The 57671-nt window shown below is 42.9% G+C and carries 52 protein-coding genes; 18 read left to right on the forward strand and 34 right to left on the reverse strand.

Annotated features, from left to right (window positions below):
• The first annotated feature begins 265 nt into the window (after window positions 1–265).
• The 4 genes from oppB (at window position 266) to oppF (ending at window position 4432) form a co-directional block, all read left to right on the forward strand.
• A complete protein-coding gene (gene oppB / locus JMW94_RS05320) occupies window positions 266–1186 on the forward strand; it encodes an oligopeptide ABC transporter permease OppB (RefSeq protein WP_045442924.1) in 921 nt (306 codons plus the stop codon).
• Between the two features lie 90 nt (window positions 1187–1276).
• A complete protein-coding gene (gene oppC, locus JMW94_RS05325; protein WP_060490135.1) occupies window positions 1277–2182 on the forward strand; it encodes an oligopeptide ABC transporter permease OppC in 906 nt (301 codons plus the stop codon).
• Window positions 2183–2329: 147 nt separating this feature from the next.
• A complete protein-coding gene (oppD, locus tag JMW94_RS05330) occupies window positions 2330–3400 on the forward strand; it encodes an oligopeptide ABC transporter ATP-binding protein OppD (protein WP_201602783.1) in 1071 nt (356 codons plus the stop codon).
• Window positions 3401–3403: 3 nt separating this feature from the next.
• Complete coding sequence (gene oppF / locus JMW94_RS05335) at window positions 3404–4432, forward strand: murein tripeptide/oligopeptide ABC transporter ATP binding protein OppF (RefSeq protein WP_201602510.1); 1029 nt, start codon at window positions 3404–3406, stop codon at window positions 4430–4432.
• Window positions 4433–4869: 437 nt separating this feature from the next.
• Here oppF and JMW94_RS05340 read toward each other — a convergent pair whose 3' ends face one another.
• On the reverse strand, window positions 4870–5124 hold the full coding sequence (locus JMW94_RS05340) for a DUF2798 domain-containing protein (protein WP_045442930.1): 255 nt from the start codon (window positions 5122–5124) through the stop codon (window positions 4870–4872).
• Window positions 5125–5383: 259 nt separating this feature from the next.
• On the opposite strand from JMW94_RS05340, the gene JMW94_RS05345 reads away from it, so the two are divergent.
• On the forward strand, window positions 5384–6088 hold the full coding sequence (locus tag JMW94_RS05345) for an aspartate/glutamate racemase family protein (protein ID WP_201602511.1): 705 nt from the start codon (window positions 5384–5386) through the stop codon (window positions 6086–6088).
• Between the two features lie 25 nt (window positions 6089–6113).
• Here the strand turns inward: JMW94_RS05345 and JMW94_RS05350 are convergent, their stop codons facing one another.
• Complete coding sequence (locus tag JMW94_RS05350) at window positions 6114–7157, reverse strand: NAD(P)H-dependent flavin oxidoreductase (RefSeq protein WP_201602512.1); 1044 nt, start codon at window positions 7155–7157, stop codon at window positions 6114–6116.
• A 254-nt stretch (window positions 7158–7411) separates the two neighbouring features.
• On the opposite strand from JMW94_RS05350, the gene JMW94_RS05355 reads away from it, so the two are divergent.
• Complete coding sequence (locus JMW94_RS05355) at window positions 7412–9226, forward strand: NACHT domain-containing protein (RefSeq protein ID WP_201602527.1); 1815 nt, start codon at window positions 7412–7414, stop codon at window positions 9224–9226.
• Between the two features lie 360 nt (window positions 9227–9586).
• Here JMW94_RS05355 and JMW94_RS05360 read toward each other — a convergent pair whose 3' ends face one another.
• From JMW94_RS05360 to JMW94_RS05375, 4 genes are all read right to left on the reverse strand, one after another.
• The gene (locus JMW94_RS05360; protein WP_045442939.1) at window positions 9587–9964 is read right to left on the reverse strand and encodes a DsrE family protein; all 378 of its coding nucleotides are present in this window, start codon (window positions 9962–9964) and stop codon (window positions 9587–9589) included.
• 183 nt (window positions 9965–10147) lie between these two features.
• Window positions 10148–10690, reverse strand: a complete 543-nt coding sequence (locus JMW94_RS05365; protein ID WP_201552259.1) for an acyl-CoA thioesterase — start codon at window positions 10688–10690, stop codon at window positions 10148–10150.
• Between the two features lie 44 nt (window positions 10691–10734).
• Window positions 10735–11799, reverse strand: coding sequence for a YheT family hydrolase (locus JMW94_RS05370; RefSeq protein WP_201602530.1), 1065 nt, complete (start codon window positions 11797–11799; stop codon window positions 10735–10737).
• A 113-nt stretch (window positions 11800–11912) separates the two neighbouring features.
• Window positions 11913–12524, reverse strand: coding sequence for a YigZ family protein (locus JMW94_RS05375; protein WP_201602543.1), 612 nt, complete (start codon window positions 12522–12524; stop codon window positions 11913–11915).
• A 196-nt stretch (window positions 12525–12720) separates the two neighbouring features.
• Here JMW94_RS05375 and JMW94_RS05380 point away from each other — a divergent pair, with 196 nt between their 5' ends.
• Together JMW94_RS05380 and JMW94_RS05385 are read left to right on the forward strand one after the other, a co-directional pair.
• A complete protein-coding gene (locus tag JMW94_RS05380; protein WP_045442943.1) occupies window positions 12721–13425 on the forward strand; it encodes a pseudouridine synthase in 705 nt (234 codons plus the stop codon).
• A gap of 464 nt (window positions 13426–13889) precedes the next feature.
• Window positions 13890–14954, forward strand: coding sequence for a disulfide isomerase DsbC N-terminal domain-containing protein (locus tag JMW94_RS05385; RefSeq protein ID WP_201602546.1), 1065 nt, complete (start codon window positions 13890–13892; stop codon window positions 14952–14954).
• A gap of 138 nt (window positions 14955–15092) precedes the next feature.
• Here JMW94_RS05385 and JMW94_RS05390 read toward each other — a convergent pair whose 3' ends face one another.
• The gene (locus JMW94_RS05390; protein WP_201602549.1) at window positions 15093–15746 is read right to left on the reverse strand and encodes a DUF2939 domain-containing protein; all 654 of its coding nucleotides are present in this window, start codon (window positions 15744–15746) and stop codon (window positions 15093–15095) included.
• 442 nt (window positions 15747–16188) lie between these two features.
• On the opposite strand from JMW94_RS05390, the gene dnaJ reads away from it, so the two are divergent.
• The 3 genes from dnaJ to JMW94_RS05405 all read left to right on the forward strand — a co-directional run bounded on the left by dnaJ (window position 16189) and on the right by JMW94_RS05405 (window position 19412).
• A complete protein-coding gene (gene dnaJ, locus JMW94_RS05395; protein ID WP_201602552.1) occupies window positions 16189–17316 on the forward strand; it encodes a molecular chaperone DnaJ in 1128 nt (375 codons plus the stop codon).
• Window positions 17317–17498: 182 nt separating this feature from the next.
• Window positions 17499–18347: a 4-hydroxy-tetrahydrodipicolinate reductase gene (gene dapB, locus JMW94_RS05400; RefSeq protein WP_045442950.1), complete on the forward strand. Its 849-nt coding sequence runs from the start codon at window positions 17499–17501 to the stop codon at window positions 18345–18347.
• A 111-nt stretch (window positions 18348–18458) separates the two neighbouring features.
• A complete protein-coding gene (locus JMW94_RS05405; protein WP_201602555.1) occupies window positions 18459–19412 on the forward strand; it encodes a hypothetical protein in 954 nt (317 codons plus the stop codon).
• Between the two features lie 92 nt (window positions 19413–19504).
• Here JMW94_RS05405 and JMW94_RS05410 read toward each other — a convergent pair whose 3' ends face one another.
• The 8 genes from JMW94_RS05410 to erpA all read right to left on the reverse strand — a co-directional run bounded on the left by JMW94_RS05410 (window position 19505) and on the right by erpA (window position 28299).
• On the reverse strand, window positions 19505–20680 hold the full coding sequence (locus JMW94_RS05410; RefSeq protein WP_201602786.1) for a type III PLP-dependent enzyme: 1176 nt from the start codon (window positions 20678–20680) through the stop codon (window positions 19505–19507).
• Window positions 20681–20844: 164 nt separating this feature from the next.
• Window positions 20845–21399 carry a peptide deformylase gene (def, locus tag JMW94_RS05415; RefSeq protein WP_201501733.1) on the reverse strand — a complete coding sequence of 185 codons (555 nt, stop codon included), beginning with the start codon at window positions 21397–21399 and terminating at the stop codon, window positions 20845–20847.
• Between the two features lie 314 nt (window positions 21400–21713).
• Window positions 21714–21968: a GlsB/YeaQ/YmgE family stress response membrane protein gene (locus tag JMW94_RS05420; protein ID WP_055125583.1), complete on the reverse strand. Its 255-nt coding sequence runs from the start codon at window positions 21966–21968 to the stop codon at window positions 21714–21716.
• A 356-nt stretch (window positions 21969–22324) separates the two neighbouring features.
• A complete protein-coding gene (gene mpl / locus JMW94_RS05425) occupies window positions 22325–23830 on the reverse strand; it encodes a UDP-N-acetylmuramate:L-alanyl-gamma-D-glutamyl-meso-diaminopimelate ligase (protein WP_201602558.1) in 1506 nt (501 codons plus the stop codon).
• A 426-nt stretch (window positions 23831–24256) separates the two neighbouring features.
• Window positions 24257–24895 carry a copper resistance protein NlpE N-terminal domain-containing protein gene (locus JMW94_RS05430; protein ID WP_201602574.1) on the reverse strand — a complete coding sequence of 213 codons (639 nt, stop codon included), beginning with the start codon at window positions 24893–24895 and terminating at the stop codon, window positions 24257–24259.
• Between the two features lie 488 nt (window positions 24896–25383).
• Complete coding sequence (locus JMW94_RS05435; protein WP_045454815.1) at window positions 25384–25911, reverse strand: disulfide bond formation protein B; 528 nt, start codon at window positions 25909–25911, stop codon at window positions 25384–25386.
• A gap of 83 nt (window positions 25912–25994) precedes the next feature.
• Complete coding sequence (gene gshA / locus JMW94_RS05440) at window positions 25995–27569, reverse strand: glutamate--cysteine ligase (RefSeq protein ID WP_201602577.1); 1575 nt, start codon at window positions 27567–27569, stop codon at window positions 25995–25997.
• A 349-nt stretch (window positions 27570–27918) separates the two neighbouring features.
• Window positions 27919–28299 (reverse strand): iron-sulfur cluster insertion protein ErpA, encoded by a 381-nt coding sequence (erpA, locus tag JMW94_RS05445; RefSeq protein WP_045443732.1) that lies wholly within the window; start codon window positions 28297–28299, stop codon window positions 27919–27921.
• A gap of 467 nt (window positions 28300–28766) precedes the next feature.
• Between erpA and JMW94_RS05450 the strand changes: the two genes are divergently transcribed.
• A complete protein-coding gene (locus JMW94_RS05450) occupies window positions 28767–30788 on the forward strand; it encodes an ABC-F family ATP-binding cassette domain-containing protein (protein WP_201602586.1) in 2022 nt (673 codons plus the stop codon).
• A 111-nt stretch (window positions 30789–30899) separates the two neighbouring features.
• Here the strand turns inward: JMW94_RS05450 and JMW94_RS05455 are convergent, their stop codons facing one another.
• Window positions 30900–31262, reverse strand: a complete 363-nt coding sequence (locus tag JMW94_RS05455; protein ID WP_045442968.1) for a septal ring lytic transglycosylase RlpA family protein — start codon at window positions 31260–31262, stop codon at window positions 30900–30902.
• A gap of 572 nt (window positions 31263–31834) precedes the next feature.
• Here JMW94_RS05455 and JMW94_RS05460 point away from each other — a divergent pair.
• Complete coding sequence (locus JMW94_RS05460; protein ID WP_201602610.1) at window positions 31835–32818, forward strand: DnaJ C-terminal domain-containing protein; 984 nt, start codon at window positions 31835–31837, stop codon at window positions 32816–32818.
• 92 nt (window positions 32819–32910) lie between these two features.
• Window positions 32911–33234 (forward strand): chaperone modulator CbpM, encoded by a 324-nt coding sequence (locus tag JMW94_RS05465; RefSeq protein WP_045442974.1) that lies wholly within the window; start codon window positions 32911–32913, stop codon window positions 33232–33234.
• Window positions 33235–33326: 92 nt separating this feature from the next.
• Here JMW94_RS05465 and sstT (JMW94_RS05470) read toward each other — a convergent pair whose 3' ends face one another.
• From sstT (JMW94_RS05470) to JMW94_RS05490, 5 genes are all read right to left on the reverse strand, one after another.
• Window positions 33327–34529, reverse strand: coding sequence for a serine/threonine transporter SstT (gene sstT / locus JMW94_RS05470; RefSeq protein WP_055123716.1), 1203 nt, complete (start codon window positions 34527–34529; stop codon window positions 33327–33329).
• Window positions 34530–34744: 215 nt separating this feature from the next.
• A complete protein-coding gene (sstT, locus tag JMW94_RS05475; protein WP_201560405.1) occupies window positions 34745–35947 on the reverse strand; it encodes a serine/threonine transporter SstT in 1203 nt (400 codons plus the stop codon).
• A 214-nt stretch (window positions 35948–36161) separates the two neighbouring features.
• Window positions 36162–36650 (reverse strand): DNA polymerase III subunit chi, encoded by a 489-nt coding sequence (locus JMW94_RS05480; protein ID WP_201602613.1) that lies wholly within the window; start codon window positions 36648–36650, stop codon window positions 36162–36164.
• A 36-nt stretch (window positions 36651–36686) separates the two neighbouring features.
• Window positions 36687–38366 (reverse strand): leucyl aminopeptidase, encoded by a 1680-nt coding sequence (locus JMW94_RS05485; protein ID WP_201602616.1) that lies wholly within the window; start codon window positions 38364–38366, stop codon window positions 36687–36689.
• A gap of 190 nt (window positions 38367–38556) precedes the next feature.
• Window positions 38557–39177: a cysteine hydrolase family protein gene (locus JMW94_RS05490; protein WP_201602619.1), complete on the reverse strand. Its 621-nt coding sequence runs from the start codon at window positions 39175–39177 to the stop codon at window positions 38557–38559.
• Between the two features lie 565 nt (window positions 39178–39742).
• On the opposite strand from JMW94_RS05490, the gene JMW94_RS05495 reads away from it, so the two are divergent.
• Both JMW94_RS05495 and lptG read left to right on the forward strand, forming a co-directional pair.
• A complete protein-coding gene (locus JMW94_RS05495) occupies window positions 39743–41038 on the forward strand; it encodes an LPS export ABC transporter permease LptF (RefSeq protein WP_201602635.1) in 1296 nt (431 codons plus the stop codon).
• Window positions 41038–42264, forward strand: coding sequence for an LPS export ABC transporter permease LptG (gene lptG, locus JMW94_RS05500; protein ID WP_201602638.1), 1227 nt, complete (start codon window positions 41038–41040; stop codon window positions 42262–42264). Before JMW94_RS05495 ends, lptG begins: the two co-directional genes overlap by 1 nt.
• A gap of 93 nt (window positions 42265–42357) precedes the next feature.
• Here the strand turns inward: lptG and JMW94_RS05505 are convergent, their stop codons facing one another.
• The 9 genes from JMW94_RS05505 to recN all read right to left on the reverse strand — a co-directional run bounded on the left by JMW94_RS05505 (window position 42358) and on the right by recN (window position 50501).
• Window positions 42358–42966 carry a class I SAM-dependent methyltransferase gene (locus tag JMW94_RS05505; protein ID WP_201602640.1) on the reverse strand — a complete coding sequence of 203 codons (609 nt, stop codon included), beginning with the start codon at window positions 42964–42966 and terminating at the stop codon, window positions 42358–42360.
• Window positions 42967–43090: 124 nt separating this feature from the next.
• The gene (locus tag JMW94_RS05510; protein ID WP_227685430.1) at window positions 43091–44227 is read right to left on the reverse strand and encodes a YecA family protein; all 1137 of its coding nucleotides are present in this window, start codon (window positions 44225–44227) and stop codon (window positions 43091–43093) included.
• Between the two features lie 2 nt (window positions 44228–44229).
• Entirely contained in the window at window positions 44230–45168 is a 939-nt protein-coding gene (gene xerD / locus JMW94_RS05515; RefSeq protein ID WP_201602642.1) for a site-specific tyrosine recombinase XerD, read from the reverse strand.
• Window positions 45169–45192: 24 nt separating this feature from the next.
• Window positions 45193–46395 carry a methyltransferase gene (locus tag JMW94_RS05520; RefSeq protein WP_201602644.1) on the reverse strand — a complete coding sequence of 401 codons (1203 nt, stop codon included), beginning with the start codon at window positions 46393–46395 and terminating at the stop codon, window positions 45193–45195.
• 120 nt (window positions 46396–46515) lie between these two features.
• The gene (gene tusA / locus JMW94_RS05525) at window positions 46516–46842 is read right to left on the reverse strand and encodes a sulfurtransferase TusA (RefSeq protein WP_198330476.1); all 327 of its coding nucleotides are present in this window, start codon (window positions 46840–46842) and stop codon (window positions 46516–46518) included.
• A 60-nt stretch (window positions 46843–46902) separates the two neighbouring features.
• Window positions 46903–47382, reverse strand: coding sequence for a hypothetical protein (locus JMW94_RS05530; RefSeq protein WP_198330477.1), 480 nt, complete (start codon window positions 47380–47382; stop codon window positions 46903–46905).
• A 92-nt stretch (window positions 47383–47474) separates the two neighbouring features.
• Window positions 47475–48002, reverse strand: a complete 528-nt coding sequence (gene ruvX / locus JMW94_RS05535; RefSeq protein WP_198330502.1) for a Holliday junction resolvase RuvX — start codon at window positions 48000–48002, stop codon at window positions 47475–47477.
• Between the two features lie 108 nt (window positions 48003–48110).
• A complete protein-coding gene (locus JMW94_RS05540; protein ID WP_193008403.1) occupies window positions 48111–48674 on the reverse strand; it encodes a YqgE/AlgH family protein in 564 nt (187 codons plus the stop codon).
• Window positions 48675–48821: 147 nt separating this feature from the next.
• The gene (gene recN / locus JMW94_RS05545) at window positions 48822–50501 is read right to left on the reverse strand and encodes a DNA repair protein RecN (RefSeq protein ID WP_201602646.1); all 1680 of its coding nucleotides are present in this window, start codon (window positions 50499–50501) and stop codon (window positions 48822–48824) included.
• 733 nt (window positions 50502–51234) lie between these two features.
• Here recN and JMW94_RS05550 point away from each other — a divergent pair.
• Both JMW94_RS05550 and rlmB read left to right on the forward strand, forming a co-directional pair.
• Window positions 51235–51570, forward strand: coding sequence for a pyrimidine/purine nucleoside phosphorylase (locus tag JMW94_RS05550; RefSeq protein WP_045443006.1), 336 nt, complete (start codon window positions 51235–51237; stop codon window positions 51568–51570).
• 212 nt (window positions 51571–51782) lie between these two features.
• A complete protein-coding gene (gene rlmB / locus JMW94_RS05555; RefSeq protein ID WP_055123702.1) occupies window positions 51783–52553 on the forward strand; it encodes a 23S rRNA (guanosine(2251)-2'-O)-methyltransferase RlmB in 771 nt (256 codons plus the stop codon).
• On the opposite strand, the gene coaE is transcribed toward rlmB, so the two are convergent.
• The 4 genes from coaE to pilB all read right to left on the reverse strand — a co-directional run bounded on the left by coaE (window position 52516) and on the right by pilB (window position 57670).
• Complete coding sequence (gene coaE, locus JMW94_RS05560; RefSeq protein WP_201602648.1) at window positions 52516–53202, reverse strand: dephospho-CoA kinase; 687 nt, start codon at window positions 53200–53202, stop codon at window positions 52516–52518. The two genes, rlmB and coaE, sit on opposite strands and share 38 nt — an antisense overlap.
• Window positions 53203–53418: 216 nt before the next feature.
• Complete coding sequence (locus JMW94_RS05565; protein ID WP_201602650.1) at window positions 53419–54318, reverse strand: prepilin peptidase; 900 nt, start codon at window positions 54316–54318, stop codon at window positions 53419–53421.
• Between the two features lie 25 nt (window positions 54319–54343).
• Window positions 54344–55567 (reverse strand): type II secretion system F family protein, encoded by a 1224-nt coding sequence (locus tag JMW94_RS05570; RefSeq protein WP_201602652.1) that lies wholly within the window; start codon window positions 55565–55567, stop codon window positions 54344–54346.
• Between the two features lie 393 nt (window positions 55568–55960).
• Window positions 55961–57670 carry a type IV-A pilus assembly ATPase PilB gene (pilB, locus tag JMW94_RS05575; RefSeq protein ID WP_201602654.1) on the reverse strand — a complete coding sequence of 570 codons (1710 nt, stop codon included), beginning with the start codon at window positions 57668–57670 and terminating at the stop codon, window positions 55961–55963.
• Window position 57671 lies beyond the last annotated feature (1 nt).

Raw genomic sequence — 57671 nt, forward strand, 5'->3', positions numbered from 1 at the left:
ATGTCTGAGAGCGGTAAAAGCAGCTGGTTTCATTTATCGCTCCTATCAAATAACGCTGATAGCGTCATTAGTTTCATTTTTCACGACCACTCTTATTAGGCGTGTTAGATGAAACTTTTGTTATTTATAAACAACGATTGTCAATATTTTATTTAAAACCAAGTCATTGAAGATTACTAGTTGAACGATAACTGGGCGTTAGGTTTGTGCTAGTTATCTCATTTTAATTTAGCTGAAAAATAAGCATCATTATAAAAGAGGCATTATGCTAAAACTGATTTTTCGGCGTATCTTAGAGGCCATTCCGACCTTATTTGTATTGATCACGGTCTCCTTTTTTATGATGCGTTTGGCGCCAGGCAGTCCGTTTACGGGTGAGCGTAGCTTGCCACCTGCGGTACTGGCCAATATCGAGGCCAAATACAATCTCAACGATCCTATGTGGCTACAGTATGTTAATTATCTAAAGCAGCTAGCGGTAGGCGACTTTGGACCGTCTTTTAAGTATAAAGATTATACGGTTAACGAGTTGTTGTCGCAGTCGTTTCCTGTCTCTATGGAGTTGGGTCTATACGCTTTTATATTGGCATTGGTCTTAGGACTTATCTTCGGTGTGATCGCAGCCCTTAAGCAAAACTCATGGATAGATTACGTACTGATGGCCTTTGCTATGACAGGCGTTGTGATTCCAAGCTTCGTTAAAGCGCCATTATTAGTGCTGATCTTTGCCATTATTTTGCAATGGCTACCAGCTGGTGGCTGGAATGACGGGGCACTCAAAAACCTTGTATTACCAGTCGCCGCTTTAGCGCTCGCTTATGTTGCAAGTATTGCTCGTATCATGCGCGGCTCGATGATTGAGGTGATGAATAGCCAGTATATCCGAACGGCTAAGGCGAAAGGTTTGCCGATGCGCCAAATAGTGATGAGGCATGCGCTGAGACCCGCACTACTACCCGTTATCTCTTATTTGGGCCCAGCCTTTGTCGGTATTATCACAGGCTCTATTGTGATTGAGACTATCTTTGGTTTACCTGGTATCGGACAGTTATTCATTAACGGCGCACTCAATCGTGATTATGGGGTAGTGCTTAGTTTGACCATTTTAGTCGGTGTATTGACCATTGCCTTTAATGCTATCGTCGATATTTTATACGCGGTAATTGATCCAAAGATTCAGTATTAAGACGACCGTTTAAGCGCATTATCATTCCAATACGGTTTGATGGGTATCATTCATTATTATTATGCTAAATAGATTATTAAAAGGACGACTATGAGCCTTACCGCAGACCAGACAACTGACCTAGCAGAAATAGGGGCTCAGGAAATCAAAGGCCGCAGCCTTTTGCAAGATGCTAAGCGCCGTTTTTATCGCAACAAGGCCGCCGTAGCCAGTCTTTTTATCTTGCTACTCGTGGCTGCCTTTGTCATTTTTGTACCGATGTTAGCACCTTTTGGCTATGCCGAAACCGACTGGAACTTTATGCAGTCCGCGCCAGCCATCGATAATAAGCACTACTTCGGTACTGATTCACTCGGTCGTGATTTGTTAGTGCGAACCGCAGTAGGTGGTCGTATCTCCTTGATGGTAGGCGTCGCCGGCGCTACGGTTGCAGTGATTTTCGGTACGATATACGGTGCAACGTCAGGCTATCTTGGTGGCAAAGTCGATACTGTTATGATGCGTGTATTAGAGATTTTAAGCGCCTTCCCCTTTATGTTTTTTGTGATTTTATTAGTCACTATTTTTGGTCGTAACCTTATCTTAATCTTTGTGGCGATTGGACTGGTATCGTGGCTGGATGTTGCGCGTATCGTTCGCGGGCAAACGCTAAGCCTGAAGAGTAAAGAGTTTATCGAAGCTGCGCACGTAGGCGGCGTATCAGGCTTTAATATTATCTTACGCCATATCGTGCCCAATGTACTCGGGGTGGTGGTGGTTTACGCCTCTTTATTAGTGCCAACGATGATTTTGTTTGAGTCATTTCTAAGCTTTTTGGGACTTGGTGTTCAAGAGCCGATGACCAGTTGGGGGGCGCTGTTGCAAGAAGGCTCAAAAACCATGCAGGTAGCACCTTGGCAGATTTTGATTCCTTCAGCTTTTTTGGTCATTACTTTATTTTGCTTTAACTTTATTGGCGACGGTCTGCGTGATGCGTTTGACCCTAAAGACCGCTAAGAGGGTGACATCATGAAAAACCAAAGTATGAAGGATAAAAGCATGGAGGGTAAAAGTATGGAAGATAAAAACATAGCAACTCAAAAGATTCATAACGCCGCCAACGCGTCTAGTGCTCCTGAGAAAATAGAGTCTACTACCTTTAAGATGGGTACTGGTTCAGCGCTCGATAAGCCACCTAACGCAGAAAACACCTTGTTAGCAGTCAAAGATTTATCGGTACAGTTCACGACCGAGGAGGGTCTGGTAACGGCAGTTAATGGCTTAAATTTTAACCTACATGAAGGCGAAACCTTAGGTATCGTTGGTGAGTCCGGTTCAGGTAAGTCGCAGACAGCATTTGCTATTATGGGGTTATTGGCAAATAACGGTTATGCCAAAGGTTCGGTACGCTTTGAGGGTAATGAGCTACTAGGATTGTCACAAAAAGCACTAAATAAGATTCGCGCCGAGCAGATCGCGATGATCTTTCAAGATCCGATGACCTCATTAAATCCTTATATGAAGATAGGCGACCAGCTCGCTGAAGTATTGATTTTACATAAAGGCATGAGTAAAAAAAATGCTTGGGCCGAATCCATACGAATGCTAGACGCGGTTAAGATTCCAGAAGCCAAGAACCGTATTGGCATGTATCCGCATGAGTTCTCAGGTGGTATGCGTCAGCGGGTCATGATTGCGATGGCATTATTATGTCGCCCTAAGTTGTTGATTGCTGATGAGCCAACCACCGCGCTCGACGTTACTGTTCAGGCGCAGATTATGGTTCTATTAAACGAGCTAAAACGTGACTTTGGCACCACCATTATTATGATTACCCATGATTTGGGAGTTGTGGCGGGTATCTGTGATCGAGTACTGGTGATGTATGCTGGGCGTACCATGGCGTATGGAGAGACTGAAGAGATTTTTTATGCCCCAAGTCATCCATATACTATTGGATTACTAAAAGCGATTCCTCGTTTAGATAACGATATGGGCAAGCTTGAAACCATTCCAGGTAGTCCACCAAATTTATTAGATTTGCCTGCAGGCTGTCCTTTTTATGAGCGCTGTTCTCATGCTATGGAAATCTGCCGTGATACACCGCCACCGCTGGAATTTCTACCGAACGAGCGTCAACGCGCTTGCCACTGGCACCCTGAAACACCCGTTGATCACTCACTAGATAGCTCAACAGATATCGATGCCAATAATCAATCAGGGATGGAGGGCTAGCTCATGATGATACAGAATTTAGATAGCGCCAAAAGCAATAATCCAGCACCGTTATTGCAAGTAAAGGACATTCATACCACCTTTAATATCAAACAAAAAGGTACTTACTTTTGGCAGAAGCCTGTCACTCTAAAAGCAGTTAATGGGGTATCGTTTGAGCTATTTGCTGGTGAGACTTTAGGGGTGGTAGGCGAATCAGGCTGCGGCAAATCAACACTCGCTCGTACTATCATCGGATTGATACAAGCTGACTCTGGCAGTATCAAATTTTGTGACGAAGAGATGGTGGGTGCGTCCAAAAAAACCATGAGATTAAAGCGAAAAGATATTCAGATGATCTTTCAAGATCCGCTGGCATCACTTAACCCGCGCATGACTGTAGGGGATATTATCGCCGAGCCTCTTCGCACTTATTATCCTGAAATGAAGAAGCCTGAGGTGCAAAACGAGGTACGCGCCATCATGAAAAAGGTGGGGCTACTGTCTAATCAAATTAACCGATATCCGCATGAGTTTTCAGGAGGTCAGTGCCAGCGAATAGGCATTGCTCGAGCACTGATATTAAAGCCCAAAATTATTATCTGTGATGAGCCAGTCTCCGCCCTTGATGTCTCGATTCAGGCGCAGGTCATTAATTTATTGCAAGATGTGCAAGAAGAGATGGGGTTAGCGCTTATCTTCATTGCCCATGATCTTTCTGTGATTAAGCACATTGCTGATCGGGTATTGGTCATGTATTTAGGCAACGCCGCCGAGCTGGGTGTGAACAAAGCCTTATACGGCAATCCGACTCATCCCTATACCCAAGCACTGATGTCTGCTGTACCGCTACCTGACCCTATTGCTGAGCGTAACAAGGTCATTCAGTTATTAGAGGGTGATTTACCCAGTCCAATCAATCCGCCGTCAGGTTGCGTTTTTCGCACCCGTTGCCCACTAGCTGATGAAGAATGCGCACAGATTAAGCCCGTGTTAGAAGGCACCATAAATCACCGAGTGGCTTGTTTAAAGAATAAGGTCGAGGTGGCTTAAAAGTGGTTTTTGGTTCATGGATATTGACTGTATTAAAAGCAGGCGGACTTATTCAAATGCTCTTAATACAATCTAATACTTTTACTCATTGGTTTTAAACGTCAGGAGTTAGCATCAATCAATCTCACCGATATCAATAGTCATTTGATTAAGTAATGTTGTTAGCTGACCACGATGGTGAGCTTGGAGATTGACTTATTACGGGAGTAATTAGGAAGGTCATTAAAGCCTCTTATCCAGATCCAGTCACTTATCATAAGATGACTCAACGTGCCTAATATCCAATCAAAAAATACCCTTTTATCTTCGCATAAAATACCTTCAGCAAGGCTGTGTATACGACCACGGATTTCTTAATTCATAGCGGCATGATGATTTACCATCAACTCACAGCAATGCTTCATCATGGCATTCTCATACTTTGACTTCTAGCTGGTTCAATAAAACTCAATACGACTGAGCAAATGCTCTTGGATGAGATAGGCGCAAATATAAGCGCTCGGCCACGCGACTATAAAGGCATATTTCCATGAGTGAAACAGCGTGATAAAGAACCCATCGACGAATCCTACATTGATCAGCAGCAATGCAGTTGAGATAATCGTGGACATTAGCAGTGCCATTAAAAAGGTAAAAATAAGCCGGTAGTACTTGCGCCGTGTGCGTATTCTGATGGTAGGGAATTTTGCCATAGTGTGGAGGTGTCCTACATGGTGATGGTGGCGTTTGATGAACGATGAACGATGTTGCGTAGCGTCATGAGTCGTCATTACCAACCATGATATCGTATGTTGATAAGTGGATAAAATCGTTATTATCAATGGCGACATTCGTTATATTTTAATGACTGTTGTCTCATGCATGAAAATAAAATTCCTGAAAAATAACAAACTAAAGATGATTGATTTTGCTACGATAAAATCGATTACAACCTACAAATAAGGCAATAAAATGACCGTGCATAAGCAGCGAACATTGGGCATCATCGGTGGTATGAGTTGGGAGAGTAGCGAAAGCTATTATCGGCTGATAAATGAGGGTGTCAAGGATAAGCTGGGTGGCTTACATTCAGCAGATTTATTCATACATAGCGTGGACTTTGCGTTGATCAATAAGCACCAAGAGCAAGATGAATGGGCAGCGTTGGGTGTAATCATGGCTAGCAGTGCTCAGCGTTTGCAAGCCGCTGGCGTACAAGGGATCATGATTGCCTCTAATACAATGCATAAATTGCTCGATGATGTGCAAGCCGCGACGCATTTACCTGTTATTCATATCGCTGATGCCACTATTGCCGCCATCAAAAAACAGAATCTGTCTAAAATTGCCTTACTGGGCACTCAGTTTACGATGACGGAAGATTTTTATAGGCAGCGTTTGGTGGATGCAGGGCTTCAAGTGTTGATACCAGAGAGTGATGCGCGAGCAGAGGTACATCGAATTATCAAAAAAGAGCTATGCATTGGTCAATTTAAAGACAGCTCGCGTCAGTATTATCAGCAGGTGATTAAAGATTTAGCAGATCAAGGCGCAGAGGGCGTCATCTTAGGCTGTACAGAAATTGGACTGCTCATTAAACAAGCAGATAGCCCAATTCCAGTATTTGATACCACTTTGATTCATGCAGCGGCAGCGGTGGATTTTTTATTAGAGTAGCGCGGACTGATAAAAGTATTTAAGCCTATAACGTTTTGACCAAGCGCTCTAACAGCTCAATCGTGCGCTCTTGTCTGACCAAAGCGACGCCTTGTCCTGCCCATAAAGACTGATATTCTGGGTCAAGATTATTGGTCGCATGACCACGAAAAAATTTGGTCATCGCATTTAATTGTGGATAGGGCGGTAGCTCATGCGCGCTTTCAAAGCGAGCAAAATCACGCAAATAATCATTTAATAAACCACGAGCTTGTTTACCTGAAAACAGTCTCGTTAAGCGTGTCTCAGTACTGCGCTTATCTTCACTAGCGTCGAGTAGCGCTTGCTTATAAATGTCATTAATGCCGCATTTATCTGTGGTCAAAAACGCCGTTCCGATTTGCGCCAGCTCAGCGCCAGCCGTTTGTACCGCTTTGATATCTTGCCCAGTCATGATGCCACCTGCTGCAATTAACGGAATATCGGTACACGCGCGCGTTTGACTAATTAGCGTCAATAATCCCAATGGATCGTTTTCACTTTGCGCGAGCCAGCCACCGCGATGTCCACCCGCTTCGACCCCTTGTACACATACCGCATCAGCACCAATATCGCTCCATACTTTCGCTTCTAATGGATGATTTGCCGTCCCGATGACGCGCGTGCCTAGACCTTGCAGATGCTGAACTTGCTCGGCGCTAATAATACCAAAGGTAAAGCTAGCGACAGGAACAGGATTGTCATAGAGCACTTGTAGCTGATCCGCGAAGCTTAGTGCTGGGCGTTCAGGTAGTGCAAACTCTATATTGTTTTCTTGATAGTAATGACTTAGCCAAGCAGGGATTTCGGTATCAAAGGTATTCGACTCATGCTCAGACAATACCATTAGATTGATCATAAAAGGGCGATCAGTGAGCGATTTAATGGTGTCAATATGGCTATGCAAAACCTCTGGCGGCGTCATGCCCGATCCCAATGAACCCAGTCCACCAAAGTTACTCACTGTCGCCGCAAGCTCAGGGGTGGTTGCGCCTGCCATTGGTGCTTGCACGATAGGGTGGGTTATATTAAGGGTATTCAGTAAGGTCATGACGGGCGTCCTTTTTATTTTGTTAGGTTTTTATCTCACTTACTTTAACAGAGGTAGGCGGAGCGTGTGTTGGATAGTGTTTATTTAGTTATTCGATAAAAGAAGTAGGTTTTGACTACAGGGTTATAGATAAATAAATTAAACTCCACTCAAAATCTTAGTTTGAATAGAATTTTGTTGGATTATAAAGGTAAAAGCTGTAATACTACACTTAATTATAATACCTCAATCTAATAAAAATATAAGGAATTTTGATGCCAGATTTAGTAACTCCACTTGTATTGAAAGCTACTATTCCGGTCTTAATAAAAAAAATACTGGATGAGATCAGACCTACTGTTGGAAATATAAATGACCAAACTAGACAGTTTTTTGAAATTGGTTTAAAAAAATATTTAAATAAGAAGTTTGATCAATATTCTGAGCTTAAAACTCTACTAAGAGGTAATACACCAGTATATATTTATAATATATATTATCCTTTAAAGTTAAAGAATGATGATGAAGTTATTGAAACAAATAATGTCGCTAATATATTTGAGAATTCTAATGCTGTTACTATTATAGGCGATGCAGGTAGTGGTAAAAGTACACTTATAAAACATTTATTTCTAAATACAATTAAAACAGGATATGCAATTCCTGTACTTGTAGAATTACGATATTTGAACAACGATGAAAATAGCCTACAAGAGTATATTAGGAATAAAGTCTTAGAAGATTGTATTGCTGAAAATCCTAAAATTTTAGACAAACTATTTGAAACAGGAAAATTCGTATTTTTCTTAGATGGCTATGATGAACTAAATACTGAAGTTAAATCTAATATTGTTAAAAATTTAAGTGAGTTTAGGAATAAATATCCAAGCAATAAGTTTATATTAACTACAAGACCCTACTCAGGTATCGAGCAATTACAACGATTTCATAATTATTATGTAAAAGAGCTTTCTATAGAAGACAATGAAATTTCGGAATTCGTAAATACACAATTAAGAGATGAAGTTGAGCTTAGAAATAAAATAAATGAATCTATAATCACAAATAGTAGTGGACATATTAATAGCTTTCTAACAAACCCTTTACTGCTATCACTGTATATTCTAACCTTTAAATCTAATGCAGATATACCAGCTAAAAAACATATTTTCTACCGCAGAGTTATTCAAGCGTTATTTTCAGAACACGATAGTCAAACTAAAGTTGGTTACATTAGACAAAAACAATCTGGATTAATTCAAGAGGAGTTCGAAACAGTATTACAGTTATTCTGTTATCTATCTTATTTTGAAAGCAAGTTTAGCTGGGATACAGATTTTATATTTGAAAAATTTAAAATTATTAAAAATAAAAGTGAAATTAATTTTGAAAACTATAAGATTTTAAAAGACTTAAGTTCAGCCGTTGCGTTGTGGATTGAAGATAATGGGTTGTATTCTTTTGCCCATCGCTCTTTACAAGAATATTTTGCCTCATTGTTTGTTAAACAAATGACTTTAGAAGGCAAAGAAATAGTATATAAGAAAATACTTAATAGGCTGGATAAAAACCAAATATTTTCTGAATCAGAAAACTTTTTATCCTTATTGGAAGAGATGGATGAGTTGAACTTTAATAAACTTTACTACCTTCCCTTATTAATTGAAATTAAAAGTATTTTAGATTTTTCAAGTAATAAGAGCCTTTATTTATCATTTATTAAAAAGTCATTTCCAAAAATTAAAAAAAGTCCTGTTCTTATGGGTACAGCAATAGAGTTTAGCGATGATTTTGGTAAAATATCTTCTTTTAGAGAAGACTATCTAATTGAGTTGCATGGTATTCTTATTAAAGCGATCAAAGTTATTGATAAGGAAATATTGCCTATAGTTGAAGTGGTAGACGGTGTGAAATATTGGGAAATATCATTAATAGAAGAATTCCCAGATTATTTCATTCAAGCAACATATGATGATGCACTGAATATAGCTATCTCATATAAAGATGCATTACTCGATGAGATAAAAAAGACAAAAGATTTCATCGAAAAGTCAGAGAAGAACGATATAGATTTTGCCGATCTAATTTAGTAGATAAAAAATATTCAGTGATAAGAATATCAGACTATATATATCCTTCAAAGAGATAAAAATTCTCACCTTTGCATATTTAAGGTAAGAATTTTTGCTAAGAATACATATTTATTTAGTTTTTAACTAATAGCAGCGGTTAGCTAAGCCTTCTTGACATCGCCTGAAACTACTGCTTAGCTTATGGAATGCGTTGATTTTATAATACTAAGTAAGGTCATGAAGGATCTTCTTTTTATTAAGACTACTACCTAGGTTTATAACATAAGAATTAACGGAAATAGGTCAGCCCTCAACCCATCAAAAAGACAGCCAAGAAAACCAACCCATTTATTTCAACTTGATGCTTAGATTAAACGCTTAATTCAACTGCAAAGAGCCCTTCGCATTCATCAGAAGCTCAACCACATCATCACCGCTAATCACTTCAAAGCGCTTATCGATGGCTGATTCTTCGACACCATTATGTTTCATGCAAGCGCCGCAGACCAATACTTGACCGCCTTTTTCGATAAAGGCTTCTAACAATTCGCCCGCAGGTTCAAATGGCGCGCCAATATTGACGTTATCTAAAGCGTTGGGCAATGCCAAATGTACCGCGTCCACCATCAATATCACTGAGGCAGAATGACCTTTTTTAAGTGCGACACCTGCCATAGTAAATGCTAAGGTGATTTTGCTTGGATTTGATTCACTATTATCAAATAACGTACCGACATAATCCGTCGTGTTAGCCATATTATTCTCCTTATAAGACTGTTTTAATTAGATAGTATTTAGTTGAGCTGAGTATGATGCTCACTACTATCCTAATATTTAATATATATATTTATATAATGTATTGTTAGGAAATAGTAGTTATAAGGTTAACTGATTGTGAATAGGTGTTTGTGACTTATGAATAAAGTTAAAAAATAAATGCTAACTTTGCGGTGGCCACGGGCGATCAGCATCACTGACGATCCATTCTGCTACATAGCCACTCGGTGGCAACTGCCAATCTGCTTGCCCCAATGAGGTTAGTACACGTGCTGTTTCTATCACCTTACCTTTTTCAGTCACGCCCGTCCGCAGTAGCGCAGAGGAGCAAGGTTTGCCCTTTACCCACATCGACTGCTCGATATATATCCAACGCTCATCGAAGCCGACGATATGCGTTTTCATGGTGACCTTATCAAAAGCGCGAATACGTTTGCGATATTGGATGGTACTACCAGCGACGACCAAACCCCAACGCTGCTTGAGCAGTTGACGTCCAAGCCCGCTACGCACCGCGAAGTCAGTACGACCCATATCAAAAAGGGTAAGTACGCGACCATTATTCATCTCTAAGAAATTATCAATATCTGTCAGACGACAGCGAAAGCTAATCTCACTCGTATCTTTAAACGTTAAGGTATTGCCTTTTTTGACTTGTAGCGCGGCGTGGGCGATGGTGCTGGCATAACGGATAAATGGATACATAGTGCAATCTCAAAAGAGTAAAAGGTAAGGTGAGTATTCTTATTTTAGGGCTTATTAGATGCTACACCGATATGCTTAAAATAAGCGCTCACAGTTTCAGGTATCCAGTTGATATCAAATCTTGATTTTTTATAAAGATGAGGTGACTTGTCTTTATCAGAGCGATAACGAATAAAACCCACATGCCCGCCATGCTCAGTATCTAAAATAGTGACACTGTCAGACACATCGTTTGGCGTGGCGGTAAAACCAAGGAAAGGGTCGTCTTTGGCACTAATAAGTAACAATGGTTTCGTTACTTTTATCAAATAAGGCAGGGCTGATGAGGCTTGATAGTAGTGGTTATTAGAGCGGTAGCCGTGACGCGGCGCGGTAAAGATATCGTCAAAGTCACTGATGCGATTGACCGCTTTGATCGAGTCGATCTCTTCTTTGCTGATGTCATTGGCTAAGGCTTTTTTGATAATCGGGTTGAGCAAATAAGGAGTGTAAATTCGATGGCTCAAAAAGCTGTGCATACTAAGCGCCGCCGATGACATATCGACGGGGGCGGAAATGACGGCCGCGCCTTGGCAGATTGCATCGTCACCATATTCGCCCATGTATTTCGCCAACGCATTACCACCAAGTGATACTCCAACTGCATAAATATTGGCGTACTGTTGACTTAGGTTTTGCAGCGCATGATGCACCTCATCGGTATCACCCGCATTATAAAAAACCCGACCATTAGCAGGAATGCCGCCACAACTGCGGAAGTGCGCCACCACAAAGTGCCAGCCCTGAGCGTGCATCTGATGCGCCAAAGCACGTGCATAATGACTGTCGCTGCTGCCTTCCATACCGTGGAATAGCACGATTAATGGCGTTTGTTCACACTCGCCATTTTCTAAGGTTTCGATAGGATGCGCATCATAAAAGTCATAAGCAATATCACTTTCATCCAACGAGTCTTTTTCGACCACACGGCGATAAGTAGGTGCTTTAGGGGCAAAAAACTTAGGCAAGATGCTTTGCAGGTGCGGATTGGTCAGCCAAAAGGGCGGCTTAAAAGGCGCTGGAGAGAAGGGTTGGCTCGGTTTTGACGTTGGCGAATTTGAGGTTGGCATAAAGGTGTCTTATTTAATGGGCGTTAAAATCATCTTTAACAATCAGTGCCTTATCATACCCATGGCAGTTATCAAAACCAATAAGATTTAGTGAATGCTCAGTGAACGCATGATTACTCATTCAATTTTTCCGACGCATCTAATACCCGTCCATCCATCGCAAGGCGTTCTTTTAAGCTTTCGATATCTGCTTCAGCCAGCGTCACCGTCAATGTCACCTGCTTGCTATAAGCGACATCATCAATGCTGCCGTTTAGGCTATCGACGATGTAACGACATTGCGCTTCGGTGGCAAACTCTGCCAATATCTGTACTTGCGCCATTGGCACATAGGGCAGCAATGTCATTTCATCAACTGCCGCTTGTGCTGAGCCTGCATAAGCACGGGTCAATCCACCAGCGCCCAGTTTGATACCACCAAAATAACGTACGACGATGATAATGACGTTACCGATCGCTTTATGCTGCAACACATTTAATATCGGTCGACCTGCCGTACCATTTGGCTCGCCATCATCATCAAAGCCAGCACTGGTGGTGTTATTGGGGTCACCAATGATATACGCCCAGCAGTGGTGGCGAGCATCGGCATATTGCTCACGCAGTTGTTCCACGTGAAACATTGCCTGTTCACGCGAGGTTACAGGATAAGCGTAAGCAATAAACTCGGATTTTTTAATTTCTAAGCGCGCAGTGACAGCACGTTTTAGCGTTTGATAGCTCATATTTCATCAGGTCTAGGTTGGATATGGTAAACTTGTCTAACTTTCACTGTCGTCCACATTGGGTGCAGTGTTCATTTAATTTTTTATTATAGTACCACTTCTGACCCATGAAGATAGCGGACAAGCTCAGTGTGAGTGCTGGTGTCGTTAGCTGCTACGGTAAAGTAGGTATCATCAAACGAATGGTAGGCAATATATGCGTCTAGATAAATTTTTGAGTAAAGCCACTGAGCTATCGCGTAAAGAATCCAAAAAAATTCTGCACGCTGGTGAAGTGACGGTAAATGATCAGGTCATCAAAGACCCAGGCGTCCATGTCGATGTGGTCAATGACGATGTGATTTGGGCAGGCGAGCCATTATCGGTCGCTGCGGGCAGCCGTTATATTCTATTACATAAGCCTGAAGGCTTTGAATGTACGCTGAAAGTGAAAGAGCATCCAATCGTCACTGAGCTGATTGCGGTGCCAGAGCTTGGCAGCTTGCGCATTGCAGGGCGTCTCGATGTTGATACGACCGGCGCATTACTGATGAGTGATGATGGTAAATGGTTGCACCGTGTCACCAGCCCTAAGCACGAACATGCCAAAATTTATGAGCTGACTTTAGCAGATGCGATGGATGAAGCGGCGCAAGCCAATGCCGTCAAAGAAGTCGCTGAGGGCATCCTTTTAGAAGGCGACCACGAAGAAACAAAACCTGCTGTTCTCGAATTCATTGATGAGACGCATGCACGTTTGACGCTTGAGCAAGGTAAATATCATCAAGTAAAACGGATGATGGGTTACTTTGGCAATCGAGTGGTTGAGCTGCATCGCGCTAGTGTCGGTCATATTACTTTGGAAGGATTAGAGAAAGGCGATAGTCGCTTTTTAACACCTGAAGAAGTGGCTAAGTTCTAAGTTCTTCATCTTGAAATGAACTCGCAAGCACATCTTTACAATCAGCAGCCACTTCACGTGTGCTGCTTTTTTTGACCGTAGTTTTTGACCGTAGTTTTTGACCATGGTTTTTAACTATAATTTTTATCTATCACTTTTACCCTGTTATGTCTCGCGTGCACACTGTGTTGCCTATCTCTTAAAGCTCAGTAGCAGTTTTGCAAAATTGAGCTGTTAAACCTTTGCAAAAGTATTCCTTGTGCTAAAGTCTGCCTATCTTTTTTAATCTATTTTTTTACATAATATCGTTATCTTTATTAAAAGTAGCTATTGTTAAAAACCTATATTGTTAGAAGCGAGCATTATTAGAAACAGCTATTCTTAAGATTGAGTGTTGTTAAAATTAAAGGTTATTAAAAATCGTTGTTACTGAAACGCGCTGTTATTAAAAGCTGTTTTTGTTGAAACCAGATAGGACTGTCTCTGTGAAATCATCTCTATTAAAATCTGCCAGTTTAATTGGCGCCATGTTATTGGCAACCACCGCTTGTGCCCAGTCTAGTGATACTGCCGCTACTAACCAAAAAGCGAGCCAGAGTACTCAAAATACAAAAGCCGCTGGCACCGTTAGCAAGTCTGTTGACAGTCGCTTGCGCCAATTGCTCACTCAGGCAGGGATCAAAACACAAATCAGCTCTATTGTGCCGTCCAACTTACCCAATATGTATCAAGTCAATTTGGCGGGGCAGTTGCCTTTGCATATCACTGAAGATGGCAAATATGTCATTCAAGGCGAGCTACAAAAGAATCCAAGCAAGCGTGTAGTCACCAAGACGCCAGCGCGTAGCACCAATGCGCAGGCAGGCAAACCTGTCAGTGCGAGTGTCAAAGCTGATATATTGGCAAATATGGATGCGCTGAAAAATATGAGTGCCAAAACGCCGTTCTTTTATACCGCAGTGCCAGGCGTGATTTGGGGTGCGACATTAGAAGGCGTGCCTTTTTTACTATCGGATGATGCACAATATATTACTGATGGCGAGATTTCTGTCATCGAAAATGGTCAATTCATCGGACTCGATGAGCAGTTTGAAAAGCGTAAAAATCAGTCTGTGTTTGCGACTTTAGATGAAAGCCAGCTGATTAATTATCCAGCGACAGACCCTGAGAGAGCGGTTATTTATGTGGCCAATGATGTCAATTGTCCTTATTGCCGCCGCTTGCATCAACAGCTACCAATGCTTAATGCCAAAGGTGTGACGGTCAAAACCATTGGTTATCCGATATACGAGCAGTCCCCTGAGCAAATGCGTGGGATTTGGTGCCAAAGTGATGAGGACAGCCGCCGTAAAGCTTTTGATAAAGCAATGTTGCAGGGTGAGATGACACCTGCACCAGCAAGTTGTAAAGCCGATCATGTGACGCCCAATCGTGAAAAAGCAGCAGGGCTTGCGGTGATGGCAACGCCTGCTATCTACCGTGAAGATGGCGTGTTGTTTCAAGCGAGCTTTGAGAGTCCAGAGTTTTTAGAATTTTTGGGTGTGCAGTAGCTCACATAGATGTTTAATAAAGTTATGAATAAAAAATGTATTAAGAGATGATATTCCTTAATATTGATAAAAAAACCGCCACATAAGTAATCTATGTGGCGGTTTTTTTATTACCTCTAACCGTTAGGGATAGCAAGTCTATTGTGGCAACACGATATCAACGATTTTCCAATCAATTAAGCCGTTACGCTGCATCTCAATGGTGAGCGGATAACCTTTTACCTGACCGCTAATAGTGAAGCAATTAATACCACAATAGCCCAATGTTGGCTTGTCACTGTCCGACCCTTGCGCTACCTGTTGCTCCAGTTCAGCGGCTTGTTTTTCCATGATTTGCTGCATTTGGCTTTTGACCACTGCATCTACATCACCGCGCTGGATGATAAGATTTTGAATCAAATTTTTGAGATCGACTTGATTACTGGCGATTGCCCATGCAGCGGCCAGCTCTTTGGTCGCGGTATTGGCCTGACCTTGGGTATTGATGACTTTTTCGATATTTTGTGGCGTGATAGCACCATCCACCGCCTGCGTGATAAAACTATTAGCGGCTTGGGTTAATGCTTCGCCGCCCAACTCAGCGACCAATGGATAATTGGCCATAGTCGCCGTAAACTGACTGGTGAGTTGGTTTTGGATACTAGGTCGCACTTGCTCATAGTCGATCGCTGCTGCGATGGTCGCGCCGTCTTTGGCATCGTAGGCATTTTTAAGCTGATAAGCGCTGTAATAGGGCGAGCCTGCATAGACAGCGACTGCAATGACGATTAATAAAATAATCAGCTTTTTCATAAAAATCAAACCCTTATCGCAAAACAAAAACGTAATGATGGGCAGATTTAATACTGGTGAGTATAAATCTAAAACCCCAAAAATATAGCGATAAATATTAGCATGGCTGAGCCTTTTTAAGGTATGAAAACCTTTGTTCATTCCTTAATAAAACCTTTTTGTATGGCCAAGCGCACTATAGTGGATACTTTCCCTGCCTAAGCGCTTGATAAATCCCCATAGCATCTCCATAAATAGCGCAAACTTTTAATAATTGATTTGGCTAAGCAGCATCCCGCCGTATTCGCTTGTAAGATTCATAGCAGTATCACCTCTTTTCTCTCACTATTTATGATGTTTCATGTGAAACCTTTGAGTGCCATAGTGAGTCGTATTAAGGTGGTGGTTGACTAGAACTACTGAATCGACTGTCCGGTGGACTGTAAAGACGATAGGAGAGCCCATGAGTAAGCGCGATTTTTATGAAGTATTAGGTGTGAGCAAGACCGCTGAAAGCAAAGAAATTAAGCGAGCTTACCGCAAGCTGGCTATGAAATATCACCCTGACCGTAACTCTGATGATCCAGATGCTGAGGATAAATTCAAAGAAGCATCGATGGCTTACGAAGTACTAAGCAGCGAAGAGAAGCGCTCTGCTTACGATCGCATGGGTCATTCAGCCTTCGAAAATGGTATGGGTGGCGGCGGTGCAGGTGGTGGCAACTTCCAAGACATTTTCGGTGATATTTTCGGTAATTTTGGTGACATCTTCGGTCAGCAGCGTGGCGGCGGCGGTGGACGTTCGCGCCGTGGCTCAGATTTGCGCTATGTGATTGAGCTGACTTTAGAAGAAGCGGTACGTGGCTGTAAAAAAGAAATCAGTTTCACTGCGCCTGCGCCTTGTGACACGTGCGATGGTAAAGGGGCAAAAAATGCCTCTGATATCGTGACTTGTCAGACCTGTCATGGACAAGGTCAAGTGCGTATGCAGCAAGGATTTTTTGCCGTGCAGCAGGCTTGCCCACATTGCGGCGGCACTGGTAAGCAAATCAAAAATCCGTGCTCTGACTGTCATGGTAATGGCGTTAAAGACAAATCACGTACGCTAGAAGTGTCTATCCCAGCGGGTGTTGATGATGGTGATCGCGTACGTTTAGCAGGCGAAGGTGAAGCGGGCGGCGCGGGCGTCCAAAACGGCGACTTATACGTTGAAGTACGGGTAAAACCGCATAATGTCTTTACTCGTCAAGGCGCTGATCTATATATGGACGTACCCGTTAGCATCACCGATGCAGCACTGGGTAAAGAGGTCGAAATACCAACCCTAGATGGTAAAGTGAAAATCAAGGTTGCAGAGGGCACGCAAAGTGGTAAGTTGCTACGTGTACGCGGCAAAGGCGTGACGCCAGTACGCACCACCATGAAAGGTGATTTGATTTGCCGTGTGGTTATCGAAACCCCAGTGAACTTAACTCGCGAGCAAAAAGACCTGTTGCGCCAGTTCCAAGATACGCTCGACGGTGATAGCAAGCATCAGCAGTCGCCACATAAGAAGTCATTCTTTAAAAAGATTGGTGACTTATTTGATTAACTGAGTTGTTTTAATCACTCGTTTGGTTAAATGACTAGATACAAAACCCCCAGTGTTTCATGTGAAACACTGGGGGTTTTTATTGACGCTATAAAAAACCATTCAGGTGGTGATATTTGCTAAACTTAGCATCATAACATTTAAAACCTTTCTTATTAATATAGAGCTTTTAGGGTAAAAATATGAGCCAACAGATAACAGCGCAAGAAAATACAAATAAACAAGCCATCAAAGTCGGGGTTATTGGTGCTGGTGGTCGTATGGGGCGCATGCTAATAGAAGCGGTACAAGATAACTCGCAAACGGCATTAAATGCCGCGATAGAACGTCAAGGCTCAAGCCTTGTTGGTGCGGATGCTGGCGAAGTCGCCGCTATCGGTCGCTTAGAGGTACAGATTGTCGATGATTTAAAAGTTGTCATTAATGACATCGATGTACTCATTGACTTTAGCTTGCCTGATGCTACTGAGCAAAATATGCAGATTTGTGCGGCAAACAATGTCGCGATGGTCATTGGCACCACAGGATTCAATGAGCAGCAAGAGCAAGTGTTGGCAAAAGCCAGCGAGAAAATTGCGATTGTCTATGCTGGTAACTATTCAACAGGTGTTAATCTGTCATTGAAATTGCTCAACATGGCAGCGAAGGCATTTGGTGAGGATGCCGATGTAGAAGTTATCGAGGCCCACCATAAGCATAAAATCGATGCGCCATCAGGCACAGCATATATGATGGCAGAAGCCGTTGCAGAAGCTCGTGGACAGAACCTAAAAGATGTCGCTGTTTATGGCCGCGAAGGACAAACGGGCGAACGCAAAGCAGGTACTATCGGTATTCATGCCATTCGCGGAGGTGAAATCATTGGCGATCATACCGTGATGTTTATTGCCGATGGTGAGGTGGTTGAAATTACCCATCGTGCCCGCGCGCGTATGACGTTTGCCGCGGGTGCCGTACGTGCCGCGACTTGGGTTATCAAACAAGAAGTTGGGCAATATAATATGCAGGATGTGTTGGGTTTGAATGATTAGTTTTTGAGCAAGTAAGGTTTGAGTGATTAGAGTTTATTGCTTGCCGTTTGCTGCTTTATGGTTGCTGAGGATAGCTTACTGATAAAGTGGAATGACGGTTAGGAGTCAAGCATGGATAAGTTTAGCAAGAATCTAATAGCGAGTTTTAGTCGCGCTGTAGCTGTTGTTAGGGGTGCCAGAAGTATCAAAGCTGCCAACAGCGTCAAGACACTCAAACCTAGAAAAAGTACGCTTTACGCTAGCCAAATAGCATTTGCCCTCAATTTGACGGTAGTGCCAATAGTCGCACAAGCAGCTACTTTTCAAACCTACGTCATTCATACCTATGGTGGTGATGCATTATTACCTGCTGTTCGTCAGCAACTGAATAATAGTCGTGACGGCGGTACGGTTACTACCTATCAAGACAAGTTAGTGTTGCATACGACAGCCGCTAACTATCAGGCGGTACAGCAGTTATTGACTCAGATTGACGGTCAGCCACAGGCATTGACGGTCGCTGTGCGTGTTGGCAACAATAGCAGCGTCCAAGGTAATATTCAGCAAGGGCAGGTCATTATTAGCAATCATGGTATTCAAGGGTCAGGGATTATTCATCAGAGCAATAGCCAACAGCAAACAAATAATTTATACCAAGTACAAACCTTGTCAGGTAGTGCCGCCAGCATCAGTACAGGGACGCTTTATGCGCTGAATCAAACCTACGATGTAAATAGTTATACAAATTATAAAAGTCCCTCAGTACAGATTGTCATTCAGCAGCAAGTATTGCTACCAACGACGCAAGGCATCACGGTTAAGCCAAGATTATTACCGACTGGTCAAGTCGAAGTAACCTTGTCACAAGTTGAAGAAAAACTCGCACGCTCCTATTCAACTTCTCAGAAAAATAGTAATCATGCCATTCAAGGTCAACGGCTAGACACGACCATTATTATCCCACGTGGTCAATGGGTAACTATCGGACAAATCTCTCAAAGTAGCCAAAATCAACGCGCAAGTTATGGTAGCAATCGTGCCATTGATAGCACTAAAAACACACCAATTTGGATAATGGTGCAGTAGCCTTGCATCGATTACTATTATCTTTGATATAAAAAAGCGCGATACTGTAATGAGCAGTATCGCGCTTTTTATCGACAATAATTTATTGCAGATTAGTCAACGTAGATCACTTCTAATGGTGGAAAACCATTGAACTCAATAGATGAATACGAGTTAGTATACGCACCCGTGGTCAACCAAAAGATTTTATCACCAATCTCCAGCTCTTCTGGCAATTGATAGCCCGCTTCTTCATACATGATATCGGTCGAATCACAAGTAGGACCTGCCAGTACCACAGTGCCTTTGCTGGTTGACGTTTCCATCTTAGGCGTATAGACCGGATACTTGATGGCTTCACCCAAAGTCTCGATTAAGCCTTGGAATAAGCCCACATCGGTATAGACCCAACGCGTTAAATCCGTGTGCGACTTACGCGAGATAAGCACCACATCACTGACCAATACGCCCGATCCACCAACCAATGAACGACCTGGCTCAAGGATAATCTCAGGCATATCTTCTTCATTATAATCGTCTGTCAAATAACGAGTGATCTCTTCAGCGTAGACTTTTATAGGGTTTACTTCACTGATGTAGTTGGCTGGAAAGCCGCCACCCAAATTGATCATTTGTAGCTTAATATCTTCTTCGTTTTTCATCCAGTCAAACATGTATTTGACCTTGGCTAGTGCATCATCCCAAGCGGCAACGTCTTTTTGCTGACTACCAACGTGGAATGAGATTCCATAAGGCACTAGACCTAAATCACGAGCTTGAATCAACAGCTCAATCGCCATATTGGGATGACAACCAAACTTACGAGACAATGGCCATTCAGCGGTTTCAGAGCCTTGTACTAAGATACGCACAAAGATTTTTGAACCAGGGGCGTGCTTGGCAATATTTTTTAAATCCGCTTCTGAGTCGGTCGCATATAAGTCAATACCTTTTTCAAAGGCATATTTGACGTGCTCCGCTTTTTTGATGGTATTGCCATAAGAGATACGCGATGGCTCAACGTCGCAGTCTAGTACGCGATCAAGCTCATAGATGGAGGCACAATCAAAGTTCGAACCAAGATCAGCAAGCAAGTTAATCACTTCAACAGCAGGACTGGCTTTCATTGCATAATGGATTTTAGCATTGGGAAAAAACCCAACCATCTCATGATATTTGGTTTTGATACGGCTAAGGTCCACGACCAAAAATGGCGTCTCGCGACCTTCAGCAGCTTGAGTGAATTTCTGCCAGCCGGCAGGGTCAAAATATTGGTCAATTTTGATCATGGTCATGGTAGGAAACCTTTAATAAAGACAGTAGGTGTTAAAGAGTAAATGCTCGCATCACGTTATTGTCATCTCACATTAGTGTCATCACGCATCTCACAGGTAATGAAACCTTGCGTCCATGCTGATTAAATGACGTAAAAATAGCTTAGATGATGAATGGACTAAGAATGGCTAGGCTGCGGCTGTTTATCCGCCGTTTGTTCGCCTTGTTTTTCGCGTATTTTAACGATTTTACGCACTTTATCGCGAGCACGAGTTTGCTTGAGACGTGATAAATAATCGACGAATATAACCCCATTTAAATGATCCATTTCATGTTGGATGCATACCGCGAGTAAACCTTCGACTTCTTCATCGATTTTTTGACCATTCTCATCTAAGGCTTCAATACGCACTTTGTTCGGGCGCTCAACACTATCATAGACCTCAGGTACAGACAAACAACCTTCTTCATAGGGCTGTTTCTCTTCTACCAGTGGTGTCACCTTTGGGTTGATAAAAACTCTAGGGCTATTTTTATCTTCAGACAGATCCATGACGATGAGCTGAATATGGCGATCCACTTGGCTTGCCGCCAAACCGATACCTTGTGCCTCATACATCGTCTCAATCATATCAGCGATTAAGGTTTTGATTTCAGCAGTCACTTCCTTAACAGGCGTAGCAATAGTGCGCAGGCGCGGGTCTGGGTAATTTAAAATAGGGAGTAAAGCCATAACGCTCACCTCAATGATAGGGATAAAATAGGGTTGATATTATAAGATAAATGGGGACAAAAGTAATGCTTATCAATACTTTCGCACAATTATTGCTTTTTATCATCGTAAAAAATCAAGGAGGTCGCTTTTATTATAGGCATAAAAAAGCCCTGCAATTCGCAAGGCCTTTTAATTTATATAAGCTAGATTAGATGTAATCTGACTTGCATAAGTAGAGTTGCTTTTTAGTAAATTGAGTTTAGTAAATCAAGTCACTTCTAAGTCATTAAAGCCACTTTGTACAACCAAAACATCTGAGCAAAAGTGCAAATTTATACGCCACGTTTGCTCATAATCATCTCATAGATAAATAACAGGATGATCGCACCGATTACTGAGAATATCAAACCAGTAAATCCACCATCAGCATTGATACCGATAAGACCAGCTAAGAAGCCACCTAATAAAGCACCGACGATACCCAATACAATGGTCATTATCCAGCCCATCGGGTCGCTACCTGGCTTGATAGCTCGTGCCAATAAACCTGCAACCAGACCTACAATAATCATCCAAATAAAGCTCATATTATTCTCCTAATTTATTATCATTTATAATAGTTAACCAATTTTGATAAGCTCATTGTAAGCACTGTATAGACGTAAAGGTAAGCGCGAAATGTTACCAGTGTATGAGCTATGTGAGGAAAATCGTAGATTTGCTAATATGCAGGTAGAATAGGTAAATGAAAGGTTACAAAGGTAGTGAAGTCGAAAACGCCGTCTATATATTAAAGCATTTTTGGATATCGACGCTCCCTAGTGTTGCTCCTCTCTACAGTAATTGCAAGTAATCGGAAAAAGCTGATCATAAAAAAACGTTGCTCATTTATAATAAGCAACGCTCTTATTTGACACCAGAAATAAACCAGCTAGATTATTTGTTATGTAGCTTTATTACGTAGCGCAGTTAATAAGCGTTGATGAATACCTTCAAAACCGCCATTCGACATAATCACAATGGCGTCACCCGCTTTTGCGTGCATGTCGATATGCTCGATGATAGCATCGATACTAGAGAGCACCTGTTGTTTGCCCATGTTAGGATTTGCGCTATTGGCATTTTCAATGACTTCTTTTAGACCCCACTCCAGTCCTGTCGGCTCATACCATAAAGTATGATCGGCGAGAGCAGCAGACTCAGCCAAGCTGTCTTGATGAATGCCCATTTTCATGGTGTTACTACGTGGTTCAATAATCGCCCAAATGCGTCTGTTCGCCAGTTTTTTCTTGGCACCATCTAAAGTCGTAGTAATGGCTGTAGGATGATGGGCAAAATCATCAAAGACTAAGATATCATTGACATCGCCAATCAGCTCCATCCGACGTTTAATGCCCGCGAATGCTGATAACGCCGCGCACGCAGTTTTAACACTGACGCCGATGTTATAAGCTGCTGCGATAGCAACCAAGGCGTTATTCACATTATGCATGCCGCTCATCGACCAGTCGACGACGCCTGTGGCTTCTTCATCAGCAACATCAGCCGCAAAACTAACCGCAAATTGACCACCATCTTCGCTGATAAGTTCAGCCTGCCATTCGCTGTTATTGTCTAAATTCTCATCTTCTACATTAGTAGCGTTTGCTGCTGAATCCAGTACGGCTGTTCGCCAAACGGGTGTCCAAACCCCTTTCGCCAACGTCTCCTCTAAGCTGGTAGTCGCTGTAGGCATAATGATTTTGCCCGTGCTTGGAATCATGCGCACCATATGATGGAATTGGGTCTGAATAGCCTCAAGATCCACAAAAATATCCGCATGATCAAATTCTAGGTTATTTAAAATAGCCGTACGCGGACGGTAGTGCACGAACTTTGAACGCTTATCAAAAAATGCAGAATCGTATTCATCCGCTTCGATAACGAAATAGCCAGTATTTACCGAATCGTCATTATCAATTTTGTCAGCACCCAAATAACTGCTGTGAGCGAAGACGTGCTGTAAATGCTCATCAGTGGTATCAACCAGTGGCACACCGCCGATTAAAAACCCAGTGTCGATACCCGCATAGTGCAATATCCAAGCGAGCATGGTCGTCGTCGTGGTTTTACCGTGAGTACCAGCAACGGCTATCACATGACGCGATTGTAATACTTGCTCAGATAAAAACTGTGGTCCTGAGGTATAGCGTAGACCTGTGTCCAGCATATATTCGATGACATCCATACCGCGCTTCATGGCATTACCAACGACGACTAAATCTGGTGCTGGTTGTAAATGCTCTACCAGATAGCCTTGCTCAATGGTCACGCCCGCGTTTTCCAGTTGGGTGGACATCGGCGGATAAACGTTGGCATCTGAGCCCGTGACCGTATGCCCAAGCTCGCGCGCTAGCAATGCCAGTGAGCCCATAAAAGTACCACAAATACCAAGAATATGAATATGCATAGACGTTCCGTACGAGCTTAAATTAAAAGAATAAAAATGGAGCATTATCCCAAAAGTTACCGATATTAACCGTGGTGTATTCTAGGATACGCTCAACCTAATGATCATCAGTCTTGGCTATAATTAAAATATCATAAATGGTGACGGCGTTAACCGTGCTTCATGTACCAAACGTACTATTGACGTCCGCTTGCCTTATCTCTACTTTATATTGCTTCGACCCTATATTCTGTCACAAAAACAGCATAGGTTCGCCAAATAGCAGCGTCGAAAACAAGCACTTATTGTAAAGTAAACACCGTATGATGACCAATAAAAAACGCCCAGTAAGTAGGCGTTATTAAAAGAATAGTTTGGCTCATTGAGCATCACTACATTCAGAGCACCTAAAATTTAGAGCCTCTAAATGTTTATGCCGCTATTTTATTATTTGCGCGACAGGGTATAGTCATTGTTAGGTTTTTTATGTTCATCCATTAAGACAAGATGATTGTCTTGAATATGATACGCTTCAATGTTTTTGTCTTCATAGACAATCGTAATCATATCATTGTCTTGACGATAAACACCAGGCTCAAACAGGGGTGCATTCGGCATTTCGGGATTGTTATCTATACTGGTTTTTAGCACTGAACCATCAGCAAACAAATTCAATGTAATATCAGTGCTATCACAAGATTTACAGGGTACCATGCCACCATAATCGCCCATTAACGTGGCTTGTAACGTGCCATTACGCGGCTCTGAGCGTGTCAGCGATTGATGGGGATATGCACCGTTACTCGATTGGGCAGCCGCGATCAGCGATTGTCCTTCTGACACTTTATCTAGCTCACTACCCGCATTTAATAGATTGGTTTCTGGCAAGTTCTCTGCGCTAGCTTGTGCGCTGTTCTCTTCTACATGATCGATAGGGGCGACCTTAGTCGTCATACCTTTATCGCCGCTAGACGAAGTACTATCACAGCCGATGAGCAGCACACAGAGGGGCAGCGCTAGCAAACAACGACCACCGCGTTTGAGGATAGTTAGCGTGTTAGAACAAGTAGGCAAAAAATATATCATGGTCACACCAAAAAACAGTTTTTTAATAGTCATTCCAAATGATTATCGACACTATCGACAACTCAATACGTTGTCAAAAAGGAAAGATAATAGGAAGTATAAATGTTTAAATTAGAGTAGAAGACTACGAGACTACAAGTGCCATCTGAGGCTAGGCGGCGAGAAGAAGCTATCGATAGCCTATCGCCAATCAGTCAACAGTGATGGATATTTAAAACGCTATTTTACCCATCAAAAGCAAATAAACTGTGTCAAGATATCAAAGGTTAAAGATATCTCTGTGGCCTTTTTGTTATGATAGGTTTAGCCATGAGCTAAGAATAATGGTTTAACGTTGATAGGTATGACGAACCAAAATTATCGGAGATATTTCATAGTGGCTCATGAACGAACAGACGTTTATTAATAAACACGCCTGTTCGTTTGGAAAAATGGATCTAGCAAAAACAAAGGATCTAGCAAAAAGCAACGTAGGGGCTAATTCGCTATCAAGCAAGGCGGCTAGGGGCAACAGGTCGTAAAATGCGCCATAATATCAACCCGTGTACCACTAATAGCAGACTAAATAGAATCAAAGATTGTTCAGGAATACTCAGACCCATAAATGTCCACTCAACAGAGGCACATTCGCCAGAACCTGCAAAAACTTCTTTAAATACTTGCAAAATCGGTAGCGTATCTAACCAATAATCCAGCCCTGGACCACAAGAAGGTACTTGGTCGGCAGGTAGATGCTGTAGCCAAACATGACGTCCAGCCACGGCGGTCGCCCAACCGATACCTGCTAAGCTACCAAGCCACAATACCAGTCTAACTGCCTTAGATTTAGGGTTGAATAATGCCGCTATCAAAGCAAAACTGCCCATGATTATGAGGCCAATACGCTGAAAAATACACAGTGGGCAAGGCGAAAACCCCATATAGCGCTGTAAAAAAAACAGCGCAAAACTCATACCTATTACGGCTATTATCACCAAAAATATTTGCAAATTGCGGTAAGTGGTCAGCTTTAGCATCGGGCAGTTACTCTTATAAAATAGTCATCTATACACATTAAGTGGCGGTCAGAATTCAGCAATCAAAACTCAGCAATCAAAGCTTAGCGATATTGCTGCAAAAATTCCATAAAGTCTTCAGTTTCGGCTTTTTCAATCTCAGCTTGCTGTAATATCGATTTTTCTGCCAACACTTCATATTTGGCTTGGGTGTTTGGGCTAAGCGTTTGCTGTAATAAAGACTCACGATGCTGCTGCGCCAAGGTAAAGCCAAGCTGCCATAAGCTGCCTAAACGCTGACTATCAGAGTTTACTTGTGCTGAAATAGTCGATTCAGAATGTCCTGCTTTGCCTTGCATTAACGCGACTGCTGCACGGTAATCGTTGCCGCCATAATGCGCATCAAGTAGCGCGGCAAGTGGTTGCATACGTTCTAAATGCACCAGCATCCAGCTCTCAAGCAGTTGCTCTTCGCCGTTGTTTATAATGTGTAAGCCTTCGCGGCGACCTTCGTTTACCACGCGCTCAAGATTGATGGCTAAGGTCTCTTCTTCCTCAGGTAATAGATCAGGTGAGTCGCTCAGCAGACAGTACAGCGCCATGACCTCTAAGAAACAGGCGCTAGATAGACGAATACCGACATCGCTATAAGGGTCTAGATCGATTGCACGGAACTCAACATAGGCGATACCACGGCGCTCTAATGCTTCGGTCGGTGTCTCGCCGCTCATCGCGATTTGTTTGGGACGAATAGGGCTATAGTATTCATTTTCTATTTGTAAAATATGATTGTTGATTTGGATAGGGTTGCCATCGGCATCATCCAAGCCAAGCTTGGCAAAGCTTTCGTGCGGAGTCTGAATTGCACGGCGCAGTCCATCGACATACTCTGGCAGATAGTTATAACGAATATCGAGCTGTTCTTGCACACTATTGGTATAACCAAGCTTGCCCATACGTAGGCTGGTGGCAGCAGGCTTATAGTAAGTTGAGTCGTTTAGCAGCTCTAAGTCATGCTCACGACCAGCTAAGAAACAAGGACAAACGCTAGGGCTAGCACCCAGTAAATACAATACCAAACTGGTCAGACGCTTAAAGTTACGGATGAGCCCTAAGTACTTTTCGTTTTTAAATTCTGTCAGCGTTTGCGCTTGTGCAGCGGGTATTTCAGCTTGCCAGACTTCAAATAATCCGTCACCAAAAGACAAGTTATAATGTAAACCTGCAATCGTTTGCATGCGGCGACCATAGCGGATACCAAGCCCACTACGGTATAGCGTCTTGAGCTTACCCGTATTAGAGCTGCCATAATCAGCCAGTGGGATGTCTTCATCATTCGATGACAGCATACAAGGCATAGACAGCGGCCACATCAGCTCACCTTCAGGCATGGCTTGATAGACCAGTACGTGCAACTGACGCAGCATGTTTAGCGTCTCTTTTGGTGAGGTTTTGGGGTCAGTAATTAGCTCAAGTAGGCTTTCTGAATAATCAGTTGTGATAAACGGATGGGTGAGCTTTGAGCCAAGTTTGGCTGGATGCGGTGTCTGAGCCAAGTAGCCATCGGGTCTTACGCGCAGACCTTCTTTTTCGATACCGCGGAGCATGCCTGTTAAATGCTTGCTATCAAACCAATCAGGAATGTCAAAATTCACAAAGCTACTCGCAAAATTACTCATAATAGTCATCTATTGTTATTTATTATGGCGGCTCAAAACACGACTGGCGTTTGACCATAATGAAGGTAAATATTGGATTAAGAATGCCGTCAGTTTAGCTCAAAGCTGCCCTGAAAACCACGGACAATTACAAATACGATAAGCTTTACAGGCGCTCATTCCTCTTGATTTTAATAGGTATTTCAATAAAAAATTTTATGCACAGCGCGTTACTGTTTTCTAAAAAACGCATAAAACAAGAAGCATCTACCTACGAGATAGATGCTTCAAAAGTACGACGTTAAGCGGTTTATGATAGCGTTGACTAACGAGGAAGGTATCTTGATCAAAAGTCATGCGTCTCGCCAACTTAAATAGAGAAGGATGAGCCACAGCCACACGTGGTGGTGGCATTTGGATTGGTGACGATAAAGCGTGCGCCCTCTAATCCCTCAGTATAGTCAACGGTAGAGCCTTGTAAATACTGATAGCTTAGTGAATCGACGACCAAAGTTACATCGTCATTATCAAAATTGGCATCGTCTTCATTGAGCTCATTGGCGAAGTTAAAGCCGTAAGAAAAACCTGAGCAGCCGCCGCCCGTCACATAGACACGTAACATCAGATCGCTGTCGCCTTCTTCTTCACGTAGACGTCGCACCTTTTGTGCAGCGCTATCGGTTAAGCTTAAAACAGTTGGGTCTACTGGCTGGCTGGCGCTTGGATTAAATTGGTTGGCTGATTCGTTCATATCTACCTCAGTTGCTAGGATCAAATGCGGTCGTCCAGTTAGGGTTTGCAATGAAATAGTTGCAAATAAAGATACGCACGGCGTTTGATTCAATTGGGTGCTGTTATTATGGCGCTGCTATTGGTATGACTAATGGCGCATTATAAATATGATATCTGTGTCATTACAACGATTTGGTTGATAACGGGCACTTATCTCATCGCATTATATCATAATGGGGATATTGATTCGTTTGTCAAGAGTGACGCTACTGGCTGAAGGTGGCTGATTGATGCTCGTGGTTATTATCCCCATAAACTCATGCTAAGAGAAAGACTTTTTGTGCGAATAAACACTTGGTTTTGAAATAGTTATTTAATCGTTTGCCTATGGGGCAAGCGTTTGAAATAATAGCCGCCAGTTAACATGCCAGATGTGTGTTTTTTATTGCCTTATATTTTATATTACTGTTGAGTTGAAGAGATTATATGATCGAATTTAAAGACGTTGGTGTTCGCCGTGATGGTCGTGAGTTGTTTGCAGGGGCAAGCTTCCAGCTACATCCGGGCCACAAAGTTGGCTTGACGGGCAACAACGGCACCGGCAAATCTACCTTATTTGCCTTATTGTTGACGCGAATGGGCAGAGGAGATACCGAGGTCACGCTTGATAGAGGTGAAGTCAGTATTCCCGATAGCTGGCATGTGGCGCATATGGCGCAGGAAGTCGGCGCTACGACGCAGTCTGCGATTGATTATGTATTGAGCGGTGATGAGCAGTGGTATGAGATTAATGCTTCTTTGAATGATTTGAGTAGCGTTAGTGATGAGCAGATCGGGGTATTGCATCAGCAGTTTGATGAAATTGATGGCTATCGTACACCCACTAAAGCGGCACAAATTATGGCAGGTCTTGGTTTTAATACCAGCCAGCATGAATTACCCGTAGAAGGGTTTTCGGGTGGTTGGCGCATGCGTCTAAACCTTGCTAAAACCTTGATGAGCCGTGCGGACTTAATGTTACTCGATGAGCCGACCAACCATTTGGATTTGGATGCGATTCTTTGGCTTGAGACATGGATCAATGCCTATACTGGTCTGGTCATCGTCATCTCGCATGACCAAGCTTTTTTGGATGCCACGGTCGGTCATATTCTGCATGTTGAGCAACAAAAAATCACCCTTTATACCGGTAATTATCAGCAGTTTATTCGCACCCGTCACGAGCGTATGGCACAGCAGCAGCAAGCGTTTGAGAAGCAAGAAGCGACTAAAGCACATTTGGATGACTTTATTCGTCGTTTCCGTGCCAAAGCCAGTAAGGCTAAGCAAGCACAAAGCCGTATCAAGCAGCTTGAGCGCATGGCTGAGCTGTCACCGATGATGGCGGACAACCCGTTCTCTTTCCGCTTTTATGAGCCAGCAAATATGAGCTCACCACTGATTGAGCTGACCAAAGCGGATATTGGCTATAGCGATACGCCACTTTTGCACAATGCCAATGTGCAAGTGACACCGGATACGCGTCTTGGCTTGCTGGGTATGAATGGCGCAGGTAAGTCGACACTGATTAAAGCACTGGTCGGCGAGCTTGGCGTATTAACAGGGACGTATCGTGTGTCGGATACCCTAAAATTAGGCTACTTCAACCAGCATCAAATGGATATCTTGGATGCCCAAGCAACGCCTATAGAGATGTTGCGTCGTCTAGCCGGTAAAACCTCTGATGCGATGCTACGCTCGTTTTTAGGCAGCTTTGACTTCCGCGGTGAGCGTATCGACACGCCGAGTGAGCTATTCTCTGGTGGCGAGCGTGCGCGTTTGACGCTGGCATTGATTGTTTGGCAACGTCCGAACGTTCTGGTACTCGATGAGCCGACCAACCATTTAGATTTACAAATGCGCCAAGCGTTGACCATCGCCTTGCAAGGATTTGAAGGGGCAGTGGTACTGGTTTCGCATGATCGTGAGTTGATTGCCAACGTCTGTGATGAGCTGTTTTTGGTACATGATGGTCAAATCGAGGAATTCGATGGTGACATCAGCGACTACGGTAAGTGGCTGGCAGAAAAGCGTAAACAAGAGAACTCATCAGATAAAAGTACCAGTAAGAAGAAAAGTAAAAAAGAGAGTAAGAAATTCGTTTCACGTGAAACAGATAATGGTCAAGTGAGTAATAAAGCACCTGATCATTCATCAAAAAGTAAAGCTACGATGCCTACGCTTAGTAAAGATGCGCAGCGCAAATTGGCGGCTGAACAACGCAAACTCACCGCGCCTATTCGCCGTGAGATAGAAGAGATAGAAAAGGCATTGGCTAAAATTGATGGACAGCTCGTGACGCTTGAAGAAAAACTGGCTGATACGGATTTGTACGAAGAAGGTCGCAAGTCTGATTTGCTGTTATTACTTAATGAACAAACGGCATTGCAGCAGCAGCACAGTGACAATGAAGAAAAACTATTGCTTTTGATGACGACATTAGAAGAAATGGAAGCGGGTTTTGAGTAGAGAGCTGTTCGTTATAGTAAATAGCAGGTTTTGATTGTTTTTTAAGCTATTTTTACTTGATAAAGACAGTCACAAAAAAGGGAGAGCGCTGGCTCTCCCTTTTTTATTACGTTATTCCTTACGGTATTTACCATCACCATAAGACAGTATTTCCATTGTGGTCGTACATAACTGACAGTTTATTTGACCAGCAGCGGCTTTCGATAAATCCAAAATACGACCCCGAATGAAAGGGCCTCTATCGGTAATTTTCACGATTACACTCTGCTTTGTCTTCTTGTTGGTCACTTGTACCTTCGTACCAAACGGCAACGTGCGATGCGCAGCGGTCAAAGAGTTCATGTTGAAGATACTACCACTAGCAGTGCGTTTACCGTGGAACTGACTACCGTAATAACTGGTGTTTCCAGCAAAAACGGTGGTACTCAGCAATAGTGATAATGTGATAACCAAAGACTTGATTAAATAAGACATTTAATACCTTTAAGCAATTTATAAAATAGACAAATATACTTGCCTATGTTATTCATACTCCCTATGAGTATAAATAATATATTCATTTTACAACACATACTTTGTCATATTCTTACGGTTCTGTAAAAGAACTACCAAGGTCAAAACGCTCGTTTAGGCACGCTAGCTACTAAATACCAGTGATCTGTATGTAATTGTTTTAAATAATGATTTACATTGTTAATGGTATTTTTGGCTTGACTCTCTATTTTTTCATTAGGGCGAGTGTTAAATTGATATGACGTCTGTGGTTATCAAAGAATAATAATGCCAGAATCATAGAGAAGTATGCCAATGCAGTGACAAAGGCGAATCATAATGTATTAAATGCTTCAAACAACCTAAACACTGCTGTTGTTCGGCACTATTACTGGTAATATTTGTATAACGGTATTGAATTTTTATATTACTATCATTATTAGATAGACTATCGTTACCACCTGTTATGTCGCAGTTGAATAAATTTCCGTACCATATCGTTTAAAATGGGCATACCAGTATCATTAACATGCTTTTATGTTGAGGACAAAAACATGGCAGAGAAAAATTACTATGACATTTTAGGGATCAAAAAAGACGCGTCAGCTGCAGATATTAAAAAAAGATATCGTAAGCTTGTCCGTCAATATCACCCTGATGTGAGCGATGATCCAGATGCAGACAATAAGATTGCTGAGATTAATAATGCTTACGAAACCATTAGAGATAAAGAAAAGCGTGCCGAATATGACGCCATGCTAGACAATCCCTTTGCTGGTCAAAGTGGTGGTTTTGGTGGTCAATCTGCAAGTGGCGGTCAAGGCGGCTATCGCTGGGAAGATATCAAAGATCAGTTTGGTGAAGGCGAAGCTTATGGCGATGGTGGCTTCCGCTTCGATGACATCTTTTCGGCATTTGGTCGAGGTGCACGTGGTTCAGCTGGTGGACAATCGCAGCGTGGTGGTTTTGGCTCGCAAGATAGCAAAGGTCAAGATCAACATGCAGAGATTACGGTTGATTTGGCGTCCGTTTATAACGGTGATGACTACAGCATTAAGTTGAATGTCCCTATTCGTCAACCGAATGGCAGTGTCGAGTATGACAACAAAACGCTGAAAATTAAAATCCCTAAAGGCATCACGGATGGCAAGCAAATTCGCTTAGCAGGACAAGGTGCCGCTGGTATTGGTGGCGGAAAAAACGGCGATTTATTTTTAAAAGTAAAAATCCGTCACGCAGACAATATCCGTATCGAAGGCGCTGATGTTTATCAAACCGTCAATATAGCGCCATGGGAAGCGGCGTTGGGTGAAAAAATCAACGTCAGTACGCCAGCTGGTACGCTTGCTGTGACTGTGCCTAAGAACAGTAAGTCTGGTAGCAATTTACGTCTAAAAGGTAAAGGTATCCCTGCTAAGCAAGCGGGTGATTTGTATCTAACCTTAAACATCGTGAACCCTGATATCAGCACTGAGGCTGCGACCCAAGCTTATGAGCAACTAAAACAAGCCTTTGCCGATATCAATATTAGTCGTTAATGGCCGCCAAAAATTACTCACATTGAAACACTGTAATAGAGATGAAGACCATACGATAACGATGAAATAAAGAGCAAACGAGGATAATAGCTATGAAACACTCGCCTGAATTTACCGACATTATCATGAGCTTGGATGAGCTGGTATCTGCCTGTGGCCAAGAGCGCCAATGGGTCATCGAATTGATTGAAGAGGACATCATCGAATATGATGTACCAGAACGTGAGCAGTTCACTGGTTATCAGCTGACGACAGTGCGCCGTGCCTCGCGCCTTAGCCGCGACTTTGAAGCCAGTGTTCCTGCGATTGGCTTGATACTTGAGTTATTGGATGAGCTCGAACAATTACGCCAATTTAAACGCCAATTAGACATGCAGACACCAGTGATTGAAATTGAAATCGATCATTTAAAATAACTTATTTCCCCTTTATTCGGTACGTAAAAAATCAGCACAAAAAAAGGGCCTCTAAAATGAGGCCCTTTTTTTGCAAATAATATATTTAGCGTTTAACGCGCATATTTTGGATCAGCGGCTGCGGTAAACAGTACATCCGTTGAAGAGTTCAACGCCGTTTCTGCTGAATCTTGTATCACACCAATAATAAAGCCAATCGCTACCACTTGCATAGCGATATCATTTGGAATACTAAATAAGCTCGCTGCCAATGGTATAAGCAATAATGAACCACCAGCGACACCAGAGGCACCGCAAGCACTAATGGTTGCAACCAAACTGAGTAGCAGTGCTGAGGCAAAGGTCACTTCAATACCGAGTGTATGCGCGGCTGCAAGCGTTAAGACGTTAATCGTAATCGCCGCGCCGGCCATATTAATGGTCGCACCCAGTGGAATCGTTACTGAATAAGTATCTTCGTGTAGACCCAGTTTGCGGGCAAGGTTCATATTGACGGGAATGTTGGCAGCCGAGCTACGCGTAAAGAATGCGGTAATCCCTGACTCACGCAAGCATTTGAATACTAGCGGATAAGGGTTTTTGCCCGTTTTGATCAGTACAATAATAGGATTAGCAATCAAAGCGATAAATAACATACAACCGACCAGTACCATCAAGATACGCGCATAACCTGCCAAAGCCGCAAAGCCTGTCTCAGCGACGGTGTTGGCAACCAAACCCAATATACCAAAAGGTGCTAGGGCAATGACCCACTTCACCACTTGGGAGATGGCGTCAGAAAAATCACCGACCACAGTGCGTGTGGTATCACTGGCTTGGCGCAGTGCGAAACCGATGATAATTGCCCAGGCTAAAATACCAATATAGTTGGCTTCAGCGATGGCATTAACTGGGTTTGCGACCAGATTTAGCAGTAGATTGGTCAGTACTTCTTTGAGGTTGGCTGGTGGGACTTGCTCAATTGTGGCGTTGACCAATACCAGTTCTGTCGGGAATAAAAAGCTCGCGCCAACAGCAGTCAGTGCGGCTAAAAAAGTGCCAAACATATACATGATAAGTACAGGCTTGACGTAAACTTCATTACCGCTGCGATGTTGGCTAATGGCCGCCATGACCAACACAAATACCAGTATCGGTGCAACGGCTTTTAATGCGCCCACGAATAAGGTACCCAACAATCCTAAGGCAATACCGATATCTGGTGCCAACCAACCTATCAATACGCCCGCTATCAAACCGATAATAATAAGTGGTACTAGACCAATGCGTTTATACATCGCAAAAAATGAATACATCCTTACCCCGACAATCTAATGAATAATAAAAGAGATCAAGCCATTTTATGTTTTTTGCTTTACTAGTCTCATACTCATATACAGGTAAGATTCGTAAAACAGAATAAAAATGGGTAAAGTATAACCAAAAAAAGGGCAGTTAAGCCCTTTTTTATTTTTATACCTATCAATTTAAGATGATAGGTTTGTTATGGTCGTCTTTAACACACCCAACATTAGCGTGCATATTTTGGATCAGCAGCGGCAGTAAACAAGACGTCTGTTGATGAGTTCAATGCGGTCTCTGCGGAGTCTTGCAGCACACTAATAATAAAGCCAATAGCCACCACTTGTAGCGCAATATCATCAGGAATATTGAATAAACTGGCCGCCAAAGGAATGAGTAGTAATGAGCCACCAGCGACGCCCGAGGTGCCGCCAGCACTGATTGTAGCGACTATACTTAGCAGTAATGCTGAGCCAAAGGTCACTTCAATACCGAGTGTATTCGCGGCTGCAAGGGTTAAGACATTAATCGTAATCGCTGCACCTGCCATATTAATAGTGGCGCCTAATGGCAGGGTGACTGAATAAGTATTTTCATGTAAGCCTAATTTGCTGGCAAGGTTCATATTGATAGGAATATTGGCAGCAGAGCTACGGGTAAAAAACGCAGTTATGCCAGATTCACGTAAGCAGGTGAATACCAGTGGATAAGGGTTTTTACCCGTTTTTAAGTATACGAGGAGAGGGTTAGTCACCAAAGCAATAAACAACATACAGCCTATCAATACTAGCAAAATTCGTGCATAGCCCAATAACGCAGCAAAGCCAGTATCAGCAACGGTATTGGCGACTAATCCCAAAATACCAAAAGGTGCTAGTGCGATGACCCATTTGACTACTTTTGAGATGGCATCTGCAATGTCATTGACAGTGCTGCGAGTCGTCTCGCCAGCTTGTCGTAGCGCAATGCCGATGATAACGGCCCAAGCTAATATACCGATATAATTAGCATTGGCTAGGGCAGCAACTGGATTGGCGACGAGACTGAGTAATAAATTGTTCAATACTTCTTTTAAGTTTGCTGGCGGTACTTGCTCGATGGTCGCATTCACTAACGTCAATTCGGTTGGGAATAAAAAGCTGGCACCAACAGCGACCAAAGCTGCTATAAAAGTGCCTATCAGATATAAAAACAGCACCGGTTTTACATAGACCTTATTCCCGCTACGATGTTGACAGATAGCAGCCATCACTAAAAAAAATACCAGTATAGGGGCAACAGCTTTTAGGGCACCTACGAACAGAGTCCCCAAAATACCTAAGGCAATACCCACACTTGGCGCCAGCCATCCTATCAAAGTACCTAGTACTAAGCCGATAACAATCAGCGTTACCAATCCGATTCGTTGGTACATCGCTATTAATGAATGCATTTTTACCCCTTTAGTCCATTTGGAAATAAATATTAGCTTAACAATCGTTAGCTTAACGACCGAAGGATGTTAGCATTTTTTTGTGATAAGCGCCTACTGACAGATTTTATAAGGCAGTAGGCAATAACGTACTTATAAGCCTCTAAGAATTTTAAAAGTCAAAATTTAAGCACAAAAAAACGCCATGACTGGCGTTTGATTTTGTAATAGAAGACTAAACTTTGAAATGGGTAAGCTCATACCCTAATTGCTGGTAATGCTTATATTTAGCGCGGCCTGCCTCAGTGCTGACCGTATCAGGTTTGATAAGCTCTAGAATACGAGTTGGCAATGTATTGCCGGTAGCATTTATAAAGTCATTAACGGGACGTATCGTAGTATTGAGTACGATCCCTTTAAAATCGGCTGGCATATAGCTGGCAAGCAACACTGGTGCTAATAATTGATTATTAATATCAGTATGAACACCGTCAATATCAGTGCCTTCAGGATTAGAATCTAAAAGGCGTTGATGCGGTATAAAGCTCGTATCGTCTTTTGCCCAAAGGGCTTGATCAAGCGTCGACAGCAATGCATCGTCTTTTTCGATAAGAATCAATAACGACTGGCTGCTTTTATTGAGCGCCGTCTGGGTCAGCTGACAAATAAAGCCCAAGAAATCTTGAGCTTTATTCTCAGTTAATACATAAAAGCTAACTTTCATAAAGTGGTTTTCATTGAATGGTGATTCATCAATAGATTATGCCATATTTGCGCTATTTTTTAGGTATTGCATGAATAATGGCACAGGGCGACCAGTCGCCGCTTTGTCTTGACCTGAAATCCATGCCGTACCAGCGATGTCTAAATGCGCCCATGCTTGACCTTCTTCGATGAAGCGCGATAAGAAACAGGCAGCAGTCACAGCGCCAGCACCTTTACCACCGATATTTTGAATATCAGCGATAGGCGAGTCAATCTGCGCTTGATATTCGTCATCCATCGGCATGTGCCAGATAAGGTCGCCTGATAGGTTACTGGCGTTTTCTAAGTCAAACAACACATCTTCGTCATTACTAAAGACTGCCGAGCGGACGTGACCCAACGCAACCACACAAGCGCCAGTCAAGGTTGCGACATCAATGATGGCTTTTGGCTGATAATACTTCTGTACGTAGCACAAGGTATCGCACAATACTAAACGACCTTCAGCATCGGTATTTAGGATTTCAACGGACTTACCGTTCATTGCTATGATGATATCTCCTGGGCGCGTTGCCTCTCCTGATGGCATATTTTCAGCACAAGCTAGCGCACCGACGACGTTGATCGGTAGACGCGCTTCACATAATGCTTTCAGGGTACCGAGTACCGCAGCAGAACCGCCCATATCAAATTTCATCTCATCCATCGCCGCACCCGGTTTGATTGAGATACCACCTGAATCGAAGGTGACACCCTTACCAACAAGCACGATAGGCGCATCATTATTTGCAGCATTGGCATTGTCTTCGCTATTCTGTTCAGCATTTTTAGCGGCTTTTTTGCTAGCAGCTTTGGTTGGTAATTTGTCAGCCAACGCTTTGAGGCCGCCAGCTACTTTTGCGCTGTTGGTAATGGCTTTGCTAGTATCACCATCAGTATTGGCGCTAAAGTTAGACTTGCCGCGATACTCCATCAGTACCAGCTTGCCTTCTTTAGTAGAGCCTTGCGCGACCGATAAGAAGCAGTTCATACCCAGTGCTGACATCTCGTCTTCGCCAAGTACCGTTACTTTTAAGAGGTCAGGATAAGTGGCTGCTAATTCCTGTGCTTGCTCAGCCATATATGCTGGGAAACAGATGTTACCCGGCTCATTAGCGACATCACGGGTCAAGCTTTGACCAGTAAAGACCGCTTGTGCAAAGTCTAACGAATCTTTTAAAGACGACTCTGCCAATAAGTAGATATCCGTTAAAACAGGCGTTTGCTGCTCAGATTTGTACTTGTCAAAACGATAGCTTGCTGCCAGTAGGCTCAGCGCAAATTGACTAAACTGGTTTTCTTCTAAGCTATCGCCCAGCGCTACAGTGATAGAGTCGACGCGTTTTTGGGTGCTCTTATAAATGGTCTTAGCAATTTTCTCTAGAACGCTATGACGCAATTTATCAACATTACCCACACCGACCAATAATAGCTGTACTGGATTTTCTTTGGTGGTCTTTTTATCTCCAGCTAAAGCATAGTCAGCGACGGTTTCACAAGCTTTGCCGTTAAAGTGTGATACTTCAATCAATTGCTCAATGCGGGTTTGATAATCGCTCAATACTGACTCAGCTAAGATGTTTTTTTGATCATCAATTAAGACGACAAGGCAGGCCGCGTCTTTACTTTTCGCTTCTTTTTTGAGGATTTTTTGCGTATGGGTTTTTGGCAGTGTTTGGGTTAATTTAATATTCATATATTTATCCTTATTGGGGTTATGACATTATAGTTATGACGTTAACGCTATGAAAATGGCAGATTTTTTTAATTGCTGATACCTGTTAAATTATCAGATTGTTTGGCCAGTCAAGCAATCGCAATAGTGTAGCATATTGCGAGGTGAGTGCGCAGTGAGCAAGGTTTAGGTCATGGGTTCGAACCGTTTACTAGCTATTAACTAACTCATCGGTTGCTATTAAAGCGGCAAATCTATCTTGCAGTGCTGCCATCGCGGTAGCATGCATGATATCAGCGCTGATTTTCTCTTTTTTATAGTCAGGCAGGTCGCGAGTGGCACAAGCATCATGGCAAACAAAACTGTCAAAGCCTAAATCAAAGGCGGCTCTCACGCTTGAGCTAACACACATATGACTCATAAAGCCTGCAAAAATAATTTGCTGTTTTTGTGCAGCTGAAATAAGTGCTTGAAGCTGGGTATCATGGAACGCATTGGGATTTTTTTTGACGATGAAGGTTTCGCCATCCTTTGGTTGTAATTCAGCGATAATCTCGACGTTAGATGATAAGGGATCAAAAACGTTGCCATTATCTGCGCCGTGATGCGCGATATGGAAGACAGGGACGTTCTGTTTACGAGCTTTATCTAGCAATAGACGCGCATTTGTAATGGCGTTCGTACCAGCTTGCCCCAATGGCATCGCACCATCGACATATTCGTTTTGATAGTCAATAAAAACCACGGCGCAATTTGACCAATCGAGCGTATCAAATTGACCGCCAGCAAGTTCAAGTAAAGTAGAAGGGGTAGAACCGAGTTTATTTGTCATTAATATTCTCCATTGGGCGAGATAATTAGGAATTTTTAGTTTTCTCAGTTTAACAAGTAATCCTAATGGTGCGAGGGCAGTGATACGAATGACACACAAAGGTTTCCAAATGACATCAAGTAAAAAATATCATGCAAAGACTTAATAAAAAGGCTTTTTAGATAAGACAAACTAATGAGTCAAGTTCTCATTATTCTTTTCATATCTTATCTATTATTAGTGAGTCATACAGCGTTATAGCAAGATGGACGCAATGTTTGCAAACACATTTCACAGCCATTTTTGAGCAAAATATGCTAGGATTAGCGGTTATCTTTATCGCTAATTTTTACAGCATGTCGCTAACCCGTCTCGCAGATGTTTTCATATCTTTTGCCGTTGCTTTTAGGGCTGTTTAAGTATCTGATTGAGCAGCACGGTCTTGTATTTCTATTGTTCAGTTATCGGTATCAGCTATTGTATTTAGAGCGATCCATAATTGTCAGTGTTTGCCAATAAAGCTGCGATAAATCGTGCGACTATCAACCTTTTTAAAAGAGTGCCCATTGTGATATTACGCCGCTATATGACTCAACAAGTTGCCTCAACGACCGCATTGGTTTTGGGGTTTTTAGTGGTGATGATGCTGGGCGGTCGTTTGATCCGTTACTTTGGGATTGCCGCAGAAGGCAACTTAGACATCAGCTTATTATTTACCATCATTGGTTATAATTTGCCCTACTTTTTAGAGCTTATCCTGCCATTAGCATTTTTTATCGCTTTAATGTTGGTATTCGGGCGTTTGTACGTTGACCAAGAAATGGCGGTCATTAATGCCAGCGGCGTGTCGCGTGGTAAACTTGCCCGTTTTATGACGCCTTTAATCTTGGCGTTGTTCGTTGGGGAAGCGGCTTTATCCATCGTTGGTAAACCGTGGGGCGTACGCTCATCGGAAAGTGTCTGGCAACAGCAGGCATTGACCAGCGCTTTTGATTTAATTCGTCCCAATGAATTTATTAGTAGTGGCAATTATCATTTGTATGTGGGCAGCTTGAGTGATGATAAAAAGCAATTGCAAGATGTGATATTGATTCAATCTGAGCCTGAAAAAAAGGGCAGTGCCGCTAAAAATAACACTGCTAAAGAGGCTGCTGTCGATGTTAAAAATACCATCAATCCAGAAACGGCTGAGCAATTAAATATTTCAGACATGCCAAATATGCCAACTGCGATTACTAATAATACCAACATCAGTAAAGATACTATTACGTTGGCTAAGCGTGCCGAGCAAGTAGACACGGGTAATAGCGGTGTGACCCAATTGGACTTGTTCCAAGGGCGTCGTTATGAAGTCGGTGCTGGCAGTCTGAAATACAATCAAGTGGGCTTTGATCGTTACCGCATTACTTTGACAGAATCCTCAAAAGAAGTCATCACTGAAGATAATATCGAAACGCAAGCGATTGGACCATTATGGCAAGCCGCGACGGGTGGTACGGCAAGTAGTGGCAACTCGCTGCGTGTGGCACAAAGTGAGCTTGGCTATCGTCTAGCATTGCCGTGGTTGATGATCATTGCACCAATGCTCGCTGTACCACTGGCGCAAGTACGTCCGCGCCAAGGTCGCTGGTTACGACTATTTCCTTCGATTTTATTGTTTGTCAGCTGTGCGCTGGGTATTATTTCACTTAAAAATGCTGTTAGCAAAGGCAGCGTGAGCGTCTGGGCATATGCGTGGCTCATTTTAGGATTTATGGCATTGGCGCTTTATATGAATTGGGGTAGCCGTGTGCAGCATCGATTACGCTTTCGCAAACCGAAGAACACGCCTTTAACGGTTGCCGATCATCAGAGCAGTGGCTCACAAGGAGGGCAGTCCTAATGAGTGTCTTATCTTCTAAACCATCTAATCCTGACTCGAAAAATGCTCATGCTAAGCACGCTCGCAAACCTGCCAAACTAAAAGTGCTTAGCCGTTACGTCAAGCTGAACGCTTTGCTCGCAATCGTCGGAGCTGTCATAGGCTTGTGGGCATTACAGCTGGTATTCTCTTATTTGTCTGAGCTGGATTCGTTAGATGATAGCTATACGATGGGCGAGGCGATTAAGTATATTTTTTATCGCTCGCCTTATTTTTTAGAGCAATTTATTCCCACTGGCGCATTGCTAGGTGCAGTGGTCGGCTTGGGCTTGCTTGCCAATAAAAGTGAGCTGGTCGTGATGCGTGCCGCTGGCGTCAGCGTTTATCGTATCGTCGGTTGGGTGTTGCAGCCTGCTTTGATTTTTGTGTTGCTCGCATTGATTATCAATCAGTTCGTGCTGCCACACTCTAATCAATTGGCAAAAGAAATCAACGATGAAGACAGCAGTTCATTGGTCACATCGGTACGCGGTTATTGGACGTTGCAGCCACGCTTTGAGAGTACAAAAGACGGCAGTGCCAAGCCAGATGGTAGCGATATTTTGTATATCGATTATGCTGATGTGCAAGGCAATATCGGTGAAGTTAAACGCTGGCATTTAGACAATAATGGCAATCTGCAAACGGCCATTCACGCTGAGGGTGGTAAATATATTGGTCGTGAACCTGTTAATCCTGCCAGTAGCAAACCGAGCGAGCAATATCGCTATGAGTGGCAGTTGAACAACATGACCAAGCTGATGATTAATCAGGGCTTTGAGAGTAGCCAAGCCATCTCACCGTCAGATACCTTAAGCCTGCCCTTTGCCCCTGAATCGGTGTATCTGCTTACTCGTAAGGCAGAGGATTTGTCATTGACTCAGCTGTATGAGCATCGTCAATTTATGCGCCAACAAGGCACACGCTCGTTGGAACACGAAGTTGCGTTTTGGCAAAAGCTACTATCGCCATTGTCGATATTGTCGCTGGTGATCGTTGCCTGTTCGTTTGTCTTTGGCTCACTGCGGACGCATAGCTTAGGCTTGCGTATCGTCGTAGCATTATTGTTTGGCTTGCTGTTTAGTTATGTGCAAGACTTGGTTGGCTTTGTCTCATTGGCGACTGGATTTTCGCCGTTATTAATGGTGATATTACCGATTATCGCCAGTGCGATATTGGGTGGCTATTTGCTCAAACGGCAGATGTAGCCAGATATCATTTGCCATAAAAAAGCCCGCTAGATCATGACGATTTAGCGGGCTTTTTGTTTACGCAGCTTTTAAGACATAAGCTTTTAAAGCTTAGTCTTTGGTCGCCATGGTAATCGTATAGGTTTTGCCTTGTTTGATCTTTTCGCTGTTGCCAAACACTTCGGTAAACGAGCGCTTCATAAACTGACGCAAGCCATTGATGGTGACCACATAAAAACGCCCACCTTTACGCATACGGGCATAGGCATCGAGGAAATATAAATAATGCTGCTCTTTACCTACTTTGGCTGGCAAGTTTGACATCACAAGGCTAAAGTCTTTGTCTTTTGCCACGTGATTGAAGCCATTTGATAAATGCACATCGACATTTTTTAGACCGTTTTTCTCACAATTTAGGCGTGCATATTCTACCGCCATAAAATCTTTATCAATCAACGTATGCAGACCATTTGGACATTCACGCGCTGCCGTCATACCGAGTACGCCGTAACCACAGCCCAAATCAATCGAGTCGTCATCCGCTTCAAAATCAATATAATCAAGCAGCATCAAGCTACCATCATCGAGCTTTTGCGGTGAAAAAATTCCCCACGTGGTCGCAAAGTCAAACGGTGAACCCAGTACGTCTTGGCGAAAATTAATGTCTTCACGCCAGTGTTGGGCGTTTTTTAATAGTTCAGCAGGTGGTTTATGGCTCATGGGATTCTCGGATAATAGATAAGTAAAAGGCGGTGTGTTGCTCAGTCATGCAGCGTGCACATCATACGCGTATTGTAGCGAGAAAAAAGGGAGTTTGCACTCATGCTACGCTGACTAATCATAATTAAAATCTATAGATTTTTTCGGCATTCCATCCTAAAAACTGGATACCATCGTCGACGAGAACATCGCTAGGAATATGCAAAAGAGGGTTTGCACCCATCGGAAGAAGAGATGTAATTTTATCTTTCTGAACATCATTTAAGCTATTCCACCAATTTGGAGACACATATGAATTCTGAGAAGAGCTTAAGAATAGAGTTATTAAGGCACTAAAAATACATTCTTCATTTAGGTCTAACAATGAATTTATAAAAGTATTCATCGCTTCTGCTGTTTGCAACCAACCGAAAAGCACAAAACCTTTTTGATGACTTGAAAATGCATTCAGCACCAAATGTTCAGGATTTTCTCTTAATTTAGATACACTTTGAATTAGATTGCCCTTAAAGTCGTGAGTGGGTTCAATTAAAGATGAAACCACAACAGGAATAGGGAGTGAAGACTCAATCATGAGAAAGCTATAAGGGTTATAGTTCTTTTTTAAAATATAGTGCGCTAAGTTGTCCTGAATTATAGATAATCCATCAATTGATTTTTTAATACCTAATTTATATTCTTTTATAAAATCTTGAAATTTCAATTGGTGTATAAGTGGTGATCCTTTATCCATATCTCTCATGAAAACTGCATTAGATAATAAACACTCTTGGTTATAAATTTCTTTTGCTACAGATCGATAGGTTAGTGCAACGCATTGTTTTTTTGTTCCTATAAAAGGTTTGTCTTCAAAACATGAAAACAATAACTTATCGTGTTTTGCACAAAATCCTCTAAACGTAGAAGCATTATTGATACCTATCTTTTCTAGCTTAAGGTTTCCTTCGTTTTTATCTAAACTCGATAGGTTCTGTTTTAGACCTAAAACATGATTAGTGTCATCAGCAATTTCAATCAAACCACTAGATTTAGAAACAGTATGGGCTTTTATAATGCTACTGCATTCTGGATGTAGTTCTATAGGAGCATAGCAAGTCGCTATTTTAGACAGGTCGTTACCATGAGCCATAATCTCACCTGTCGTAAGAGGTTTTTGAAGTTCGCGATCTTTATGGCAACGTTTAAATTTTAATCCTGAACTGCACCAACATTTATCATTACGACCCATTTTGAGTATTTGATTGACATCAACTTTCATCATAACTAACCTCGCGGATGATGTGCTGCATGTAACTGTTGCAATCTCGCTGTCGCCACGTGGGTATAGATTTGAGTGGTTGATAAATCACTGTGTCCAAGCAATAACTGCACGCTACGCAAGTCTGCGCCATGATTTAGTAGATGGGTGGCAAAAGCATGACGTAAGGTATGCGGTGATAGCTCTTTGTCGATACTGGCGACTTTTGCATATTTCTTCAGCAAATACCAAAAATTCTGCCGCGTCATATAGCCACCTTGCGCCGTCAAAAATACCGCTTGGCAATTTCCTGACTTTAAATGTGCAATCAAATCACCACGAGCATGCGTTAGATAGTCTTCTAACGCATCGCTAGCATATTCGCCTAGTGGTACCAATCGCGTTTTATTGCCTTTCCCCGTGATTTGTAGCCAGCCAGAGTTTAGATTCACTTGCTCTAATGAGAGATTAATCAACTCGCTCACCCGCAGACCGCAGGCATATAGCACCTCTAACATGGCTTTATCACGCAGTCCGAGCGCGGTGCTGGTATCAGGCGCGGCAAGGAGATTATCGACATCTGCTTCTGCTAAGTCTTTGGGTAATGGACGACCAAGCTTTGGGCTTTTGATACGCTCGCAAGGATTGTCTTCACGCAGATTACTGGCAATCATCCACAGATAAAACTGCCGCAAGCTTGAGAGCATACGTGCTTGGGTACGTGGGGTTTTGCCATCTTGAGTAAGCGTTGATAAGCAGTGCAGCACGTCATCAGGCTGCCAGCGTGTCAGGGCAATAGGATTGGTCAGCTCGCATGAGCGCAGGTCGCGCACATACGCATTACGAGTACGAGTCGCTAGACCACGTGCCAACATGGCTTGACGAAACTCAGTCACATAACTGGGTTCGTCATCTACTGCCAGCGCCTTAGGTTGGCGCTGTTGCACGGCACGATCACGGCTCATAACTTGGTACTCGATGGGTGAATGTTAGATAAGCGTTAGACACCATAATGAAGTGACTTCAGCACTGCGAGCGACATGTAGAGGGTCTGTACCATCTTGGCTGCGACCATGTTTAGGTTGGGTGTCCAGACGATATTTTACCGCCAATCCAGCATCAGCAAACAAGCCTAATAACTCATCACGGGTGCGCAGTTGCAGGTGCTCAGCTAAGTCTGACATTATCAACCAAAGCTCTCCTTGCTCAGCTAAGTGCTGTTTGGCACCTTGCAATACCCCACGAAGCATCGTGCTCTTGGCATCATAAACGGCGTACTCAAGAGACGAGCTTGGCTTAGCAGGTAACCAAGGCGGATTACATACAATCAGATTGGCGAGTGGTGCATCAGTCGGATACAAATCCGCTTGCTGCAATTGTACGGCAGGTAACTCTAATCGTGTAAAATTCTCGTTGGCACAGGCCAAAGCACGTGGATTTAAATCCGTTGCTATCACTTGCGGAACACCGCGCTGCGCTAAGATAATAGCCAGCAATCCCGTGCCGGTACCGATGTCATAGGCGACATCATGGCTTGCTGGTAGCGGTGCATCGAGCAATAGCTGTACATATTCATGACGGGTTGGTGCAAACACACCATAATGCGGGAAAATTGATAACCCTAAGCTGTCTATTGGGACGCCTTTTTCGCGCCATCCTGCCGCACCAAGTGCGCCTTGCAAGTCACGAAACGACAGCACGCAAGACTCATCCATCGCCTTATCTAAAGGGCCAAAAGCTGCTGTACAGGCTGCACTGACATCGGGCGCGCGGCGTAGTTGGCTGACATAGTTGGCATCAAGCTCTAATAGCAAACGGCTTAATATGCGCGAACGCTGCGCTTGCAGTTGGCGCTGTTGATGAAAGAGGTTGGGAATTTCTTTAGAGTTGCTTGAATCAGGTTCTGTTGTAGATTTAGCCGCTTTTTTTGCTTTACGCAGCTCAGAGCGCTCATTGGTACGATCTATGCGACGACCGAGCGCTTGTAGCAACTGGCGTGCATTATGAAAGTCGCCGCGCCATAGCAGTGAGCTGCCTTCGCACGCCAAGCGGTAAGCGTCATCAGCGGTCGTTGTATCATCGACCAATACAATGCTCGCAGGTGGCATATGATTGCTTTCAGACAACCAAAGGGCATTACGTAGAGTTTCGTTTTCTTGCCATTGTACATACTGCTTTTCTGTTTGTAACACGTAATAGCCTACCTTCTGTGAATGATACTTTGCTCGGAATACAAAGATATCTTTATATTGTTTATTGCGCTGTCAATGTTCTGCTGTGATCAATGCTTTGCTGCGGTCACTTGAGTGCATTTAAGCGCTTTTTTTCTTAACCAAATAACGATAAAGCGTGGCGCTGATTGGTGCATCCTCATCGCCAGTGACCATTATTTCATCGGGATCGACGTTTAGATTTACATTTTCAGCAAGCGTTTCTTGCTGCACAAGCTCATGTCCCAAATGACGACAAAAATTAGGAATGTCACGAGTGGTGGCTGGGTCGGTGGCGAGTATTTCAATCACCTCACCAGCATCAGCGTTACGGATGGTTCGATGCAGCATCATGACTGGCTCAGGGCAAATCAGCCCTTGAGTGTCTAAATGATGATTGATCGTCGTTTGTATGGTAGAAGTGCTCATAATAGTCATTTAAATCGATAATATAAGGTGAAAGTTTTTTGTGTCATTTATAAGTATGCTTTATGCTTCTTCAGCGGTTTCAGTGTTTTTTTCTGCTTCTAGAAAATTAAAAAAGCGCTTAAAGCTCACTTTAAATAAAAACGCCACACCTAGCCAACAGGACAATCCTAACCAGGCGGTATCAGCGAATAATAAGCCACCAACCAATATGATGGTCGATACGCCAATGCTCATGGCAATCATCGACGCTTGGTTTAATCGATAACGATAAATCACCAGCGCATCATAAATAGTAATAGGAATCGTAAGCGCAACCAAGGCATAAGGCAAGTTATAGAAAAGTTGATAAAGCAGTTGATTGTCATGAAAGGCTTTGATACTAGCAATGGTGCCAAAGACCATAAAGGCGAGAATAGCGGCATAAATGAGATAAATCGCTATTTGATTCGCTCGCTGAGCGCCTTTGATACGGGCGATGGCAAGCGGCGCAAAACCATGTTGCGATTTGTTTTGCAGGGAGTGGTCTGAGACAGTGGTCATAATAATCAGGTATTTATCCGTGTAGAGTGACGATATGTCAGAATTGGCGGTGTTTTAATTAAGAGTGTTTTAACAGCAGGTTTATCGCTGACTTAATCGGCCTTGATAGCGTCGATGGCGATACTGCTACTGGGGTCAGCGAAATAAGTCGACATCAGAATGCAGGCAGAGATATCATCAATTGGGTCGCGTTCATGCTTAATCCAACCATTCTCCCACGCGATCTCACGCGCTGCCACTGAGGTTAGACGCTCATCACACAGGCTCACGACCACTGGTAGATGCTGTTCCATGACTCGATGCGCCAGACGACGGGCAAATTTGTGCGCACGCTTAGACAGCATTGAGCTGCTGCCATCCATATTAAGTGGCAACCCAACCACCACTTTTGCCACGCCCCAGACTTTGATAATACCGAGCAGATTGTCCCAATCAGGCTGACCATTATTCATCGCTAAAATATCAAAGGCACGCGCAGTCTCGGTAATGGTATTACCCAGCGCCATGCCCATCTTTTTTACCCCGTAATCGAGCGCCAAAATAAGATGAGGCTTAATAGCGGGTTCCGCCACAGTAGTGTCAGCAGTTTCGATTTTAATGCTCGTATCAGACTCTACCATCATTATGCATACTTCCTATTTCTATTGGGCGTGATTCATTTAGCTTAACGGCTTTAATTTAAATGCATCTTTAGTTTAAATGAATAATTTAACAATCATAACCAATCGTTAAGCATGACCAATATCACTGCTAAGGTAATCAAAGTTCACCCCAATCTTATCCGCAGCAATTTGCCAGCGTTCTTCGAATGGTGTATCAAACAATAAGTTTAAATCAGCAGGACAAACGAGCCAGTCGCCATTATTAAGTTCTTGATCGAGCTGTTTTTTACCCCAACTGGCATGACCCAAGCACAGCTGATAATGCCCAACGCCTTGACCTGCGGCGATACGCTTAAGGATATCTTGACTGGTGGTAATACAGACGTTTTCTGAGATTGCAAAAGACGATGCCCACTCAGGCTGCCCCGTATGCAGCACAAAGCCAACCTCTGGATACATCGGGCCACCGTCTAATGCCACATCTTCCATCACTTGCGCATCCGTCACCTCAATGTCTAAATCTTCTAGCAGTTTGCCCACGCGTGCCTGCTCTAATGGACGATTGACCATCAGACCAAGTGCGCCATGTTTATCATGGCGGCAAATATAAATCAGCGCCTGCTCAAACCTTGGGTCTGACAGCTCGGGTGCCGCGATTAAAAAATGATGGGTCAAATTGGCTTTAGACATAGAGACAAACGCACCCTAATGTTGAAGGTAAAATAACAGAAATGACACACCACTATATGGTGATACTGAGGTGAAAATCAACCAAAGCAAATATTTAGCAGTGATGAGACACAGCGCTGCACAACTGGTTGATGAATGACCAAGCCTTTATTTCACATCGGTCAATAAACTACGTGCATGGTCGCGGGTGACGTCAGTGATGATCACACCGCCAGACATGCGTGCCAGCTCGTCGACTTGCGCGCTATCAGTTAGTATTAATAGCTCGCTTTCGGTCTGCTCGTCATGATGTTTTTGTACTAAGATATGCTGATGCGCTTGCGCCGCGACTTGTGCTTGGTGAGTAATGGCCAGTAGCTGCTGCGTCTGCCCAAGCGCGCGTAGTAGCTCACCGACCACTTGCGCCGTACCGCCACTGATACCGACATCGACTTCATCAAATACCAGCATAGGTTTTGCGGCATTATTATCGGCATTGGTTGCTTGCATTACTTGCATTACCAGTGCCATTCGTGACAGCTCACCGCCTGAGGCAATCTTATGTAATGGCTGCATCGGCATACCGACGTTGGCGCTAAATAATAAATCAATATCATAGCAACCTTGCGCACTATATTGGCTGGTATCGGCTTTTTTGGTAAAGACAAACTCGCAGCGGGCATTGGGTAGCGCGAGCGGTTGTAGCTGCTGCATTAATTGTTTGCTGACGATCGGCGCGGCTTTCGAGCGTTCTTTATTTAACTGAGTGGCGAATGCAAGATAGTCTTGCCAAGCCTGTTCAATTTGTGCCGCCATCGCATCACTGCTTGGCTCGTTTTCTAGCTGCTCTAATTGCGCTTCCCAGCCCTTTGCTTCATCGATTAAGTCGCTCGTTGGCAAGCTATGTTTACGTGATAAGCGATGTCCTAAGCTGATAAGACTGTCTAGTGTCTGCAAGCGCTCAGGATCAGGCAACTGTTGCTCAGCATAATCTGACAGTAAGCCTGTTACCTCTGTGATTTGTTGCTGTGCTAAATGCAGTTGCTCGGAGGCTTGCTCAAAGGTTTGACTGACACTCATTTGGTTATCACAAAGCTTAATCGCTTGCCCAAGCAAAGTCATCACATCTGGCTCATCCGTGTCATTGTCGAGCAGATGTAAGCCATGACTGGCCTCTATCATGAGGGCTTCGATATTAGACAGCTCTTCGTGTTCTGCTTCAACTTCTGCATAATCAACCGCCAATAACGGCGCAATATCAGCAAGTTGGCTTTGCAAAAGCTCAATACGATCTTGACGTTGAGCCTCACGGCTCGCAATGTCGTCAGCACGGCGTTTGAGCTGCTGGTAAATTTGATAGCTACTGGCAGTTTGTAAAGCTAGAGACGTAATTTGTGCCATCTCGTCGAGCCATTGCACCACAAACTGTGGCTTGAGTAATGCCTGTTGAGCGTGCTGACTATGGATATTAACTAACAATGCACCTAAGCTTTTGAGCTCCGCCAAGCTGACAGGCGTGCCATTTAACCACGCTTTTGAGCGTCCGGTATTGCTGAGCTGACGGCGAATCAGTACTTCAGGTTCTTCTAGTGCTCTATCATTTTTGGCAAACCAATCAGCAATGACACTGTTATGCTCCACATCAAACTGCGCATAAATATCGGCTTGCGCCGCCCCATGTCTGACCATCGCACTGTCTGCGCGCTCACCAACACATAAAGACAGCGCATCCAATAATAATGACTTGCCAGCACCGGTCTCACCCGTGATGACATTGAAGCCTTCAGCCACACTCAGCTCATGCTGAGCGATCAACGCAAACTGATGTAAAGTTAATGATACTAGCATCAACGCCTCTCATGACAGACAATAGACTTCATATACATCTTAAGAAGCCATATATAAAATAGGGTAGATAAGGGAGTGAAATTATTCATTTAACCGTGTTAATGAGATAAATATTATAGGCAAATAGTATGGTGTTAAACGCGCTTAAATACAAACTTTCAAGCGATGTATAATAGATTTTATTGTTGGAAGATTACCATAAAACTGTCAAAAACTGGCTATGAGTCATCATCATAATATTCACAATATCAATCATTAAGGTGATTAAGCCTGTCAAAATGATGGCTGTATACTAAGCATGGTTGCGGATTAAACTTATAAAAATAGCCCAATTGTAGTGATCAGGTGCTGACTCAAAAAAAGGTGAGTAAGTAAGTTTAGGATTCGCATCAAACAGCATTTTCCTAGTCGCTTTAACAAACTTTATAGATATAATGTGGTAGCATAATCTCACATAATGATAAACTCTTCTGATTAGATTAGTGCAGTGTAATACACGATAACGAGTCATAATTTTGTAAAATGATAGGCGTATAGTTGGAAGAGTATGCCACTCGGTCATTATTCTAAAGTATTTTCATAGAACCTGTGGCTAGCTTTAGCGCACAGATATCTAGTATAGAAGGATACAGTACGTAGTACAGAGGTGTCGGTTAACGACGCAACTCTGGCGGTACTCTAACCAATTACTTATTTTTTAGTTTCGTAATGATTATTTGATAAGGAAGCCACTATGACAGCGGCGCAATTTACTAATGTAACAGTCAATGCTCAAGCGACGGTATCTTATGATGGTCGTTGTTCAAGCCACACTATTATGTTCGAAGATGGTCGACATAAAACATTGGGCGTTATCTTGCCTTGTGATAATTTGGTTGAGCATTATCATTTTAGCACCAATACCTCCGAGCGTATCGAAATCACGGGCGGTGAGTGTGAGGTCAAAATTAATGGTGATGAAGAATTCAGCTATTACCGCGCTGGTCAATCATTCGTGGTTGAAGGCAATAGTGGTTTTAATCTGCGGACAGAAGAAATTGTTCAATATATCTGCCACTTAGAAGGGTAAGTTTGCTAAAGCTGTTATTAAGTGATTGATGACAGCAAAGAGCCTTTTACTCAAAAAAAGAAAAACCTTATCGGATTGGTAAGGTTTTTCTTTTTCTGCTGATATTATTTATATGCAGATATCCATTTATTGATACAATTACTGTCATATCTTTTTATCGCCTAGTTTTTATCATATAGCGCGATACCCACTTTATAATCAATAGGCCTATTATGGCAAAACCTACCTATTTTTATGGCATTCATGCGATTGATGCCTTACTCGAATATCGTCCTTTAGATGGGCTAAGCTTGTTTGTGCAGCAAGGTCGTGAGACTGATAGCCATGTACAAGCGATCATGGCGCAAGCACGTGACAATGGTATCAGTATCCAACCCACGCAAAAAGACAAACTCACGCAATTGTGTGGCAGCCCGCAGCACCAAGGTGTGGTGCTAAATGCGCGTCCTCTAGGCTTTGCTGATGAAGGCTTGCTTGCTACCCTTGCTGGGCGTGACCAATGCTTATTATTGGTCTTGGATCAAATTACGGATGCACATAACTTTGGTGCTTGTTTGCGTACCGCAGTGGCGATGGGTGTGGATGCCGTGGTTTGTCCGAAACATCATGCGGCAAGTCTGACACCAACAGTGGCTAAAGTATCGGTCGGTGCAGCAGAGATGATGCCGATTATCAGTGTTACCAATCTGGCACGTACGCTCACGCAAATCAAAAATGCTGGGGTGTTTGTGTTTGGTACAGCGCTTAATGCAGATGCCAAACCGATTCATGCCGCTGATCTGACTGGCAAAACAGCCATTATCATGGGTTCAGAAGGTGAGGGGATGCGTCGCCTGACTATGGAGAGCTGTGATGAGCTGGTGTATATTCCGATGTCAGGAAATGAGCATGGCAACCTTCAAAGTCTAAATGTGAGTGTTGCCACTGGTATGGCGCTGTATGAAGTCAATCGACAGCGTACTTTAGCTGCTGGGCAAGCTTAAGATATTCTTGGTGTAATGGCGCTAGTTGCACATACAGAGCCGCAAGATCACTTTCGTTGAGCACCACATCATCTGCATGACGATTACGCTCTTCGCGGCTCAGCTGATTCACCATGATGGCCTTGATTTTTTGTATACTTTGTTCGTCGCGCTGACTGGCACGCGCAATCTGCGTTTCCTCGGTGGCATCCATTACTAAGATACGTTGGCATAAATTGGCAAGCCCTGCTTCTGCTGCTTCAATAAGTAGAGGCGCTGACAATATCACGTAAGGCGAAGTACTGGTTGCCAACTGTGCTTTTGCTGCTTCGCGTATCGCTGGGTGAGTGATTGCTTCTAACTCAATCAATGCCTCAGGATATGAAAAGACGTGCGTTCTTACTGCCACTCGATCCATTGATCCATCGCCATTCAATACCCAATCACCAAATTTTTTCTGGATTTTGTGCAGAGTGGTGCTACCTTTAGCGACGACTTCATGGGCAATCACATCCGCATCGATAATATCAATGCCTTGCTCAGCGAACCAAGCACTCGCAGCGGACTTACCACTACCGATACCACCCGTTAAGCCAACTACTAAGGTTTTACTTTTCTTTTGCGGGGTCTGGGGCTTATGAGAATAAGGTGAAGATGCTTGTTTTGACATAATAATGACTTATCTGCTCGATATAATGACAGTGATGGTTATAAGCTAAGGAAGTATTTTGGTGCCTATTTTAAGATTTGGTGTCTGTTTAAAAAGGAGCGATTGAAATACTTTCTAGCACAATTTAGGGCGGGCCCTCAATTCAATCGATTATCCTCTAAATGGGCTAAAATGGCTAAATTTTTATCACCATTTTTAAAATGAGGATACGCCCTATTAAGTATACATGCCGAGATACCAGTTGACGATATCTGAGCCATATAATAAAGCAACAATACCAGCGATAGCGATATAAGGACCAAAGGCAAACGGCTTGCTTTCACCCTGCTTCTTCATCAAAATAATCCCAACGATTGAGCCTAATAAAGAAGACAATAAAATAATCAATGGCAACATCATGGGTCCAAGCCAAGCACCTAATACTGCCAATAATTTGAAATCTCCCTGCCCCATACCATGCTTTTTAGTGATTAGATAAAATACTTTGACCACTATCCACAATGACAAAAACCCTAGCAATAAGCCCCAAATTGACTGGGTAGGTGAGACAAACCAGCCTTGTGAATTCACTGCTAATCCTAAACCCGCTAATGGAAAGGTCAAGCGATCGGGCAGTAATTGGGTATCAAAATCAATACCGGTTAAGGCGACCAGCGTCCATACCAAAATCAGAGCTGACAAGCCAGCTGCAGTTACGCCAAACTGATAAATCACTAACATTGATAGTAGGGCTGTTGCTAGCTCAACCAGTGGATAACGCAGTCCAATCGCAGCTTTACATTCTGAGCAACGGCCACGTAGTATTAACCAGCTAATTAACGGTATGTTTTCGTACCACTTTATTTTGTGGGCGCAATGAGGGCAGCGTGAGGCTGGTCGACTCAAAGTAATCGGCTTGTCAGCTGCTACGATATTTGTTAGGGGCAGAGTGTGTTCGCGAGGCATGTCTGCTTGTTCTAAAATAAACTGGCTGCACTCTTGTCGCCAGCTATAAACCATCATCAGCGGAATACGGTGAATCACCACATTTAAAAAACTGCCAACACAAAGACCTAATAGGCCGAATATGCCTAAAGCGATAGGCATATTGTCTTGTAATAACTCTATAAATTGCATGAAGTAGCTGTCCTTTAAATAGCTTTTAGCCTACTACTGAGCCCATTTGGAATATTGGTAAATACATGGCAATCACCAAGCCGCCAACTAATACACCGAGCACCGCCATGATTAAAGGTTCCATTAAGCTGGTCAATCCATCAACGGCGTTGTCTACTTCATTTTCATAATAGACAGCAACTTTATCTAACATCTCTTCTAAACTACCGGATTCTTCACCAATGCCAACCATTTGAATGGCTAAACTCGGAAAAAGGTTGGTTGAGCGTATTGAAAACTGCAATTGTTGACCAGTAGAAACATCATTTTTGATTTGCTGAATAGCGTTATAAAATACGACATTATTTGCTGCACCAGCAGTAGATTCAAGAGCGTCAATAAGCGGCACGCCCGCAGCAAAGGTAGTCGATAGTGTGCGGGAAAAACGGGCAATAACCGCTTGATAAGCGATATTTCCAAATATTGGAGCTTTTAATACTGCACGGTCTAAAAAATCACGGAATTTTTTAGAGCGTTTTTTGGCCTCCGAAAAACCAATAATGGCACCACCAATAATAACAACTAGAATGAACCACCATACCTGCATCCACTCAGACATATTAACAACCATTTGGGTAAATGCAGGTAAATCTGCACCAAATGAGCCAAATAATTCTGAAAATACCGGCACGACCTTTATTAGCAAAATCATAGTCACAATAATAGCGACAACGACAACCGCGATAGGGTACTTCATTGCTTTTTTAATTTTGGCTTTAAGTAATTCACTTTTTTCTTTATAGGTAGCAACACGTTCAAGCATGGTTTCCAGTGCACCAGACTGCTCACCAGAATCGACAAGTGAACAAAACAGATCATCAAAATAACGCGGGTGTTTGCGTAATGCTGAAGCAAAAGTCCCACCCGCTTCAATGTCATATTTTATTTGTAATACCAAGTCTTTCATACTTGGATTGTCAAGTGAGTCAGCAACAATCTCAAAAGATTGAGTCAATGGCACACCCGCTTTCATCATGGTAGCTAATTGACGGGCAAAAATGGCAATATCGATAGGTTTGATGGATTTTTTGAAAGTGTAAAGTGGCTTTGGTTTTTTCTTGATACCTTTAACGCTGATACCTTGTTTGCGTAAAGTTGCTTTTGCTAACTCTAAACTACGGCTGGTAGTCTCCCCTTTTACTTTTTGTCCGCGTCGATTCACCCCATCATAGACAAAGTCTAACAGCATGTCGGTCTTCGCTTTTGCCATGTTACTACCCTCAAAATATTGTCTAATATAGATATTGCAAAGATGTACAACGATGCCTGACTCATTACATAAAAGAGGCATACTTTATTTTAACGTAAAAAACCAGTATAACTCTGTTTTATATTTAAGTATATCTGGTAGAAATTATTGCTGATTTATAAAAGTCCGTACAATTAACGCCCATCATCTCAGTCCTCATATAAATAATGGCATTACTCATATAAGGACAGTTTTAAATTTCCAAACCCCCTTTTATTAGTGCATTACTAAAAGCTGTTTTTTCGACAATTCAAGATTAAAAAGTAGTTGAGTTAATCATTTTGAACGTTTCTCTTTAGTGATCAGCAGTGTCTGTATTTTTGTGCGTATGCAACATGCGCATAGCCAGTATTCTTACTCAGAAGTGACGCGCATCATTTCTTGAATACTGGTTACGCCTTGTAAGACTTTTAAAATCCCAGAGCGACGCAGGTCTCGGAAGCCATTTTTGAGTGCAGCGTCTTTGATATCTATCGCGTTACCGTCTTCCATGATGATGCGTGAGATATCAGGGCTGACTTTCATGACTTCATAGATACCGACTCGTCCTTTATAACCTTCACGGCATTCATTACAGCCTACTGGCTCGTGAATGATGTTGTCTGGATTGTCCAAATCAGCGTCTGTAAAGCCGAGCTCAAGCAGACTTTGCTTAGGGATGTTAATAGGTTTTTTACAGTTTTTACACAAACGTCGTGCTAGGCGCTGGGCGATAACCAAGTTCACTGAAGTCGCAATATTAAAGGAGGCCACACCCATGTTACGCAGCCGCGTCAGTGTTTCAGGTGCTGAGTTGGTATGTAGGGTTGAGAGCACCATGTGCCCTGTTTGCGCTGCTTTAATTGCAATTTCAGCAGTTTCAAGGTCACGAATCTCACCAACCATGACGATATCAGGATCTTGGCGTAAAAAAGATTTGAGGGCATTTGCGAAAGTTAGACCCACTTTTGGATTGACGTTGACTTGATTGATCCCCTCCAAGTTAATCTCCACTGGATCCTCGGCAGTGGATATGTTGGTCGCGCCAGTATTTAAAATATTAATACCAGTATAAAGCGACACGGTCTTACCAGAACCAGTTGGTCCCGTGATAAGCAACATACCTTGCGGTTTATGCAGTGCCTCTAAAAACATATCTTGCTGATCAGATTCATAGCCGAGCGCTTCAATACCCAACATCGCTGAAGAGGGATCCAAAATACGAAGTACAAGTTTTTCGCCAAATAGGGTAGGCAGACAGCTTACTCGAAAGTCGATGGCTTTATCTTTAGATATCTTAAGCTTGATACGTCCATCTTGTGGCACACGGCGCTCTGAAATATCCATCTGCGACATGACTTTTAAACGGGCTGCAATTTTCCCAGCCAGTTGTACAGGTGGATTGGCCATTTTTTGCATTACCCCATCGACACGAAAGCGAACGCGATAGGTTTTTTCATAGGGTTCAAAGTGCAAGTCAGAGGCGCCCATACGAATGGCATCAACCAGCATTTTATTAACAAATTTTACAACAGGTGCTTCCTCGACGCTATCACTAAGCTTGGTCTCGCTTTCCTCTTCTTCACCTTCATCAAAGCCAATATTTAAATCGCTATCAGAGAAACTATTAAAATTTTGCATGGTATCAGCGTAAAGACTTTCAATACGCTTTTTTAACTTATCTTCTTCGACGACAATAGCTTCAATAGACAGCCGTGAATTAAAAGCAATAGCGTCAATTGCATCCACACGAGTTGGATCACTTAATGCGACGAATAAACGCTGTCCTCGTTTGAATAGTGGTAACGCATTAAATTTACGAACGATTTTTTCATCTACTAAGTCTTTTGGAATGACATCAATATGTAAGGCATTAAGGTCGAAAAGAGGATCACCAAAAGCTTGTGACAACATCTGCGCAAGATGATAAGCATCTGCCAATTTATTGTCGACTAGGTAGGGCACTAGTCCTACTTGTTGCTGTTGCGATTCGGTCTGCGCGATTTTCATATTCGCTTCGCTGACGATACCTTCGCTGATTAGCTGGTGCGCTAAACCACCATATTTGCTCGTGGTGATAGACATT

Origin of the sequence: Psychrobacter immobilis (assembly GCF_904846185.1) — a bacterium.
Lineage (GTDB): Bacteria > Pseudomonadota > Gammaproteobacteria > Pseudomonadales > Moraxellaceae > Psychrobacter > Psychrobacter immobilis_B.

Bases quoted from the DNA above. Each gene is read 5' to 3' on its own strand.
- oppB (WP_045442924.1), top strand. From the start codon at position 266: ATGCTAAAACTGATTTTTCGGCGTATCTTAGAGGCCATTCCGACCTTA.
- oppC (WP_060490135.1), top strand. From the start codon at position 1,277: ATGAGCCTTACCGCAGACCAGACAACTGACCTAGCAGAAATAGGGGCT.
- oppD (WP_201602783.1), top strand. From the start codon at position 2,330: ATGGGTACTGGTTCAGCGCTCGATAAGCCACCTAACGCAGAAAACACC.
- oppF (WP_201602510.1), top strand. From the start codon at position 3,404: ATGATGATACAGAATTTAGATAGCGCCAAAAGCAATAATCCAGCACCG.
- JMW94_RS05340 (WP_045442930.1), bottom strand. From the start codon at position 5,124: ATGGCAAAATTCCCTACCATCAGAATACGCACACGGCGCAAGTACTAC.
- JMW94_RS05345 (WP_201602511.1), top strand. From the start codon at position 5,384: ATGACCGTGCATAAGCAGCGAACATTGGGCATCATCGGTGGTATGAGT.
- JMW94_RS05350 (WP_201602512.1), bottom strand. From the start codon at position 7,157: ATGACCTTACTGAATACCCTTAATATAACCCACCCTATCGTGCAAGCA.
- JMW94_RS05355 (WP_201602527.1), top strand. From the start codon at position 7,412: ATGCCAGATTTAGTAACTCCACTTGTATTGAAAGCTACTATTCCGGTC.
- JMW94_RS05360 (WP_045442939.1), bottom strand. From the start codon at position 9,964: ATGGCTAACACGACGGATTATGTCGGTACGTTATTTGATAATAGTGAA.
- JMW94_RS05365 (WP_201552259.1), bottom strand. From the start codon at position 10,690: ATGTATCCATTTATCCGTTATGCCAGCACCATCGCCCACGCCGCGCTA.
- JMW94_RS05370 (WP_201602530.1), bottom strand. From the start codon at position 11,799: ATGCCAACCTCAAATTCGCCAACGTCAAAACCGAGCCAACCCTTCTCT.
- JMW94_RS05375 (WP_201602543.1), bottom strand. From the start codon at position 12,524: ATGAGCTATCAAACGCTAAAACGTGCTGTCACTGCGCGCTTAGAAATT.
- JMW94_RS05380 (WP_045442943.1), top strand. From the start codon at position 12,721: ATGCGTCTAGATAAATTTTTGAGTAAAGCCACTGAGCTATCGCGTAAA.
- JMW94_RS05390 (WP_201602549.1), bottom strand. From the start codon at position 15,746: ATGAAAAAGCTGATTATTTTATTAATCGTCATTGCAGTCGCTGTCTAT.
- dnaJ (WP_201602552.1), top strand. From the start codon at position 16,189: ATGAGTAAGCGCGATTTTTATGAAGTATTAGGTGTGAGCAAGACCGCT.
- dapB (WP_045442950.1), top strand. From the start codon at position 17,499: ATGAGCCAACAGATAACAGCGCAAGAAAATACAAATAAACAAGCCATC.
- JMW94_RS05405 (WP_201602555.1), top strand. From the start codon at position 18,459: ATGGATAAGTTTAGCAAGAATCTAATAGCGAGTTTTAGTCGCGCTGTA.
- JMW94_RS05410 (WP_201602786.1), bottom strand. From the start codon at position 20,680: ATGATCAAAATTGACCAATATTTTGACCCTGCCGGCTGGCAGAAATTC.
- def (WP_201501733.1), bottom strand. From the start codon at position 21,399: ATGGCTTTACTCCCTATTTTAAATTACCCAGACCCGCGCCTGCGCACT.
- JMW94_RS05420 (WP_055125583.1), bottom strand. From the start codon at position 21,968: ATGAGCTTTATTTGGATGATTATTGTAGGTCTGGTTGCAGGTTTATTG.
- mpl (WP_201602558.1), bottom strand. From the start codon at position 23,830: ATGCATATTCATATTCTTGGTATTTGTGGTACTTTTATGGGCTCACTG.
- JMW94_RS05430 (WP_201602574.1), bottom strand. From the start codon at position 24,895: ATGATATATTTTTTGCCTACTTGTTCTAACACGCTAACTATCCTCAAA.
- JMW94_RS05435 (WP_045454815.1), bottom strand. From the start codon at position 25,911: ATGCTAAAGCTGACCACTTACCGCAATTTGCAAATATTTTTGGTGATA.
- gshA (WP_201602577.1), bottom strand. From the start codon at position 27,569: ATGAGTAATTTTGCGAGTAGCTTTGTGAATTTTGACATTCCTGATTGG.
- erpA (WP_045443732.1), bottom strand. From the start codon at position 28,299: ATGAACGAATCAGCCAACCAATTTAATCCAAGCGCCAGCCAGCCAGTA.
- JMW94_RS05450 (WP_201602586.1), top strand. From the start codon at position 28,767: ATGATCGAATTTAAAGACGTTGGTGTTCGCCGTGATGGTCGTGAGTTG.
- JMW94_RS05455 (WP_045442968.1), bottom strand. From the start codon at position 31,262: ATGTCTTATTTAATCAAGTCTTTGGTTATCACATTATCACTATTGCTG.
- JMW94_RS05460 (WP_201602610.1), top strand. From the start codon at position 31,835: ATGGCAGAGAAAAATTACTATGACATTTTAGGGATCAAAAAAGACGCG.
- JMW94_RS05465 (WP_045442974.1), top strand. From the start codon at position 32,911: ATGAAACACTCGCCTGAATTTACCGACATTATCATGAGCTTGGATGAG.
- sstT (WP_055123716.1), bottom strand. From the start codon at position 34,529: ATGTATTCATTTTTTGCGATGTATAAACGCATTGGTCTAGTACCACTT.
- sstT (WP_201560405.1), bottom strand. From the start codon at position 35,947: ATGCATTCATTAATAGCGATGTACCAACGAATCGGATTGGTAACGCTG.
- JMW94_RS05480 (WP_201602613.1), bottom strand. From the start codon at position 36,650: ATGAAAGTTAGCTTTTATGTATTAACTGAGAATAAAGCTCAAGATTTC.
- JMW94_RS05485 (WP_201602616.1), bottom strand. From the start codon at position 38,366: ATGAATATTAAATTAACCCAAACACTGCCAAAAACCCATACGCAAAAA.
- JMW94_RS05490 (WP_201602619.1), bottom strand. From the start codon at position 39,177: ATGACAAATAAACTCGGTTCTACCCCTTCTACTTTACTTGAACTTGCT.
- JMW94_RS05495 (WP_201602635.1), top strand. From the start codon at position 39,743: ATGACTCAACAAGTTGCCTCAACGACCGCATTGGTTTTGGGGTTTTTA.
- lptG (WP_201602638.1), top strand. From the start codon at position 41,038: ATGAGTGTCTTATCTTCTAAACCATCTAATCCTGACTCGAAAAATGCT.
- JMW94_RS05505 (WP_201602640.1), bottom strand. From the start codon at position 42,966: ATGAGCCATAAACCACCTGCTGAACTATTAAAAAACGCCCAACACTGG.
- JMW94_RS05510 (WP_227685430.1), bottom strand. From the start codon at position 44,227: ATGATGAAAGTTGATGTCAATCAAATACTCAAAATGGGTCGTAATGAT.
- xerD (WP_201602642.1), bottom strand. From the start codon at position 45,168: ATGAGCCGTGATCGTGCCGTGCAACAGCGCCAACCTAAGGCGCTGGCA.
- tusA (WP_198330476.1), bottom strand. From the start codon at position 46,842: ATGAGCACTTCTACCATACAAACGACGATCAATCATCATTTAGACACT.
- JMW94_RS05530 (WP_198330477.1), bottom strand. From the start codon at position 47,382: ATGACCACTGTCTCAGACCACTCCCTGCAAAACAAATCGCAACATGGT.
- ruvX (WP_198330502.1), bottom strand. From the start codon at position 48,002: ATGGTAGAGTCTGATACGAGCATTAAAATCGAAACTGCTGACACTACT.
- JMW94_RS05540 (WP_193008403.1), bottom strand. From the start codon at position 48,674: ATGTCTAAAGCCAATTTGACCCATCATTTTTTAATCGCGGCACCCGAG.
- recN (WP_201602646.1), bottom strand. From the start codon at position 50,501: ATGCTAGTATCATTAACTTTACATCAGTTTGCGTTGATCGCTCAGCAT.
- JMW94_RS05550 (WP_045443006.1), top strand. From the start codon at position 51,235: ATGACAGCGGCGCAATTTACTAATGTAACAGTCAATGCTCAAGCGACG.
- rlmB (WP_055123702.1), top strand. From the start codon at position 51,783: ATGGCAAAACCTACCTATTTTTATGGCATTCATGCGATTGATGCCTTA.
- coaE (WP_201602648.1), bottom strand. From the start codon at position 53,202: ATGTCAAAACAAGCATCTTCACCTTATTCTCATAAGCCCCAGACCCCG.
- JMW94_RS05565 (WP_201602650.1), bottom strand. From the start codon at position 54,318: ATGCAATTTATAGAGTTATTACAAGACAATATGCCTATCGCTTTAGGC.
- JMW94_RS05570 (WP_201602652.1), bottom strand. From the start codon at position 55,567: ATGGCAAAAGCGAAGACCGACATGCTGTTAGACTTTGTCTATGATGGG.
- pilB (WP_201602654.1), bottom strand. From the start codon at position 57,670: ATGTCTATCACCACGAGCAAATATGGTGGTTTAGCGCACCAGCTAATC.